Origin of the sequence: Subdoligranulum sp. APC924/74 (assembly GCF_003324125.1) — a bacterium.
GTDB classification, from domain to species: Bacteria; Bacillota; Clostridia; order Oscillospirales; family Ruminococcaceae; genus Gemmiger; species Gemmiger qucibialis.
The window spans coordinates 1-49,205 of record NZ_PSQF01000013.1 but is presented as its reverse complement, the minus strand read 5'-3'; the positions used below and the strand labels follow the sequence as shown (position 1 = coordinate 49,205).

Below are 49,205 nucleotides of genomic sequence, written 5' to 3'. Positions count from 1 at the left end.
CCGGCGGCTGCGGCACGGCATCTGCGTTGCCAAAATGCTCGATAATGTCGGGTTGCGGTACCCGCATCGTGCTTCGGGAGCAAAAGCCCCTCGCACTCTGCGACCGCTGCCACTGCTTCGGTTCGCTGTTTCCGCCACTGGCGGCGCTCACCTTTGCAGCATCCAGTATTATCTGCGCTTTTGGCTTAGCATCTGCCGCGCCTCGCTCGCCGTATCGGCACTTAGAATTATGCGGTATTGCCTAAATAGAATTGTGCCCTGCATAGGGCAGAACAGAGAGGTGAGGAACGATGGAGCGTGCGGATATTGCAATTATCGGCACCGGCCCGGCGGGCGTTTCGGCGGCCATTACGGCAAAGGTACGTGGCAAAACAGTGCTGCTGTTTGGCAGCCGGGAGCTGAGCAGCAAGCTGACCAAGGCCCATAAAATCCAGAACTACCCCGGTTTGCCGGATATTGATGGTGCCCAGCTGGCCCAGGCGTTCAAAAAGCACCTGGATGTGCTGGATATCCCAATCACAGAGAAGCAGGTCACGGCGGTGTATGCCATGGGCGGCTATTTTGGCATCCAGACGCCGGATGCCATGTTGGAAGCATCCAGCGTGATCCTGGCGGGCGGTGTGGTGATGGGCAAACCGTTCCCGAAAGAGGATGAGCTGCTAGGCCGCGGTGTGAGCTACTGTGCAACCTGCGATGCGCATTTTTACCCCGGAAAAACCGTTGCAGTCCTGGGATGCAACGCAGAATCCTGCCGGGAAGCGAACTTTTTGGCAGAAACTGCGGGCAGGCTGCTGTATTTCCCTGTTGTGTCCCACGAGGTTGCTGTGAACGACCATGTGCAGGTCATTAATGAGCGTCCCATTGCCATTTTGGGCCAGACCCATGCCGAAGGCGTGCAGACGGAGCAGAATACCTATGCGGTGGATGGTGTGTTTGTATTGCGGGATGCTGTTGCACCGGACAAGTTGGTGCCGGGGCTTGCCGTGGAGGGGGCACATGTAAGGGTGGATGCCAACATGGCAACCAACCTGTCGGGCTGCTTTGCCTGCGGCGATCTGGCGGGGAAGCCGTACCAGTACATCAAGGCGGCGGGGCAGGGCAATGTTGCAGCCCTGTCGGCTGTGGAATGGCTGGCAAAACAAAAGAAGTAAGCGTGTGTTGTGCGGCACATGATTGCGGATTCGGTGGTCCGACAGCAGGCTTAAGGCGTTAAAAACGGCACTTTATCCTGTAGAGAATATAGGGGAAAAGTGGTACAATAATTTTTAGCGCTTCGAAGCTACTGACAGGGGCACCATATAAGGGGAGGAAAGCGATGAAGAAGAAAAAAAGAATCGCCCTTGCGCTTGCGGCGGCACTGATGATGGTGCTGCTGTTGGCTGCGTGCGGCGACAAAACCATCCGTTTGGGTGTGGCCGGCATCGGCGGCGTGTACCAGGTATTTGGTGAGGATTACGCCGCCCTGCAGGCCCAGAACGGCGGTCGGAAGTTGGAAGTGCGTGAAACCGCCGGTTCGGCGGCAAGCCTGCGGCTGTTGTCCAGCGGGTACCTGCAGATGGCGGTGGTACAGGCGGATATGGCCCAGGATGCTTACAACCAAACCGGCGCTTTTGCGGAATCTGAGGTAGAAAATAACTTCAGCACCATGGCGGTACTGTATCAGGAAGAATGCCATATTGTTGTGCGGGCAGATTCCGGCATCAACACCGTGGAGGAGCTGCAAGGCAAGACCGTCAGCATTGGCGAGGAAGAATCCGGCACGGAGCAGAACGCCAAACAGATTCTGGCGGCTTATGGCCTGGACGAAAAGCTGGTCAAGGAGGTCAACCTGAACTACACCGATGCGGCCAAGCAGCTGCAAAGCGGTGAGATCGACGCGCTGTTCTGTACGTCCGGCGTAAAGACCGAGATGATTGAAGAACTGGCAAACAGCTGCGGCATTGCCTTGCTGCCGGTGGATGGCAGCGCAGCGGCCCGTCTGCTGGCCGCTTATCCGGCGTACAGCCAGGGCGTGATCCCGGCGGGCAGCTACAATGGCCAGGACCAGGATGTGCCGACCATTGGGGTCAAGGCCGTGCTGCTGGCAAGTGATGAACTTTCGGAAAACACCGTAAAAGCATTGACCAAGACGCTGTATGACGGGGTGGATACCCTGCAGACAGAGCTTGGCCTCCCCTTGGAGCTGGGCCCCGCGGATAAAATTGGGGTACCGGTCCACGCCGGTGCGGCGGCGTATTATCAGGAGAACGGCATGGCAGCAGGGGAGGACGCAGCATGATCATAGAGCTGGATATGTACCAGACCCTTGCCATTGCGGTCGTGGTACTGATGTTGGGAAAGTTTTTGCGTAAAAAATGCAGCCTGCTGGAAAAGTTCTGCATCCCTGCGCCCGTTGTGGGCGGCGTGCTGTTTGCCGTGTTCACCTGCGTGTGCTATGTGACCGGCATTGTGGAGTTTACATTTGATGATATCCTGAAAGAAGTCTGCATGGTATTCTTCTTTACCTCGGTCGGCTTCCAGGCAAACCTGAAGGTGCTCAAAAGCGGCGGCAAATCCATGCTGGTGTTTCTGAGCCTGGTTATTGCGCTGATTCTGGCCCAGAACTTTTTGGCGGTGGGGCTGTCCAACGTGATGCGGATCAGCCCGCTGGTGGGCCTTTGCACCGGTTCCATTTCGATGGTTGGCGGCCACGGCACAGCGGGCGCTTTTGGCCCTGTGCTGGAGGACTTTGGCATTTCCGGTGCAACCACGCTGTGCACCGCTGCGGCAACCTATGGCCTGATTGCAGGCAGCATGATCGGCGGACCCATTGGCCGCCGCCTGATTGAAAAGCACAAGCTGCTGGATACCGTGGTGCAGGAGGACGACAGCCTGCTGGTGGAAGAAGAAATCAAGCACGAACGCCACGCCAGCATGTATCCTTCCGCGGTGTTCCAGCTGATCATCGCCATCGGCATTGGAACCGTTGTTTCCAAGCTGCTCTCGCTGACCGGCATGACCTTCCCAATTTATATCGGTGCCATGATTGCGGCCGCCTGTATGCGCAATATCGGCGAGTATACCGGAAAAATCACCATCTATATGGGCGAGATCAACGATATCGGCGGTATCAGCCTTTCGCTGTTTCTGGGTATCGCCATGATTACCCTGAAATTGTGGCAGCTGGCCGAACTGGCCCTGCCGCTGCTGATCCTGCTGGCTGGCCAGACGCTGCTGATGTTTGTGTTTACCAACTTTATTGTGTTCCGCGTGATGGGCCGTGATTATGACGCTGCGGTGATATCTTCCGGCGTGTGCGGCTTTGGCATGGGCGCAACCCCCAACGCCATGGCCAATATGCAGGCCCTGTGCGAAAAATATGCACCCTCAGTTAAGGCATACCTGCTGATCCCCCTGGTCGGCAGTTTGTTTGCGGATTTTATCAACAGCCTTGTTACCACATTTTTTATCAACTTTATTTGAACCACGCTGTGCAAAGCAGTGCACGGCATGAAAAAGCATCAAGAGATGACTTGGAGGAAACATCTGTATGTTTTGGAAATGGAGTAAGAAAAAGGAACAGGTTTATCATGTTGGCAATGAAGATGTTGCCGTACCGGAAGTACATACCGGCAAGGTAGCACATGAGCAGGCCGCTCAACAGGATACCGGGGAGAAAGAAAACATCCACTACGAAAACGTGGCCATCCCAGAGGTGCATATCCCCCACAAAAAGAAAAAGTAATACGCCAAAACAAAACCGCCGCCGGGCCGCAAGAACTGCTTTCATGCCCGCCCGGCGGCGTTTTTTTGTGTATGAATAACCCTGATATTTTGAGCGGCACCCCGCGCCGCGATTCACCAAAATATTTAAGGGTTCAGGTGTTCTCTGCCAGCCATTGGTGCATGTGTTCCCGCATCAGGGCAAAGGCAGTGGCGGTTTCGGGATTGTGTGTCTTAAAGTCCATCAGCTTCCACAGCCAGCCCTGGTCTGCCACGATGCAGCGGCTTTCGGGGTAAACCAGTTCATAAACCAGAGAGGAATGCCCCACCGCGTGGTCCGCTGGGTGCTGCTTTATGCTGCGCAGTACGGCGTGGTGCTCATAAAAAGCCTGCTGCACGGCAGGGGTAACAGGGGAGGCCAGCAGTTCTGCGGTGGTTACATTATAAATATCCTCCAGCGGGGTTTCCACATTGACCCGCAGGATGTCAATTTTATCGGCATCGCGCAGGATGTTGCAGTACATTACGGTGCGCTCGTCCAGGCCGTCCGGCAGACGGTAGGCGCTGTGCCATTCCACGGCGGTACGCAGCATGGCATCCTCGGAATCATCGTCCAGGTAATCCCGGATATGCCCCTGCTCGAACAATACCTGCACCCCGGCGCGGGCGTGGTCAATGCTCTTGCTGTCATCAAAGGTGCCAAAACGGCGCAGCTGTTCAAAGCGGCCGACATCGTGCAGCATGCCGCATAGCCAGGCCAGATCCAGCGCAGTGCCCTCCAGCGCAATGCTGCGGCCAATCTGCTCACACAGGGCGGCCACACGGTAAGTGTGGTGGATTTTCAGGCTTACTTTGGGGTCCTGCGCATCATAGGGTCTGATATAGGCGGCAAAAGCATCCAGAACCTTTTGGCGGTCAACAGTCACGATATCCATCTCCTGATTGGTTTTGATTCTGCAGTGATTATAGCACAAATCCGTGGGCACAGCGCCGCAAACCGCAAAAAGCAGCAAAATCGTATACTGCGCACAAAAACATAATCCTATTTGGGTGCAAATCTATACAAAAGTGCAGTTTTTCCTTGACAAAAAGGCCGTGCGGCTTTACTATTAAGATATTAACCAAACAGTTGCCCGGCCAGCGCAGGAATGCACGGTGCGGGTGCCTGACGGAAAGGGAACATACGCTTATGAACAGCAAGGGTGAGGAGAACCGCAGCGTGCGGCTGACCCGCAAGCGCTTGTCCGATGCATTGATCACGCTGCTGATGCAAAAACCGGTGCGGGAAATCACCGTGCGGGAGCTGACCGAACTGGCTAACGTCAGCCGGGGAACTTTCTATTTCCATTATACCGATATTTATGACCTGATGGACCATGTGGAGCGGGAACAAATCCACACGCTGGAGCTTTTGATGGATGATATCCTGCCGCGGCTGGAAGAAGATTCCACCCCGGAAGCTTTGAGGGCGCTGTTCAGTTATCTGGACGAAAACGATGGTATTTGCAGTGTATTGCTGGGCACAAATGGAGATACTGCATTTGTGCACCGGCTGAAAGGCGTGATTGAAGAAAGTTGTCTTGGCTACCTGCGCCCGCGGGAGAAAGAAACCCAGCTGCAGCGCTATATGGTGGCATTTGCCGTTCAGGGGTGCTTTGGCAATATTGACCTGTGGCTGCAAAACGGTAAGCCTGAAACGGTAGATGAAATGGCAGATATCACATGGCAGGCTGTGCGCGCTGTGCGTGCGGCGGCTGCGCCGTGATAAATTAAGGCATAAATCCGGCTTTGCTGCGCCCTGCGTAGCGGGCCATGAGCAGAAGGAGATTTTCATATGGGACTGTTTGATATGTTCAAAAAGAAGGATGCCGCACCGTCCTTCCCGGTTGTGCTGGCAGCGGATGCAGCTGGTGCTTTTGTCAAGATGGAAGATATCCCGGACGAGGTGTTTGCACAGGGCATTCTGGGCCAGGGCTGCGGTATTGACCCTTCGGAGGGCAAGGTGTACGCCCCCTGTGACGGCGAGATCACCCAGGCACCGGATACCCTGCATGCCTTTGGCATTACCACCCCCGGCGGCGTGGAAGTGCTGATCCATGTGGGCGTGGATACCGTGGAAATGAAAGGCGACGGCTTTGAATCCAAGGTCAAGCTGGGCAGCAAGGTCACCAAGGGCCAGCTGCTGCTGACGATGGACCTGGATAAGATCAAGGCAGCGGGCCACCCGGCGGTGGTTATCACCGTTGTTACCAACACCGATGATTTTGCCAGCGTGGATGTGGTTGCTTCCGGCAATGTCAACCCCGGCGATGACATGATCAAGGTGAACAAGTAATCCAGCAGATTTGAGAAATACAGGCGGCACAGGCTTTGGGCTTGTGCCGCTTTTGGGCTTTTGGGCTTTTTGATGCGCGGCTCTTCCCATTGGGGCAAAACTATGGTAAGATACAGATAGATACACCGCCGACAACCCGGCGGAACAGGAAGGAACGATAACATGAGCGCAATTCTTGCAGTATGTGGTACGGCGTTCTGTGCCATGGTCAGCGATGGTCGCATGGTGGAAGAACCGATCACAGACGGCAAAATCAAGGTGCTGACGGATGCACTGCCCAAAGTGCGCAAGCTGAACCGCAACGTGCTGGTCGGCTTTGCAGGGGATGCTGTGGCAGCAGCCCAGATCATCAATAAATTGGATGAATACGATGTGCAGTATATGACGCTGGAAAAGGCAGTCAAGGTATTGCAGCAGGCAGCCCAGCAAACGCCCTGTGCCCCAGTTGGGGTGCGGCTGCTGGTGGGCGGCCGCGGCCGCAAGGGGGATTTCCAACTGGTGATGCTGGCCAGCGCGGAGGATTATGCCCCGCAGACCCAGCCAGCCAGGGACGGTGCCTATCTGATCGAAGGCGCTTGTTCCCATACCGAGGTCGCCCCATATCTGGAGCAGTACGTCAAGCCCGAAGCCGCCAGATGGCATACGCTGGATGATATTGCCAAAACACTGGATGGCTGCATTGCCAAATTGGCCGAAGCGGATCAGACAGTGAATACCAAATATTTTCGCGAACTTGTAATGTGATAAATGGGATTGCCACTGCAGACGACCCTGCTCCCTTCAAGGATACAATAAACAGGAGAAATCAAGCCATGAAAATTGCACTGATCAATGAAAACAGCCAGGCCGCCAAGAACGCCCTGATCGAAGCCACCCTGCGCAAGGTTGTGGAGCCGATGGGCCATGAGGTTGTCAACTATGGTATGTACGCAGCCGATGATGCCGCCCAACTGACCTATGTGCAGAACGGCATTCTGGCAGCGGTGCTGCTGAATTCCGGCGCAGCGGATTATGTTATCACCGGCTGCGGCACCGGCGAGGGTGCCATGCTGGCGCTGAACAGCTTCCCCGGCGTGATCTGCGGCCATGTGGAAGATCCCGTGGATGCCTATACCTTTGCTCATGTGAACGATGGCAATGCTGTTGCCCTGCCGTTTGCCAAAGGCTTTGGCTGGGGCGGCGAGCTGAACCTGGAATATGTGTTTGAAAAACTGTTCGGCTTTGGCCATGGTCAGGGCTACCCGAAGGAGCGCGTTGTGCCCGAACAGCGCAACAAGAAGATCCTGGACGGCGTGCGTTCCGTGGCGTTCCGTGACCTGTGCGATATCCTGAAAGATCTGGATCACGATCTGGTCAAGGGCGCTTTTGCCGGGGAGCATTTTGCCGAGCATTTCTTTGCAGACTGCAAGGATGAAAAGATCGCTGCAACCGTAAAGGAACTGATGGCATAATCAACCAAAACAGCTTTTACTGGGGCTGTCTTTGCACGGGGAACCGTGCAGGGGCAGCCCCTTTTTAATTGCTGCATTCAAAAATGATGTGCAGCGGGCGTGTGCAGCGAGGTGAAAATACACAAAAAGGCGGTGAAAACTGGGCTGTGAAACCTGTAAAACCGGAAAATGTCCCAAATTTACAGCATAATTCACAAATAGATAACAAATTATTTGTGCATAACTGATATGATAGAGCCGTCAAGAAAGAAAACTTGACGGAGCTGCAATAGAGGGCGGCACCTGCACCGCAGCCGGGAAAGCTGCCGTGCCGAGAGGAGTATATCAGTTATGAAAAAAATTCTGGAACGTATGGCTCAGATCGCTTACAGCATTAACCTGGTCAATGGCTTTGACACGGAAGTTGAAGTTTTTGCCTGCGCTGAAAATTGCTGAGCTGGCCAAAGCAAGCCCCTGCATCCGATTGGGTGCGGGGGCTTTTTTTGTGCTATGTTGCCCCCAAAATTCCTGCGGCAGAAATTACCAGCCTGCGGACATTATTTTTTTATATAGAACACACAAAAAGGGTTGACTAACCCGCGGTGGAATGGTAAAGTTTAAATGGTTTCATAGCGCTTTTGCAGCAAAACATGGAACCGTGATGATAAAAATCCAACACAAAAGGCAGGTGGTTAAGCATGGAGATTCCCGGTAGTCCTGTGAACCGATGTAAAACTGAATATAATGGCAACCGTTGTTTCGGTGCAGAGGTGCAGGCGGTGGCTCTATGCGGAGCCACTTGCTGTTTGTGTGCGCATTTTTAGCGCACGGCACGCTTGCTTCATTTTGAAAGATTTCACCCTCCTTGTGCGTCTGCGTTGAAACAACGGCTGCACAGGGAGGATTTTTTATGGCAAACAACACCATTGCTGTGCTGCGCCAGATGCTGGCCAGCCTTGACGATGCCAAAAAGTACCAGAGCCTGCGTGATGTCATGTCTACCATGAACGCGCCGGATCTTGCCGCCGTGTTTGAGGACCTGCCCGAAGAAAAAATGCCGGTGCTGTTCCGTCTGTGCCCTAAGGACCTGGCGGCCGATGTGTTTGCGGAGCTTGGCCCCGAAACGCAGGAAGCGCTGATCCGCGGCCTGACTGACCGCGAGCTGAAGAGCGTGGTGGAGGAGCTGTGCGTGGACGATGCCACCGACCTTGTGGAGGAAATGCCTGCCAGCGTGGTTAAGCGTATCCTGGCCCAGGCAGAGCCGGACACCCGCAAGATGATCAACGAACTGCTCAAATACCCGGAAGATTCCGCCGGCGGCGTTATGACGACCGAGTTCATGGAGCTTGCCCCCGATTGGACCGTGCGCAGCGCCATGGACGCCATCCGCCAGAACGGCATTGATAAGGAAACCATCAACAACTGTTACGTTACCCGCAAGGACCGTACCCTGGTTGGCGTGGTCAGCCTGCGTGCCCTGGTGCTGGAAAAGAACGAGCAGCGCCCGGTTGAAGAGCTGATGAACCCCAATGTGGTCAGCGTTGTAACCAGCACTGACCGTGAGGATGCCGCCCAGCTGATTGAAAAGTACGGCTACCTGGCTTTGCCGGTGGTGGATAAAGAGAACCGCCTGGTTGGTATCCTGACGGTTGATGACGCTATCAGTATTTTGCAGGATGAGGCCAGCGAAGACATCGCGAAGATGAACGCTATGACCCCCAGCGATAAGCCATATTTCAAGCAGTCCATGCTGGATGTTTACAAAAGCCGTATCCCCTGGCTGCTGTTCCTGATGCTCAGCGCAACCTTCTCCAGCCTGGTGATCCGCGGGTATGAAAGCGCGCTGGCCGCCGTTACTGTGCTGACCGCCTATATCCCTATGTTGACCGATGCGGGCGGCAACGCGGGCAGCCAGAGTACCTCCACCATCATCCGCAGCATGGCGGTGGGCGATATTGCCCCCCACGATCTGCCGCGTATTATCTGGCGTGAATGCCGCGTGGCCCTGATGTGCGGCGTGACGCTGGCCGTATGCAACTTTTTCAAAATGCTGCTGCTGGACCGCATCGCGGCTCCGGTGGCGCTGGCCGTCTGCGTCACCCTGATCTTTACCGTGTTGCTTTCCCAGTTGATCGGCGTATTGCTGCCGGTGATTGCGGAAAAGTTCAAGATCGACCCGGCGGTCATGGCTTCGCCCCTGATCACTACCATCGTGGATACCACCACGCTGTTGATCTACTTCAACGTGGCCAAGATGGTGCTGCATATCTGATGCAGAGTTTTTGAACACAAAGTCGAACAACTGTTAATTGTACCATGCCGCAAGGCATGGTATAATTTTTTGTAGAAGATAATTTGGAAAGAAACAATAGATGCCCACTGCACGGCCCGGCGGCTGCCGGTGCTGCATTATTATGCTACTATATAAAAGGAAGGAATATGCTTTATGAATATTCAGGGGTTTTATACCGGCAGGGAGTTTGACGCGGATACCTTTTTTGGTGCGCACCCCTATGAGGGCGGGACCCACTTTGCTGTGTGGGCACCATCTGCACGGGATGTAAAGGTTATCACCAGCGGCCTGAGCGATGGCAGCTGGGCAGAATGGCAGATGCACCGCAGCTATTCCGGCTGCTGGGAGGCAGACGCTGCCGGGGTAACGCGCGGCACCTGCTACCAATACCGTGTGTGTGGCGCAGACGGCAGTGTGGTGGACCACTGCGACCCTTACGGTACGGCCATGACACTGCGCCCCGATGGCCGCAGCATTGTGTGGGGCGCACCCACCTGTCAGTGGACGGATTCCGCCTGGATGACAAAGCGCAGCAAGAACTTTGATGCTCCGCTGAACATTTACGAAGCACAGGCAGGCAGCTGGCGCTGCAAGGAGGATGGCACCCCCTATACTTATTCTGAACTGGCCAAACAGTTGCCCGCCTACCTGAAAGAAAACGGCTACACCCACCTGGAGCTGATGCCGCTGAGCGAATACCCCTTTGACGGCAGCTGGGGCTACCAGACCACCGGCTTTTTTGCCCCCACCAGCCGTTACGGCACGCCGGACGAGCTGTGTACCCTGATCGATGCCTGCCACGCGGCGGACATTGGCGTGATCTTTGACTTTGTGCCGGTCCACTTCGCTGTGGATGAATACGGCCTGAAACACTTTGACGGCACCGCTTTGTACGAATACCCCGCCGCAGCGGTGGGGGAGAGCGAATGGGGCAGCTGCAATTTCATGCACTCCCGCGGCGAAATCCGCTGCTTTTTGCAGTCGGCCGCTGATTACTGGCTGCGCACCTTCCACGCAGACGGCCTGCGCATGGATGCCGTCAGCCGCCTGATCTACTGGCAGGGCGACCCCGCCCGCGGTGTGAACGGCTCTACCCTGGAATTCTTGAAGAATATGAACCAGGGGTTGCAGCAGCGCTACCCCACCGCCATGCTGATTGCCGAGGATTCCACCAACTTTGAAAAAGTGACCGCCCCCGTGGAACACGGCGGTCTGGGCTTTGACTACAAGTGGGACCTTGGCTGGATGAACGATACGCTGGACTACTTCAAAAAAACACCGGAAGAACGCAAATCCAACCTGGGCAAGCTGACTTTCTCGATGATGTATTTCTGGCGGGAGCATTACATCCTGCCGTTCAGCCATGATGAAAATGTTCATGGCAAGGCGACTATCCTGCAAAAGATGTACGGCGAGTATGAGGATAAGTTCCCCCAGGGGCGTGCGCTCTATCTGTATATGGCAATTCACCCTGGCAAGATGCTGGACTTTATGGGCAACGAGTTTGGCCAGCTGCGGGAATACGATGAAAGCCGCGAGCAGGACTGGCTGCTGCTGGATTACCCCATCCACGAGGCCTTCGCCAACTACCGCCGCACCCTGAACGAACTGTACCGGAAATATGATGCGTTCTGGAGCGGAGAATACAACCCGGACCATTTCCTGTGGCTGGACTGCGACCACCCGGAACTGGATGCCTGCGCCATCCTGCGCAAAGGGCAGGAAGCCACCGTGTTTGCGGCGTTCAACTTTGGTGATACCGAGCTGAAAGACTATGAGCTGACCCTGCCCGGCAAGGGCAAGATCACCCCGCTGCTGAACAGCGATTGGAACTGCTTTGGCGGCAGGACCGCCCGCCCCAAAGCCCTGCGCAGCAAAACAACCACCGGCAGCGTAAAGCTGACACTTGCCCCCTACAGCGCCCAGCTGTACCGCTTTGAACCGGCAGTGGAAAAAGAAACAAAGGCAACACCGCACAATTCCCGCCTAACGGCTTAAGCACCGCTCCGGCGGCTGCGGCACGGCATCTGCGTTGCCAAAATGCTCGATAATGTCGGGTTGCGGTACCCGCATCGTGCTTCGGGGGCAAAAGCCCCTCGCACTCTGCGACCGCTGCCCCTGCTTCGGTTCGCTGTTTCCGCCACTGGCGGCGCTCACCTTTGCAGCATCCAGTATTATCTGTGCTTTTGGCTTGGCATCTGCCGCACCTCGCTCGCCGTATCGGCACTTAGAATTATGCGGTATTGCCCAAAGTAAAACTGGGGTGTATCAGAAAAGTCGAAAATATCGTCTGTTTCTACAAACGCAGCCGGATTTTGCGTTAAAAAGCCTTGGAAGCCACAAAGGATTCCTGCGGCTCTATGCCTTACATCCTGCTTGTGTTTGCGAAATACCCGTTATTTCCTTTGTTTTCAGATATATCTTAATAAAATCCAAAATGGCACCCGGCACAAATTTTTAAGTTTGTGCCGGGTTTATTTTGCCAGAACGTTATTTTTGCCTGCGATTACTTGCCTGTTTGGGATGGATGTGGTAAACTGATACGGTTAATGCAAGAAAAAAACACTTGGATGCGGAAAGTGGAAAGGGGTAAAACGGATTGTTGAAACAAATGACAGCGCTGCTGCTGGCAGCGGCTTTTGCCTGCGGGGCGGCACTCCCGGCAATGGCGGAACAGGCCACGCCGGAAACCGCAGCCCAGCCCGACCCCACAGAATGGGCAGACGAAGCACAGGATGTGACCGAAGCAGAAGAAGCACCGGTGTATCAGCAGACTGATGCGCAGGAAGTGGCAACGGGGGAAACCGCAGCATCACTGACCGTTACGGCAGCAGACTGCACGGCACAGTTTATTGATGAAGCGTACCGCCTCTTCTTGCCCGTCAATACGGACATGGCAGCTCTTACGATTGAAACTGGTGCCGAGCTGGCCGCCGCGGATGCAGAGGGACTGACTGTGGACGGAACCACTGTCAGCGGCGATTTTACCAACATCGAAACCCTGAACCTGACCTTTACGGATGGCAAAGCGGCGCGGGTGGAACTGTACAAATCCCAGCTGCCCAGCGTATCCTTTACCCTGAACGATGTGACCCTGGATGAAATCCAGGCTGGCTCCAAGGATGTCAAATACAAGGGCAACAGCGTGACGATCAGCCAGGCAGGCGGGAGCGACCTGACCGATACCGATGTTGAGTTCAAGGGCCGCGGCAACACCACCTGGACGCTGGACAAGCGTCCCTACCAGTTCAAGCTCAGCAGCAAAGCCAAGGTATTGGGCATGGATAAAGCCAAAACCTGGCTGCTGATCGCCAACCGGCAGGATACTTCCATGATGCGCAACAAGGCAGTGTATGACCTTGCCAACGCCATGGGCGAATGGGCTCCGGATGGCCGCTGGGTGGATGTGTGGATCGATGGCAGCTATCAGGGCTGCTACCTGCTGTGCGAAAAAGTGCAGGTGGGCACTAACCGCGTGGAACTGGAGCAGGCGGATGGCATCCTGGCTGAAGCGGACAACATTTATTATAATGGTGAAGAGTACTGGTTTACCGGCAACCAGAGCGGCACCCACTTTACTTTAAAGGATTCCGCCGCCGATGACTTGGACGAGCAGGACTCTGCCACCCTGAAAGCCTGGTCCGGCTTTGAAACGGCGCTGGATGAATTTGAAGATGTACTGTACGCATCTGATAAAGATTGGAACATCATCAGCTCCAAAATTGATGTGCAGAGCTTTGCGGATTATTACCTCATTTCGGAATGGGTCGAAAACTGGGATACCTTCAAAAGCAGTACCTTCTGCTACCGGGACGGTGCCGACGATGTGCTGCATATGGGCCCCGTGTGGGACTATGACTCCGCCCTGAACAATGAAGATGAAAGCTATGGCGTCAGCGATCCACATGCCGACTATGCCATGAACATTCAGGACCAGCAGCGCGGGGAAATCTCGCTGACCTGGTTCACTGAGCTGATGAAATGCCAGCAGTTCCGTGAAGTAGTGCAGGAGCGCTACCAGCACACCATGCGCCCTCTGCTGGAAAATTGGAGCGAAACCTGCAACGATTACCGCAGCACGCTGGAAAACTCCGCCAGGATGGAATTTGTCCGCTGGGATCTGAAAGATCAGCCCGGCACCGCGCGTGCGGATGAGAGCGGCACCTGGCAGCAGGATGTTGACAAACTGCAGGATTGGATCGCCCAGCGCACGGCGTATATGACAAAGCGGTTTGACGATGAATTTGTCCGCCGAGGCAACCAGGCTGACAGTATGACCCTTGGCGGCTTGAACGATAACGCCGTTAAACTGGGGGCAGGGCAGAACAAAAAGTATACCTTCCGCCTGACCCCTGCCAGTGCCTGCGATACCGTGCGGGTGACGGTGGATGACCCTACAGTTGCGAAAGCTGAAATTGGTACTTACGCAGGGACTTTTGTGGTGACTGGCGTGCAGAACGGGAAAACGACCTTGACGGTTCGGGCGGGCGCTGCTTCCGCTACCGTGAATGTCATAATCGACGATAAGGCACGCAACGGCTGGTATGAAGAAAACGGCAAACACTACTGGTATGTGGATGGCGAACGCCAGGGCTTGCAGAAAGGCGGCCTGGAGTTCACCGACCCCAATACAGGCTGCCGCTACTGGCTGGACCCGGACGATAGCGGAGCCCGCGCGGAAAACCGCAAGGTGCAGCTGGATGAAGACCGGCTCTGCTACTTTGATGAAAATGGCTGCATGGCATTTGGCGAATGTCTGGAGCACGGCGGCTGGTACTATTACGATGAAAAGACCGGTGCCCAGTGCCGCGGGCCTGTGGTGCTGCCGGATGGCCGCCAGGTGTTTTACAGCCTGACCAACGGCAAAATGCTGTATGGTAAGCAGACGATCTGCGGAACATCCTTTACCTTTAATACGGTGAATGGCAGCCGCAGCAGCGGCCCGGATGGCCTGTTCTGGCTGGAATGGGGCGGCAAGCGCTACTGGTTTGAAAGCTGGAAGCGCCAGGGTTACAATCCATACGATTCCAGCTACCGCGGTAAAGAGATTTATGACCCCGCCAGCGATGCCTGGTATTGGCTGGATAATATCCAGAACGGCGCAATGGCAGCCAGTAAGGACGTTTATCAGGAATCCAACGGCGGCAAGTGGGTGCGTTACGATGAAAACGGCCACATGGTAAAAGGCTGGGATGTGAACGAAAACGGCACCTACTATTTTGACCAGATCACCGGCGCTATGGCCAAGGGTGCCTTGCTGCTGGATGATGTGCAGTACGGCTTTGACCCCATCATGGGAACCATGCTGGACTGCCAGTGGCTGCATACCGAAGTGGGCGACTACTGGTACGAGGGCGGTATTCGCCAGGGGACCGAGGGCCGCGGCAAGGAAATTTATGATCTTGCCAGCGACGCCTGGTATTGGCTGGATGCGGTGGACAACGGCAAAAAAGCCGTGAGCAAAGATGTTTACCAGGAATCCAATGGTGGCAAGTGGGTGCGCTATGATGCAGACGGCCACATGATCAAAGGCTGGGATACCCAGGGCGTGGACCGCTTCTACTTTGACCCCATCACCGGCGCAATGGCGAAAGGTGTTGTGATGATTGATGGCATCCGGTATTGGTTCGACAGCCGCACCGGCGCATTGATTGCACCGAAGTAAAGCGTATATAATATTATAAGGGCAATACCGCATAATTCTAAGTGCCGATACGGCGAGCGAGGTGCGGCAGCTGCTAGGCCAAAAGCGCAGATAATACTGGATGTCTTATCGAGCATTTTGGCAACGCAGATGCCGTTCCGCAGCCGTCGGAGCGGTGCTTAAGCCGTAAGGCGGGAATTGTGCGGTGTTGCCATAAGGAAGATAAGTTAAAGTCAGGGCTGTGCAGAAAAGCACGGCCCTGACTTTTTAGATGGTGGCTTGACTGAGGTGGGATATTTGGCGGCAAGTGAGTTCCCGCGGGCCGATGCGAGCAACGGCCCCTACAAATGTTCTTTAGGTTGGCTGCTGGGAACCACAGCTTAAAGGAAAGTGGAGTTTTGCAACGAGATTTTATGCGAAATGTATTATAAAACGCTGGAACGGTCAAGACCGTTCTCTACAGAATATTTGGCTATAAGCAATAGACAATAAAATGTCCTGTAGGGCGGGATGCCCTCATCCCGCCGCGGAGAAACCTTGCTGCATGTTGCGAACGCTGCAAATAATTTGTAGGGGACGATGTTTGCATTGTCCCGAGGCGTTGTTCCTTATATAGGAAAAAAATATAAACATGCCCTGATACAGGCTGTTTCTCTCCTGGGAAACTCTAACCGCTCCAAAAGATAACATTTCTTCGCCAAAAATCCCAACAACTCCAAGACAACAGAAAATGCACCATGCCAGGCAAAATATGCGTGAAACGACCCTTGCTTTTTGCGCAGGAACGTGTATAATATACCACGGTAGAAGATGATACCCCCAAAGAGGAAAATGCCGGAAAGGGCCGGGATAATGAATTTCGGCAAAATGCAGAATTTTTCAAAAAATATTTTACGATTTGCTGAAAAAACACTTGCAATTTACGGTATATTGTGGTATCATACTTCTTGGCTGCGAACGGCTGGTGTAGAACGGGCGTTCGGCACCAGCCACGATATGCGTTGATGCGGGAGGTTGCCGCTGCTCCCATAGGGGCGGACGGGTTTTTCCGCGGAGTATGTCCGATCTTAGAACCGGGCGAAAGAATTACGAATGCGAAGGGATATGTACGGCGCTGCATTCTGCGGCACGGACCAATTTCCATAGTTTTTGCGATGTATTTCTCCGGGGGAACTGCGGTGCGCGGTTCACCGGATTTTCTGATGCGAAACTATTGAACACCCGGAAGCGTGTGTAATTTATCGGCCGCCTAAGGCAACACAAATTTTTAGGAGGCGAATCTAATGGCAGTCAAAGAAAAAATCAGAATCCGTTTGAAGAGCTATGATGCATCCCTGATCGATGCCGCTGCAGCAAAGATCGTGGAGACCGCAAAGCGCACTGGCGCTCGCGTGTCCGGCCCGATCCCCCTGCCGACCGACAAGGAAATCGTCACCATCCTGCGCGCTGTTCATAAGTACAAGGACAGCCGTGAGCAGTTTGAGACCCGCACCCATAAGCGTCTGATCGACATTCTGAAGCCGTCCAACAAGACGGTCGAGGCTCTGATGAGCCTGCAGCTCCCCGCTGGCGTTGACATCGAGATCAAGCTCTGATGCAATCAGGCGGGAACCGGAACCCCGGCCCGAATGGCCGTGATCCATTAACCGCCGGACCCGCGTTCCCATGCTGAATGAATTCAGACACGATCCGCATAAAACGTTCATTAAGCGGAGAGGTCATGTTGGCGGACAACCCGCCGCCAACCAATAACCTTTACAGGAGGATTTACACAAATGCAAAAAGGTATCATTGGCAAGAAACTGGGCATGACCCAGCTGTTTGATGAAAACGGCAAGGTCGTTCCCGTAACCGTCATCGAAGCCGGCCCCTGCACCGTCGTGCAGAAGAAAACCGTCGAGTCCGACGGCTATGAGGCAGTCCAGCTTGGCTTTGGCGAAGTGAGCGCCAAGAAGGTCAACAAGGCAGCCAAAGGCCACTTCGACAAAGCAGACGTCGCTCCGAAGCGCACCCTTCGTGAGTTCCGTCTGGACGATATTTCCGGCATGAACGTCGGCGATATCCTCAAGGCTGACGTTTTCACTGCTGGCGATAAGGTCGACGTCATCGGCACCAGCAAAGGTAAGGGCTATCAGGGCGTTATCAAGCGCTTTGGCCAGCACCGCCTGCGCGAGAGCCACGGCACCGGCCCCGTTGCCCGCCATGCCGGCTCTAACGGCTCCACCTCCACCCCGTCCCGCGTGTTCAAGGGCAAGCGTCTGCCCGGCCACATGGGCGCTGTGCGCGTGACCGTTCAGAACCTGAGCATCGTTAAAGTCGATGCCGAAAACAACCTGATCGCCATCAAGGGCGCCATCCCCGGCCCGAAGGGTTCTGTGGTTTGCGTCAGTGACAGCGTCAAAGCGTAAAGGAGGAAAACACAATGGCTAAATTTGATGTCGTTGATATGAGCGGCAAGAAAGTTTCCACCGTTGAGCTTTCCGACGCCGTGTTCGGGATCACCCCGAACGAGAAGGCTGTCCACGAGGCAGTCGTCAACTTCCTGGCCAACCAGCGCCAGGGCACCCAGAACACCAAGATCCGCAAGGAAGTCCGCGGCGGCGGCAAAAAGCCTTGGCGCCAGAAGGGCACCGGCCACGCACGTCAGGGTTCTATCCGCGCTCCGCAGTGGACCCACGGTGGTGTTGCTCTCGGCCCCAAGCCGCGTGATTACTCTTACACCATCAACAAGAAGGTCAAGCGCCTGGCTCTGCTCAGCGCCCTGTCTGACAAGGCTGCCAACGGCAACCTGATCGTCGTTGACAAGATCGCTGCTGACGAGTTCAAGACCAAGACCGTTGTTGCTTTCCTGGCTGCTGTCGGCGCCGGCAAGAAGAACCTGATCCTCAACGATACCGCTGATGTCAAGTTCGTTGCTTCCGCTGCCAACATCCCCGGTGTCAAGACTGCTGTTGACGGTGTGAACACCTACGACGTTGTGAACGCCGACAAGCTGATCGTCAGCCTGGACGCCGCCAAGAAACTTGAGGAGGTATATGCGTGATGAAGTTCGCACAGGATATCGTTCTCGCCCCCGTCATCACCGAGAACTCCATGGCAGGCATTGCCGATAAGAAGTACACCTTCAAGGTTGCTACCAACGCCACCAAGGTTGAGATTGCTCAGGCAGTCGAAGAGCTGTTTGGCGTGAAGGTTGCTAAGGTCAACACCATCAGCGTCCGCGGCCGTTACCGCCGCCAGGGCATGCATGCTGGTTACACTGCCGCTTCCAAGAAGGCCATCGTTACCCTGAAGCCCGACTCCAAGGAGATCGAGTTCTTCAACAGCATGGTCTAATTGGTTGCCGCCCGGTAAACGCCGGGCGCATGGCCCCGCCGAGGGGCCACATATGGGGATATGACCCCGATAATAAGTCATAAGATCAAAAAGGAGTACCACAATGGCTATCAAAAAGTACAAGCCGACTACCCCGGGCCGCCGCGGCATGACTGTTACTGACTACAGCGTGCTGAGCAAGGTTGCACCCGAGCGCAGCCTGCTGGAGCCCAACAAGAAGCATGCCGGCCGCAACAACACCGGCAAGATCACCGTTCGCCATCACGGCGGCGGCAACCGCACCAAGTACCGCGTGATCGATTTCAAGCGCAACAAGTTCGGCGTTCCCGCAACGGTCAAGACCCTTGAGTATGACCCGAACCGCTCCGCTTTCATCGCTCTCGTTGAGTACGAAGACGGCGCCAAGAGCTACATTCTGGCTCCGGACGGCCTGAAGGTTGGCGATAAGGTTATGGCTGGCCCCACCGCCGATATCAAGCCGGGCAACGCTCTGCCGTTTGAGAACATCCCTGTCGGTACCATGATCCACAACATCGAGCTCTACCCGGGCAAGGGCGGCCAGCTGGTCCGCTCCGCTGGTGTTATGGCTCAGCTGATGGCTAAGGAGAACGGTTATGCACTGGTTCGCCTGCCTTCCGGCGAGATGCGCAACATCCCCGTTAACTGCATCGCCACCATCGGCGTTGTTTCCAACCTCGACCACGAGAACGTCAACCTGGGCAAGGCTGGCCGCAAGCGCCACATGGGCGTTCGCCCCGGCAGCCGTGGTTCCGTCATGAACCCCTGCGATCACCCGCACGGCGGTGGCGAAGGCCGCGCCCCGGTTGGTCACGACAGCCCGCGCACCCCGTGGGGCAAGCCGGCAATGGGTCTCAAGACTCGCAAACATCATGCTCGCTCCAACAAGTTCATTGTGAAGCGCGCCAACGGTTAAGGGAGGAAATAAGATATGTCTCGTAGCACCAAAAAGGGCCCTTACGTCGCGGATTCTCTGATGAAGAAAGTTGAAGCGATGAACGAGGCCGGTAAGAAGAGCGTCGTCAAGACCTGGAGCCGCTCCTCCACCATCTTCCCCGAATTCGTCGGCCACACCTTTGCTGTCCATGACGGCCGCAAGCATGTGCCCGTATACGTTACTGAGGATATGGTTGGCCACAAACTGGGTGAGTTTGCTCCCACCCGCAAGTTCACTGGCCACGGCGGCGGTAAGACCGTCGCCAAATAAGAGAGGAGGAACACAACATGGAAGCACGGGCAACGCTCCGTTACGCCCGCATCAGCCCCCGCAAGGTTTCTATCGTGATGGATCTCATCCGTAATAAGCCGCTGGCTGAAGCTCAGGCGATTCTGCAGTACACCCCGAAGGCCGCTTGTGAGCCCCTTCTCAAACTGGTGAACTCTGCTGCCGCTAACGCGGAAAACAATTTTGATATGGACCGCAACAACCTGTATGTTGCGGAATGCTATGTCTGCCCCGGCCCGACCCTGAAGCGCATTATGCCGCGCGCACAGGGCCGTGCATACCGCATCCTGAAGCGCACCAGCCACATGACTGTTGTGCTGAAAGAGAAAAACTAAGGAGGTAAACAAATGGGCCAGAAAGTTAATCCCCATGGCATGCGCGTGGGCGTTATTAAAGATTGGGACAGCCGCTGGTTTACCTCTAAGCAGGAATTCGGCGACACCCTCGTTGAGGATCACAAGATCCGCAAGACCCTGAAGAAGCAGCTGTACGCTGCTGGCGTTCCCAAGATCGAGATCGAGCGCACCGTGGACAGCCAGACCGGCACCCCCCGCGTTAAGGTCAACGTCTTCTGCGCCAAGCCGGGCATCGTTATCGGCAAGGGCGGCGCTGAGAGCGCAAAGATCGAAAAGCAGCTGGCTAAGCTGACCGGCAAGAACGTTAACCTGAACATTGTTGAGGTTAAGGGCACCACCACCAACGCTCAGCTGGTTGCTGAGGATGTTGCTTCCCAGCTGGAGCGCCGCATTGCGTTCCGCCGCGCTATGAAGCAGGTTATCCGCAATGCAATGCAGCCCCGCGGCGGCGTGCCTGCCAAGGGTATCAAGGTTACCTGCTCCGGCCGTCTGGCTGGCGCTGATATCGCCCGCGTTGAGAGCTACCATGAGGGCACCATCCCCCTGCAGACCCTGCGCGCTGATATCGACTATGGCTTCGCCGAGGCCAACACCACCTACGGCAAGGTCGGCGTCAAGGTTTGGATCTACAAAGGCGAGATCCTGAAGGGCGCCAAAGCCCCTGCTAAGAAGGAAGGAGGCAAACAGTAATGTTACTGCCGAAGCGTGTTAAATACCGCCGCGTTCAGCGTGGCCGCATGACCGGTAAGGCCATGCGTGGCAACACTGTCAACCAGGGCCAGTACGGTCTGGTTGCTCTGGAGCCGGCATGGATCACTTCCAACCAGATCGAAGCTGCTCGTGTTGCTATGACTCGTTATATCAAGCGTGGCGGCAAGGTCTGGATCAAGATCTTCCCCGATAAGCCCGTTACTGAAAAGCCGGCCGGCACCCGAATGGGTTCTGGTAAAGGCAGCCCGGAGTACTGGGTTGCTGTGGTTAAGCCGGGCCGCGTGCTGTTTGAGCTCGCCGACGTTGATGAGGCTACCGCTCGTGAGTCTCTGCGCCTGGCCAGCAACAAGCTGCCGATCCGCTGCAAATTTGTCAAGCGCGAAGAGCTTGACACCGTAAAGGAGGGTGACGCTGAATGAAAGCCAAGGAACTGCGTGAAATGACCGATGTCGAACTGAACAAGCAGCTCAAGGACCTGAAGGCCGAGCTCTTCAACCTGCGCTTTCAGCACGCCATCAACCAGCTGGATAACCCCGTTCGCATCGATGCTGTGAAGAAGGACATCGCCCGCGTGATGACCATCATGGCAGAGAAGAACGTTAAAAACGCGTAAGAGGGAGGGTAAAACATGGAACGTAATCTGAGAAAGACCCGTGTGGGCGTTGTCGTTTCCGACAAGATGGATAAGACCATCGTTGTTGCTGTTAAGGACAGCGTTCAGCACCCCCTCTACAAGAAGATCTTGAAGCGTACCAAGAAGTTCAAGGTTCATGACGAAAACAACGAAGCCGGCATCGGCGACCGCGTTGAGATCATGGAGACCCGCAAGATTTCCAAGCAGGTCAACTGGCGTCTCGTCAAGATCCTGGAGAAAGCGAAATAAGCCTGGTACTTTGAAAGGAGGACCTGAAAGATGGTTCAGATGCAAACTTATCTCAAAGTGGCCGACAACACCGGTGCCAAGGAGTTAATGTGCTTCCGTGTACTGGGCGGTACCCGCAAGAGATACGCAAACATCGGCGACGTCGTGGTCTGCAGCGTGAAGAAGGCTGCTCCCGGCGGCACCGTTAAGAAGGGCGATGTGGTCAAGGCCGTTATCGTCCGTAGCAAGCAGGGCCTGCGCCGTGACGACGGTTCCTACATCCGTTTCGATGAGAACGCCGCCGTTATCGTTATGGCCGACAAGAGCCCCAAGGGCACCCGTATCTTTGGACCCGTCGCTCGCGAACTCCGCGACGCCGGCTACACCAAGATCCTGTCCCTGGCTCCCGAATCGCTGTAAGGAGGTTTTAGAATGAATAATCTTCATGTTAAAACCGGCGACAACGTGATGATCATCTCTGGCAAGGACAAGGGCAAGACCGGTAAGGTTCTGCAGACCAGCCCCAAAGAGGGTAAGGTCATTGTCGAAGGCCTGAACATGGTTACCAAGCACGTCAAGCCGCGCCGTCAGGGCGAGCAGGGCGGCATCGTTAAGGCCGAAGGCGCTATCTACGCCTGCAAGGTCATGCCCGTTTGCCCCAAATGCGGCAAGGCCACCCGTGTGGGCCATTCCGTTAAGGATGGCAAGAACGTCCGTATCTGCCGCAAGTGCGGTGCTGAACTGTAAGGGAGGAGTTAATTATGGCACGTTTGAAAGAACAGTATGTCAATGAGATCGCTCCGGCCCTGAACAAAAAGTTCGGCTACAAGAGCGTGATGCAGATTCCCAAGCTGGATAAGGTCATCATCAACGTGGCTGCCGGCGAGGCAAAAGAGAACGTCAAGGTTATCGATGCTATCGTCGCTGACCTGGGCCAGATCACCGGCCAGAAGGCCGTTGTCTGCAAGGCCAAGAAGAGCGTTGCAAACTTCAAACTGCGCCAGGGCATGCCCATCGGCGCAAAGGTCACCCTGCGTGGTGAGCGTATGTACGAGTTCGTTGACCGCCTGTTCAACGTTGCTCTGCCCCGTGTCCGCGACTTCCGCGGCATTAACGGCAACAGCTTCGACGGCCGCGGCAACTACGCCTTCGGTCTGAAGGAGCAGATCATCTTCCCGGAAATCGACTTTGATAAGGTCGATGCAGTCCGCGGCATGGATATCTGCTTCGTCACCACCGCTAAGACGGACGAGGAAGCCAAGGAGCTGCTGAAGGCTCTGGGCGCTCCGTTCGCCAACTGATCAGGGAGGAACAACGAATGGCAAAAACTTCTATGAAGATCAAGCAGCAGCGTCCTGCCAAGTTCTCCACCCGTGAATACAACCGTTGCAAGATTTGCGGCCGTCCGCATGCTTACCTGCGTAAGTATGGCGTCTGCCGTATCTGCTTCCGCGAGTTGGCCTATAAGGGCGAGATCCCCGGCGTCAAGAAGGCGTCCTGGTAATCTGCTTTCTTCACTGTAAGGGAGCGTTTGCTCCCATAACGAAACATCAACAACAAATTTATCACAACCTAAGGAGGTTAGTGGCATGCAAATCACCGATCCTATCGCGGACCTGCTCACTCGCATCCGCAACGCCAGCACTGCCAAACACCCTTCCGTGGACGTTCCTGCTTCCAACCTGAAGAAGGCAATCTGCCAGATCCTGGTTGATGAGGGCTACATCAAGGGTATGAAAGTCACCGACGACGGCAAGCAGGGTGTTATCACCCTGACCCTCAAGTATCAGGAAAATGGTGCTCCGGTCATCGACGGCCTGAAGCGCGTTTCCAAGCCGGGTCTGCGCATTTACACCAACTGCGAAGATATGCCCAAGGTCATGAAGGGCCTGGGCACCGCAATCATCTCCACTTCCAAGGGCGTCATGACTGACAAGGCTGCTCGCGCAGCTCATGTCGGCGGTGAAGTGCTCGCCTTTGTGTGGTAAGAAAGGGGCATAAGACAATGTCGAGAATTGGAAGAAAACCCATCGTCATTCCCGCGGGCGTGGAAGTGAAGGTCGACGAGGCCGATCACGCCATCACCGTGAAGGGCCCCAAGGGTACCCTGCATTCCAAATTCCATCCCCTGATGACCGTTAAGGTCGAGGGCAATGAGATTTTGGTTACCCGCCCCAATGACGAGAAGGAGGCACGTAGCCTCCATGGCCTGACCCGCACCAACATCCACAACATGGTTGTCGGTGTTACCGAAGGCTTCCGCAAGGACCTGGAGATCCAGGGCGTTGGCTACCGCTGCGCAAAGCAGGGCAGCAAGCTGGTCCTGACCCTGGGCTTCTCTCACCCGGTTGAGGTTGCAGAAACCGAGACCATCAAGATCGAAGTCAAGGATGCTCTGCATTTCAGCATCCTGGGCAGCGACAAGCAGGAAGTCGGCCAGTTTGCGGCCGAAGTCCGCAGCAAGCGCCCGCCTGAGCCGTACAAAGGCAAGGGCATCCGCTATGTCGGCGAGTTTGTCATCCGTAAGGAAGGCAAAGCCGGCAAGGGCAAATAATAGGAGGGGAGAAACATTATGGTCAATAAGGCTGATAAGAACGAAGCTCGTCTTCGCCGTCACCGCCGCGTCCGCGGCAAGATCAGCGGCACTGCCGAGCGTCCTCGTCTGGATGTTTTCCGCTCTGCCAAGCACATCTACTGCCAGGTGATCGACGATGAAGCTGGTGTTACGCTGGCTTCCGCCTCCACCCTGGAAAAGGACTTTGAGGACTACGGCGGCAACTGCGACGCTGCCAAGAAGGTTGGCGAGCGCATCGCCAAGAAGTGCCTTGAAAAAGGCATTACCGAAGTGGTCTATGACCGCGGCGGTTTCGTATACCACGGCCGTGTTAAGGCACTTGCTGAAGGTGCCCGTGAAGCCGGCCTGAAACTGTAAGGAGGGAGAAGATACAATGGCCATGCAGAGAAACAGAGAACAAGATGACGGCATGATCACCAAGGTCGTCTCCATCAACCGCGTTTCCAAGACCGTTAAGGGCGGCCGCGTTATGAAGTTCGCTGCCCTGATCGTTGTTGGCGACGGCAAGGGCAACATCGGTTACGGCGTTGGCAAGTCCGGCGAAGTTCCCGAGGCCATCCGCAAGGGTGAAGGCGCCGCCAAGAAGAACATGCACAAGGTTGCCATGAAGGGCACCACCATCCCCCACGAGATTGTTGGCGTGTATGGTGCAGGCCGCGTTCTGATGCGTCCCGCTGCCCCCGGTACCGGCGTTATCGCCGGCGGCCCGGTCCGTGCTGTTCTGGAATGCGCTGGCATCAAGGACATTCGTACCAAGAGCCTGCGTTCCAATAACCCCATCAACGTTACCGCTGCCACTTTTGCTGGTCTGTGCGGCCTGACCGACGCCGAGAGCGTCGCAGCCAAGCGCGGCAAGACTGTTGCGGAAATCCTGGGCTAAGGAGGGCGCTACAATGGAAAAAGTTACGATTCGTCTGGCCAAGAGCCTGATCGGCCGCGGCAAAGAGCAGATCGCCGTTGCGCACTCCCTGGGCCTGAACCGCCCCGGTGAGGTTACCGAGCAGCCTGACAACGCAGCTACCCAGGGTAAGATCGCTAAGATCGCCCACCTGGTTGTTGTGACCAAGGCATAACGCAAGGAGGTGCAAGCATGAAGCTTCATGAACTGAACGCGCCCGCAGGTGCCCGCAAGGCTGTGACCCGTAAGGGCCGCGGCGCTGGCTCCGGCAACGGCAAGACCGCCGGTTACGGCCACAAGGGCCAGAAGGCTCGCAGCGGCGTCAAGAAGGCAGGCTTTGAAGGCGGCCAGATGCCCCTGCAGCGTCGCCTGCCCAAGCGCGGTTTCAATAACATTTTCGCCACCAAGTATGTCACCATTAAGGTGTCTGACCTCGAAAAGTTCGAGGCTGGTGCAACCGTCGATGCACAGGCTCTTCTGGATGCCGGCATCATCTCCAAGACGCTGGATGGCGTCAAGGTCCTGGGCAATGGTGAGCTGACCAAGGCAGTTAATGTCAAGGTTGCAGCTTACACTGCTTCGGCCAAGGAAAAGATTGAGAAAGCAGGCGGGAAGGCTGAGGTGATCTAAGGTGTTCGAAACGTTTCGCAACGCCTGGAAGACCGAAGATCTGCGTAAGCGCCTTCTGTACACGCTTTTGATCCTGATTCTTTTCCGTCTTGGCTGCGCAATTCCGGTACCTTATATTACCAGCAGTGCACTGGAATCCATGTTCACCACCGGCAGCATGCTGACTTACCTCAACATGATGTCCGGCGGTGCCATGAGCCGCTGCACGATCTTTGCGCTGGGTGTTCAGCCCTATATCAACGCAACGATTATTATTCAGCTGCTCTGTGTTGCGATCCCTTATCTGGAGAATCTCTCCAAAGAGGGTGAGGAGGGCCGTCAAAAGCTCACCAAGATCAGCAACTACACCGGTGCGGCAATCGCGCTGCTGTTGAGCATCGCTTACTACTTTATCATCCGCCGCATGGGCGCGCTGAAGTACACCGATGGCTTTGCCGGTATCTTCTCCGGTATCGTTATCGTGGCCTGCTTCACCGCCGGTGCTCAGTTTGTCACATGGATGGGCAATCAGATCGACGCAAAGGGTATTGGCAACGGCCTGTCCCTGATGATCTTTGCCGGTATCGTGGCTGACTGGTCCCGCGTGGGCTCTTCCTTCCAGGATATGCTCACCCGTGCACAGGCTGGTGCTTCCGGTTACTACATTATGATCCCCGCCATGGTCATTCTGGCCCTTGTTGCTGTGGTCTTTGTAGTGATCCTGACCAACGCTGAGCGCCGCATTCCGGTGCAGTACGCAAAGCGCGTGGTTGGCCGCAAAATGTACGGCGGTCAGGCCAGCTATATTCCCATCAAAGTGAACATGAGCGGCGTTATGCCCATCATCTTCGCTTCTACCCTGTGCGGTCTGCCCAATATGATTGGCAGCTTCCTGAATCTGGACGCTACCAAGCATCCGTACTGGACAGCATTCTTCCGCGTTTTTAACTACAACAGTGTTCTATATCTCGTTGTTTATGTTCTGCTGATTGTGGCTTTCAACTACTTCTATGTTGCAATCCAGTACAATCCGGTAGACATCAGCAACCAGCTGCGCAAGAACAACGGCACCATCCCCGGCATTCGTCCGGGCAAGCCGACCAGCGATTTCATCACCAAGACCCTGAGCAAGATCACTTTGATCGGCGCTGTGTTCCTGGCAATCGTTGCGGCTGTGCCGATGATCATCGGCGATCTGACCGGCGTTTCCATCCAGCTGGGTGGTACCAGCCTGCTCATTATCGTCGGCGTGGCACTGGATACGGCCCGTTCTCTGGAAGGCTATATGACGGCGCGCCATCACAAAGGCTTTTTGGAGTAATTGACCAGCTCTGCCAGAGGCGACTGGTCACTGGTGGAGCTTGAATGGAAAGGGGAACATCTATGAAACTGATCCTGTTGGGCGCCCCTGGCGCCGGCAAAGGCACCAATGCCGAGATCCTGTCCGATAAGCTGAACATCCCCACCATTTCCACCGGCAACATCCTGCGTGCCGCCGTTAAGGACGGTACCCCGATGGGGCTGAAAGCAAAGAGTTTTATGGACGCGGGTGCGCTCGTTCCTGATGAAGTCATCCTTGGCATCATCAAGGAGCGCCTGACCGCTTCCGACTGTGCGAACGGTTTTATTCTGGATGGTGTGCCGCGCACCATCGCTCAGGCCGAAGCGCTTGAGCAGCTTGGTATCGAGATCGATAAGGTCGTCAACCTGCTGGTTGAGGATTCCACGATCGAAGCACGCATGGCAGGCCGCCGTGTGTGCGCCAAGTGCGGTGCCAGCTACCACATCAAGAATAAACCCAGCAAGGTGGAAGGCGTGTGCGACCGCTGCGGCGGCGAGCTGGTGATCCGCAAGGATGACCGCCCTGAAACCGTGCGTGACCGTCTGGTAACGTATCATCAGCAAACCGAGCCGCTGGTAGATTTTTACCGTAAGCGCGGCAAGCTGGTTGATATTCCGGACCAGGGCTCGATTGAAGCAACCAACGCCTACATCCTGAAGCAGTTGGAGGCGTAAGCGTTCCATGATTCAGATTAAAAATGCTGCCGAACTCGAAAAAATGCGCAAAGCTGCTGCAATCAGCGCAGCTGCATTGAAAGCAGGCGGCGAAGCAATCGAACCGGGTATAACCACGGCAGAGATTGACAAAATTATTTACGACTTTATCGTGCGCCATGGTGCAAGACCGAACTTCCTTCATCTGTACGGTTTTCCCGCCACGGCATGTATCAGCGTGAATGACACCGTCATCCACGGCATCCCCTCCCGCGACCAGAAGATCCGCCCCGGCGATATCGTTTCGATTGACACCGGCTGCAAGATTGATGGTTTTAACGGTGATAACGCCTGTACCTTTGCCTGCGGCAAGCTCGACTTGGAAGCCCAGCGCCTGTTGGATGTGACCAAAGAGAGTCTGCACCTTGGCATTGCTGCCGCGCAGGCAGGTGCAAGAGTGGGGGATATCGGCCACGCAGTGCAAAGCTACGTGGAGGAGAACGGTTTCTCCGTTGTGCGTGAATATGTTGGCCACGGCGTTGGCAAGGAGCTGCACGAAGACCCCGAAATTCCCAATTATGGGCACGCGGGCCGTGGGCAGCGCCTGATGCCGGGCATGTGCATCGCGATTGAACCGATGATCTGCCAATATAAATGCGCGGTAAAGACCTTGAAAGATGGATGGACGGTCAAGACCTGTGATGGCGGCCTTGCTGCTCACTTTGAGCACACGGTGGCGATCACATCCAACGGGCCGGAAGTCCTGACCCACGGCTGGGAGGAACCCGGATGGACTTTGTGAAAGGCCAACTGGTACGCTCCAAGGCGGGACGGGATAAAACCCGCACCTATGCCGTTCTGGATGTGGAGGGTGAGATACTGGCCCTGGCCGATGGCAGCCACCGCACGGTGGCAAACCCGAAGCGCAAAAAGAGCCGGCACGTTGCCCCCACCGCAACCGTTCTTGGCAACGAGCTTCTGAAAAGCGATCAACCGATCAGTGACGCGATCAAGGCATATGATGCCGAACATCCGTTCTGAATGAACCTTCAAGGAGGCAATCAGCTTGTCTAAAGAAGATGTCATCGAAGTAGAAGGCGTCGTCCGCGAGGCTATGCCCAACACTGTGTTCAAGGTCGAGCTGCTCAACAAAGAGGGCAAGCCCAATGGCCATACGGTGCTGGCACACATCTCCGGCAAACTGCGGACCAATTTTATCCGCATCCTGCCTGGCGATAAAGTCACCATGGAGATGTCCCCCTACGACCTGACCAAAGCCCGAATCACCTGGCGCTCCAAATAAGTGCCTTGTGTTTATAGAAGGAGGTTAACATCATGAAGGTAAAACCTTCCGTGAAACCCATCTGCGAGAAGTGCAAGGTCATCAAGCGCAAAGGCCGCGTGATGATCATCTGCGCCAATCCGAAGCATAAGCAGCGTCAGGGCTAAAGGTCCGGGGTTAAAACCCTGGAAACCGTACCCAAAACGCTTGGGGGCCAAGTGCGTAGATTCCCGGCGCAGGCCCCGACTAGGACATGGGATGTTACTAATGGAGGTGCTTTATGGCACGTATTGCTGGTGTTGATCTGCCTCGCGAGAAGCGGATCGAGGTTGGTCTGACTTATGTTTATGGTATCGGTCAGAGCACTGCTGACGAGATTCTCGCCGGCACCGGAATCAACCCTGATACCCGCGTCAAGGATCTGTCTGCTGACGATGAAGCTAAGATCCGTGACTACATTGACAAAAACAATATCATCGTTGAGGGCGATCTCCGCCGGAACGTCGCGCTGGACATTAAGCGTCTGACCGAAATCCAGTGCTTCCGTGGTGTACGTCATCGCAAGAGCCTGCCTTGCCGCGGCCAGCGCACCAAGACCAATGCCCGTACCTGCAAAGGTCCGAAGCGCACTGTTGCTAACAAGAAGAAGTAAGGAGGAACTGAAATGGCTGCTACGAAAGCTAGTGCGGCTCGTAATACCCGCACCAAAAAGAAAGAGCGCAAGAATATTGCTGCTGGTACCGCTCATATCCAGAGCACGTTTAACAACACCATCGTCACCATTACCGATACCCAGGGCAACACCGTTTCCTGGTGCAGCACGGGCGCTCTGAATTTCCGCGGTTCCCGCAAGAGCACTCCTTACGCTGCTCAGTCTGCCGCTGAAACCGCTGCAAAGGTTGCAATGGAACACGGCATGAAGACTGTTGAAGTCTACGTTAAGGGCCCTGGCTCCGGACGTGAAAGCGCAATCCGCGCCCTGCAGGCTACCGGCCTGGAGGTCACCATGATCCGCGATGTCACCCCGATCCCCCACAACGGCTGCCGCCCGCCCAAGCGCCGCCGTATTTGATTGAAGGAGGAAACTGAATTATGGCTAAAAATACTCAGCCGATCGCAAAGCGCTGCAAGGCTCTCGGCATTTCTCCTGCAGTCATGGGCTATGCCAAGAAGAACACCACCCGCAATTCCAACGGCAACTTCCGCAAGAAGAAGTCTGAATACGCCACCCAGATGCAGGAGAAGCAGAAGCTGAAGTTTATCTACGGCGTTCTGGAAAAGCAGTTCTCCAACTACTTTGAAGAAGCTTCCCGCCGTCAGGGCCAGGCTGGTGAAAACCTGCTCCAGTTGCTGGAGTGCCGTCTGGACAATGTGGTCTTCCGTCTGGGCTACGCTTCCACCCGCCGCGATGCCCGTCAGCTCGTTTCTCACAACCACTTCACCGTTAATGGCAAGCGCGTTAACATCCCCTCTTACCAGGTGAAGGCCGGCGACGTGATCGACGTTGTTGAAGGCAGCCGCAAGATTGAAAAGTTTGCCAAGCTGACCGGCGCTGATGCTGCTGTTGTTGCTCTGCCTTCCTGGCTGAGCCGCGAAACCGGCAGCCTGAAGGGTGTTGTCACCAAGTTGCCTGAGCGCAGCGATATCGACTTCGACGTTCAGGAACACCTCATCGTCGAGTTGTACTCCAAGTAAGCTCTCTTTTTTCATTACCGCTATTTACTACGAACCTGCGCGCCAGCTATTGGCCGCAGGCTGATCAAGGAGGGTTTTTATGATGGAGATTGAACGCCCCAAGATCGAGATGGCCAACCTTTCGCCGGATGGCCGTTATGGTAAGTTCGTTGTTGAGCCGCTGGAACGCGGTTTCGGCACCACGCTGGGCAACAGCCTGCGTCGTGTGCTGCTCTCCAGCCTGCCCGGTGTGGCAGTTACCAGCGTCAAGATCGACGGTGTCGTGCATGAGTTCTCTGTTATTGAGGGCGTGCGCGAGGACGTGACTGAAATCGTGCTGAACCTCAAGGGCATTGCCGCCAAGATCTATGGCGACGGCCCCAAGACCGTCCGCGTTGAAGCTGTTGGCCCGTGCGAAGTCACGGCCGGCACCATCAAGCAGGGCGATGACCTTGAGATCCTGAACCCGGAATGGCACATTGCCACCTTGGGTGATGGCGCTAAGCTGGTTATGGAGCTGACCTTTGATAAAGGCCGCGGCTATGTTCCCGCTGAGCGCAACAAGCAGGCGCTGATTGAGAAAAACGATATCAGCACCCTGCCGGTGGACAGCATTTATACCCCGGTGCTCAAGTGCAACTACACGGTGGAAAACACCCGTGTTGGCCAGATCACCGACTATGATAAGCTGACCATTGAGGTTTGGACCGACGGCACCACCAGTGCACAGGAGGCTTTGAGCCTTTCTGCACGCGTGCTGACCGAGCACCTGAACCTGTTTGTGAACCTGTGCGATGAAGCCGCTGAGACCGAAATCATAGTCGAAAACGACGAAAAGGGCAAGGAAAAGGCCCTTGAGATGACGATTGAGGAGCTGGACCTGAGCGTCCGTTCCTTCAACTGCCTCAAGCGTGCCGGCATTAACACCGTGGGCGACCTTGTGAACAAGAGCGAGGACGACATGATGAAGGTGCGCAACCTTGGCCGCAAGAGCCTCGAGGAAGTCATGGCAAAGCTGGACAGCCTGGGCTTTACGCTTACCAAAGACGAAGACAACTGATTTGTAAAGGAGTGAAACGGAATGCCCGGTACTAGAAAGCTCGGCCGCGCTACCGATAGCCGCAACGCCATGCTGCGTGCGATGGTCACTTACCTGTTTGAGAACGGCAAGATTGAAACCACCGTTACCCGCGCTAAGGAAGTTCGCGCTATGGCCGAAAAGATGGTCACCCTCGGCAAGAGCGGCGACCTGCATACCAAGCGCCAGATCTTCAGCTACATCACCAAAGAAGATGTTGCCAAGAAGGTTATGGACGTTTATGCACCCAAGTACGCTGACCGCAATGGTGGTTACACCCGCATTATCAAGACTGGTATGCGCCGCGGTGACGCTGCCGAAATGGCCATTATCGAATTGGTCTGATCGACAGATAGCATGAATTAAGAACAGCGCCTGCTGAATAAGCGGGCGCTGTTTTTGTTTATGCGTTTATATATGGGTAGATTTGTGCATGGTTGGCAGGGGAGGGGGCAGGCTGAACTGTTTACCCAACCGGAAAATGCCAACAATACAGGTACACCATGCACCAAAAGTTCATGGCAAAACCGAACCAAATGGACACAAGAAAGAGGATTTCCTGCATAGGGACAGGCATAATCGGACTGCTGCGGGCAAAAAACACAACGCTTTGTTAAAAAATTGTAAAATCATACAGAATTTTTTGATAAAAGAAAGTTGACGAATGTGCAAAGCGCGGAAAATGGCGGAAACACAGCAAAAAGAGAAAATAAGGGCTGTTTTTGCGGTGGGTATGTGTTAGAATATGTTTAGAAGTGCGGCAAAAACCGCCGCAGTATGCACAAACAAAAGCACAATGAAAATCGATAAAGGAGCTAATGTTATGGCAGAACAATCGATGGGCCCCCGCGACTTTTTCCGCAAAGAAGCCGCGATCGCTGATCTGGCACTGCTGGCCTGCCCGGGTGCAGAGGAACTTTGCAACCTGGTAGACGGCCATCTGGTGCGTTGGGCGCGTGAAGTGGGAATGAATGTGGACACTTTCATCATTCCTTCTGACTGCCCGCGTTTCCAGTCCGGTGATGCTAAGGGCCTTGTCAAGGCTTCCACTCGTGGCGATGATATCTACATTTTTGTCGATCCGGGCAACTACAGCGTGACCTACAACCTGTTTGGTTACGAAAACCATCTTTCCCCGGATGACCATTTCCAGAACCTGATCCGCCTGATCCAGGCTGTTTCCGGCCGTGCGCACCGTATCAGCGTGATCATGCCCAGTCTGTACGGCGGCCGCCAGCATCGCCGCGTCAGCCGCGAAAGCCTGGACTGCGCTTACGCTCTGCAGCAGCTGCGCACCATGGGCGTTAAGAACATTATTACCTTTGATGCTCATGACCCCCGCGTAATGAACGCTGTGCCCCTGATGAGCTTCGATAACGTTATGCCCACCTATCAGGTGCTCAAGTGCCTGCTGCACCATGTACCGGATGTCAACTTCAGCAAGGAGCACTTCCTGGTCGTTTCCCCGGATGAAGGCGCCATGAACCGCAACATGTACTACTCCAGCGTGCTGGGCTGCAACCTGGGTATGTTCTACAAGCGCCGTGATTACAGCCGCGTTGTGAATGGCCGCAACCCCATTGTTGCCCATGAATACCTGGGCGAGGATGTCAAGGGTAAGGACGTCTTCATTGCCGATGATATTATCGCTTCCGGCGAGTCCATGCTGGACATCGGCTATGAGCTGAAGATGCGCGGTGCCAAGAACATCTTTACCTGCGCCACCTTCCCGCTGTTCACTGCCGGTCTGGATAAGTTCGACAAAGCCTACAATGACGGTATCATCAAGGCTGTGCTGGGCACCAACCTGACCTACCGCAAGCCAGAGCTGTTGGAGCGCCCCTGGTACTTTGATGTTGATTTGTCTAAGTACACCGCTTATTTCATCGCTGCCATCAACCATGATATGAGCGTATCCAGCATCATCGACCCGATGACCAAGATCAAGCATCTGCTGGATAACCACGGTATTCCCATCGGCAACCAGGAATAATTGACGGAATAAGTTGTTTGCCTGCGGCTGTAACCGGCCGCAGGCAAACTTTTTGCCCGGATTGATTGCAACAGGCGGGGAATGCGTATATAATAGTTGCGTACAAGGGCATTTTTGTGGGGCTGCTGCATTGTCAGCGCGGCTCCAAATTTATTTGTCAGGAGGTTTTTCCATTATGACTCCCATGGAACAACTTAAAGCAATGGTCGCTGGCAAAAAGGTGGCATTCATCGGTGCGGGCGTCAGCCACAAACCGTGCATCACCATGCTTGCCGCGCTGGGGGCAGATATCACCCTCTGCGACCAGAAAAAGAGCTTGGATGATTTTGGCGATTACGCCGATACGCTGCGTAAGCTGAACGTAAAGCTCAGCCTTGGCGAGCATTATACCGATGGCTTTGCCGGACAGGATATCATCATGCGCACCCCCGGCTATGAATTCTTTAAGCCGGAGCTGCAGGCCGCCAAACAGGCCGGTGCGCTTGTGACCAGCGAGGTAGAACTCTTTTTTGAGCTGTGCCCCTGCGAGATTGTGGCTGTGACCGGCTCTGACGGCAAAACCACCACCACCACCCTGATTGCCAAGATGTTTGAGGCTGCCGGCCGCAAGGTGTTCCTGGGCGGCAACATTGGCGCAGCCCTGCTGCCCCAGCTGCCGGACGTTACCCCGGCTGATATCGCTGTTGTGGAACTTTCCAGCTTCCAGCTGATCAGCATGCGCAAGAGTCCCAAGGTGGCGGTTGTGACCAACGTGACCCCCAACCACCTGGACCACCACAAGGATATGCAGGAGTATATTGATGCCAAACGCAACATTCTGCTTTGGCAGGAGCCACCCTGCCGCGCCGTACTGGGTTATGAGAACGATATCACCCGGAGCATGGCCGCCGACTGCAAAGGTGAACAGTTCTGGTTCACCCGCCTGCACGAGACCGACCACGGTGCATTCCTGCGAGAGAGTGATGATACCCTCTGCTATGCCGAAAACGGTGTTGTGACCCCCGTGCTGCCCCGTGCAGAAGTAAAGCTGCGCGGCCTGCACAACGTGGAAAATCTGCTGGCCGCCATTGCAGCGGTCTGGGGCCGCGTTCCGGTGGATGTCATGCGTCAGGTTGGCTCTACCTTTACCGGCGTGGAACACCGCATTGAGCCGGTTCGCGTGCTGGATGGCGTAACGTATTACAATGACTCCATCGCATCCAGCCCCACCCGCACCATTGCGGGCTTGCGCAGCTTTGACCAGAAGATCATCCTGATTGCGGGCGGCTATGACAAAAAAATCCCCTATGAGCCGCTGGCACCGGAAATCGTGGCACATGTCAAAGTGTTGGTGCTGATGGGGGCAACCGCACCGCGCATTGAAAAGGCTGTGCGCGAGAACCCGAACTTTGACCCGCAGGCATTGCCGATCCTGCACGCAGACAGCATGCAGCATGCCGTTGAGCTGGCACGCGGTGCAGCTAAGCCGGGTGACATCGTCAGCCTGTCGCCGGCATCGGCGTCCTTTGACCTTTACCCCAACTTTGAAGTCCGCGGCCGTGACTACAAGCGTATTGTCAACGAGCTTCAGTAATTACGGGATTACGGGGGTTGTTTGTTCCTTTTTTGAAAAAAGGAACCGAAAAAACTTTAATATAATAGATATTTTATATTCAGGCAAGGTGGGTTGCAAAAGGGTAAAAAGCAGACGGTTTAGGGCAATCGGAACAGAAGATAGGATATTTTTTATTTGATGTTTTGCTCAATAGAAACCGTAGAGGCGCACATTGTACGCCCGCGTGCCCTGCGCCAACAGCCCTATCCATAGCGGAGACAAAACTCACTTCCCCAAAGCAATCTCCGCAATCTCCGCAATCTCAAAATCAAACCTAAAGGAGTTCCCCATGATTCAGGCTGTCACCACCCCCGCGCACAAGCAGGCGTTTGCGACGGCCATTCAAGGGGCTCCTTATTTTCGTGCCGTGATGGGGCGTGACCTGGCCCTGTGGGCAGATAGCCCCGGTGCCCCGGTGCGGCTCTTCACCCTGCCCGGTGCGGCCCTGACCCTGAACGGCAGCACCGCCCAGCTGTGCGGCACCCCCCAGGACTGGGAGGAACTGCTAAGCTTTTTGCAGTTTGCGGGCATCGCTCATCTGATTGCGGAAGAAACGCCACTACTGCCCGCTGCAACGGGGGAGCCGCTGTTCCTGTATAGTATGCCACCTCAGAATCGTCTGCCGCTGGCGCAAGAACATCAGGGCTATATGCTGAATCGCAGCCCATCTGTCTTGCGCCTGGCAACCCAGCTTTTCCCGCAGGAACCGGAACGGCAGGACTGCTATTATTCCGAAACCTGTACCGCGCTGGCCCACGGCTTTGCCCGTGTGCTGGCTTTGCAGGATGCAGCAGGCCGCCCGGTGAGCACTGTGGGGGCTTATGCCATGGCCAACGGCGAAGCCTATATGGCAATGGGGGAAACCCTGCCGGAGCTGCGCGGGCGGGGCATCGGCGGCTGGCTGATTCCCTACCTGGCCAACGAGCTGGCAGAGGAGGGCTGGACCGTGACATTTTTGTGCGCGGCAGAGCGCTGCCGCTTTTATGAACGCCTTGGTTTTGTACTGCAAAAGCAGTACGTTAAGTATAAATTATAATAAGTAAAACAGACAGGATACACTATGATTGAACAATTCTATGATTTGAAACCCCAGGTGCTGGAACTGGACCGCAAAACGCTGGAACTTTGCCGCGATCAGTTTGCCCACCTGGAAGAGATCCGCGATTATAACCAACTGAAAATGCTGCGCGCCTTTACGGACTGCGGTGTGGAAGCCCGGCATTTCCTTGGCTCCACCGGTTACGGCGTGTGGGACGATAGCCGCAATAAGCTGGAGGAAGTATTTTCTCGCTGCATGGGGGCCGAGGACGCTCTGGTACGCCCGCAGTTCATGAGTGGTACCCACACCTTGACAGTGGCGCTGTTCGGTCTGCTGCGCGCAGGGGACACCCTGCTGGCCGCCACCGGCCGCCCCTATGATACGCTGGAAGGCGTGATCGGTATTGGCGAGGCTGGCAAGGGCTGCGGCACGCTGCAGGAATACGGCATCCATTACGATGAGGTGCCCCTGCTACCGGACTTTACGCCGGACTATGCCGCCATTGCAGAGCACGCCAAGACCGCTACCGTGGTGCATATCCAGCGCAGCCGCGGTTATACCCAGCGCAACGCCTTTGACCTGGATACCATCCAGAAAGTGGCCGATACCGCCCGCAAGGCCAACCCCGATGTGGTGATCTTTGTGGATAACTGCTATGGCGAGTTCACCCAAATCCGGGAGCCGCTCTCCGCCGGCGCGGACGTTATCGCGGGCAGCTTTATCAAGAACCCCGGCGGCGGCATTACCCCCACTGGCGGCTATATTGCCGGTAAAGCCGACCTGGTGGAAAAGATCAGCCATCGCTTTACCGCCCCCGGCATCGGCAAGGACCTTGGCTGCACGCAGGACAGCCTGCGTGATACTTTCCTCGGCTTCTATTACGCCCCCGGCGTTGTGTGTGAAGCACTGAAAACCGCCGTGTATGCCCAGTGCCTGCTGGAGCTGGTGGGTGTGAACCCCGTGCCCCGCTATACCGCCGACCATAACGATATTGTGACTTGCTTTGATTCCGGCAGTGCCGCCGCGCTGCAGGGGTTCTGCGCAGGCATCCAGTCCTGCTCTCCGGTGGACAGCTTTGTCAGCCCCGAACCGGCAGACGAACCGGGCTATACCGACCAGGTCATTATGGCATCCGGTTCCTTTACCGAGGGCTCTACCATTGAAATCAGCTGTGACGGCCCGCTGCGCGCCCCCTACACCTGCTATTTGCAGGGCGGCGTAAACTTTACCGCAGGCCGCGCCGCCGTGCTGAACGCTGTGCAGAAGGCTTTCTTTGCCTGATAGCGGCACAGCAAGGCTGAGCAACAGAAAAAGCAAAACCGTACAAAATGCAAAACGCCCCGGAACACTGGTCAGAATGTGTTCCGGGGCGTTATTTTTTGTAGATAAGCAATCAGCCGTTGCGGACATAATCACGCACAAGGGCCTGCAGCAGATCGTCGCGGTCAATGCGGCGAATCAGCGAACGGGCGTTCTTGTAAGTAGTGATATAAGTCGGGTCCTCCGAAAGAATATAGCCGACCAGCTGGTTGACGGGGTTATAGCCCTTCTCCTCCAGTGCACCGTAAACAAGCTGCATAACCTGCTTGATCTCCTGGTCTTTATCGTTGCGGATAGAGAATACCGCGGTAGGTTCAGAAATCGCCATTAGCAACAACCCCCTTCTGCATCGGGCCTATCAATATCCCACATGCTGTTTCACTCTATTATATACGCATTTGCCGCGCTATGCAAGTGGGTAAGCGGCAGAATAGACAAAAAAACGAACTTTAATCCCGCAAAAACTTGCACTGCTTAAAGGCATATCTGAAAACAAAAGAAATAGACTGAATTTTGGCTTATCAGATACACCCTAGAGCTTACGGCATCACAAAGCCAGGGTCACCGGGCAGGATCAGGTTGTTCTTGGCCAGCATGGCGCGGAACTCTTCCTCCGGCATTTCAAAGGTGATCTCCCGGATCATAGAAGGTTCGTGCAGCAGCACCTGCCACGGTGCGCCGGGTTCGCTCTGCTGCAGAAACAGGATGTTCTCGATTTTGCCGCCAAAGTCCTGCACGGCTTCATCAGCCAGCAGGGCAGGACTGGGCACCACAAAATAATGGTCCACCATGCGGCCATCTTTGAAGTTGTGTTCGATCACGGCAGGAATTTCGTTTTCCGCCTGTTCGGCTTTGTACTGCATGCGCAGCGAAAGAAAATCTGCCACGGTAAGGGTAGTGGGCATAGGCACCTCCGGTGGTTAGGTAGGAGTTAGGAATTATAGGGAACGCGGAATTCCAACACAAATAAAAAATGATGGTGGGAAATTGGCTTAGTGTCATTATACCACATCTTTACGAAGTTGGGATAACGGAAAAAAAGCAAATTTCGTGCGCGGCGCAGGGCCGCGGCCACCATCATGGTTGGGATGCTATTTAGGTGTCAAACACACCCGTCAGATAAGCGCAGGATCAGACGCGCAGGCTGGTGCCTTCGCCGGTGCCGGGGTTGGAGTCGAACTCGTAATCATTGCCGGGCAGGATGGCGTTCAGCAGGATGCCAGCCAGGGCAGCAATGGCCAGGCCGGACAGGGTAACGCTGACACCGCCGATGCCGAAGGTGATGCCGCCCACGGAGTTAAAGCCCAGAGCGCACACCAGGATAACGGCAGCAATGATCAGGTTACGGCTGTTGGTAAAGTCGACCTGATTTTCCACTACGTTGCGAACACCGATGGCGGAGATCATGCCGTACAGCACAAAGCTGATACCACCGATGATGCCGGAAGGAATGGTGTTGATGATGGCTTCAAACTTGGGGCAGAAGCTCAGGATGCAGGCAAATACAGCGGCAATGCGGATGACCAGGGGATCATAGATCTTGGTCAGGGCCAGAACGCCGGTGTTTTCGCCGTAGGTGGTGTTGGCGGGGCCGCCCAGCAGGCCGGCCATGGCGGTTGCCAGGCCGTCGCCCATCAGGGTGCGGTTCAGGCCGGGGTCACGGATATAGTTGCGGCCGGTGGTGGCGCTGATGGCGGCAATATCGCCGATGTGCTCCATCATGGTTGCAATGGCAATGGGCATGATGGTGAACAGGGCGCTGATGAATTTTTCGCTGCCGTCAATGGAAAACAGACCCATGGCCTCTTTGTGAATGGGGAAACCGATCCAGGAGGCCTCGCCGATGGCGGCAAAGTCAACCGCACCAGTTACCAGGGCAACCGCATAGCTGACCAGAACACCGATCAGAATGGGCAGGATCTTGACCATGCCTTTGCCCCAGATGTTGCAGACGATAACGGCGGCCAGCGCCACAAAAGCCAGCAGCCAGTTGCTCTGGCAGTTGTTGATGGCGGACGGGGCCAGGATCAGGCCAATGGAGATGATGATGGGGCCGGTGACAACAGGCGGGAAGAACCGCATGATGCGGCGGATGCCGAACACCGAGATCAGCCCGCTGACCAGCACATACAGCAGGCCGCTGAACGCAACGGCTGCGCAGGCGTAGGGCAAGTTTTCCGGGTTGGCACCGTCATTGCTGACAATGGCAAAGCCGCCCAGGTAGGCAAAGCTGGAACCCAAAAATGCGGGAACCTTGCCCTTGCAGATGATGTGGAACAGCAGCGTGCCAAGGCCGGCGCACAGCAGCGTGGTGGAAACGCTCAGGCCGGTCAGCAGGGGAACCAGCACGGTTGCGCCAAACATGGCGAACATGTGCTGCGCACCCAGGATCAGCATCCGGGGCGTGCCCAGTTTTTTGGCATCGTAAATGCCCTGGGAATAATCAATGGGATTGCTCATAAAATGAATCCTCCTTACCGTGCATGTGTGTGCGGCCGGCGTGCAGAATGTCGCAAACAGAAACCGGCCGGACAAAAAGACACACATACTTTATCTAGTCTACCAGAAACGACAGTAAAACACAAGTTGAAAAACTGCCAAATACTGCTGCATTTTGTTCGCCGGGAGTGTCAGGTTCCACAGCGTGCTTTTTGCCTGGCGGTATGGTATAATTTAAAAATAAAAAGCGGCGAAAGAGAGGCAGCTGATAAAAATAAAAAGCGGCGAAAGAGAGGCAGCTGAGATGATCCGCCATATTTTGCTCTGGAAATATACCAACGCTGTAAAAGCACAGCATCAAGAAGCTGAAGCTTTGAAGTTTTTACAAAATTCCGTTGCCACCATGCGGGGCAGGATCGACGGCTTGCTGTGCATTGAAATTGGCCTCAACCTGGCCGGAGGGGACTATGACTTGATATTCTATGCAGAACTGCGGGATGAACAGGCGCTGCAATGCTTCCAGCAGCATCCGCTGCACGCTGCCCACCGTGAGCGCTGCAAAGACCTTGTAACGGCGCGCTTGTGCGGTGATGTGAGAGTGGGTACGAATTAAAGGCCAGTTGCGCAAAAAGTGCGGCGGAAAGCCGTGCAAATGTGGTCATTCTCGGCATGTTTTTTGCCGGAATGATATGGTATAATCGTATCATCAAAACAATCCTGCGGGCCTGCCCCAAGCATGGCTGCGGGAATGTAAGGGCAATACCGCATAATTCTAAGTGCCGATACGGCGAGCGAGGTGCGGCAGATGCCAAGCCAAAAGCGCAGATAATACTGGATGCTGCAAAGGTGAGCGCCGCCAGTGGCGGAAACAGCGAACCGAAGCAGGGGCAGCGGTCGCAGAGTGCGAGGGGCTTTTGCCCCCGAAGCACGATGCGGGTACCGCAACCCGACATTATCGAGCATTTTGGCAACGCAGATGCCGTGCCGTAGCCGCCGGAGCGGTGCTTAAGCCGTCAGGCGGGAATTGTGCGGTGTTGCCTAAGGACGTAATATAAAGAGGGATCAATGTGGATAATTTAATGTTCAGCCTGAACGCGACCCTTCCGGTATTTCTGGTGATGGTCATTGGATGGGCGCTGGGGCAAAAAGGCTTTTTGCCAAAGCAGTTCTGCACCGTGGCCGACAAGCTGGTGTTCAAGGTAACGCTGCCGGTCATGCTGTTCTGTGATATGGCAACCCTGGACCTTGCCCACAGCTTTGATGCAAAGTTTGTCTTGTTCTGCTTTGCGGTAACGGCCATTGCCATTGTGGTCATCTGGGTGCTGGCGCGCCGCCTGTTGAAAGATAAAACCCTGGTGGGTGAGTTCGTACAGGCCAGCTACCGCAGCAGCGCGGCCATTCTGGGCGTGGCGTTCATCCAGAACATTTACGGCACTTCCGGCATGGCCCCCCTGATGATTTTGGGCAGTGTGCCGCTGTTCAACATTTTTGCGGTCATTATCCTGACGGTGGAAAGCCCGCAGCAGCATGGCAAAGTGACCCCCTCCAAGCTGCTGTACGGTGTGCTGACCAACCCCATTCTGGACGGCATTATTCTGGGTACGCTGTACAGCCTGCTGCCCTTTGGCCTGCCCACCCTGGCGCAGAAAACCCTGACCAGCCTTTCCAGCCTGACCACCCCGCTGGCGCTGCTTTCCATCGGCGCTTCGTTTGAGGGAGCCAAGGCCATCAAAAAGCTGGCACCCACCCTGGTGGCGGCTTGCTGCAAGTTGATGGTGCTGACCACGATCTTTATCCCCATTGCCGTCAAGCTCGGTTTCCGGGACCAGCAGCTGATTGCCCTGCTCATCATGCTGGGCAGCCCCACCACGCCAAGCTCTTACGTTATGGCCAAGAACATGGGCCATGAGGGTGTGCTGACGGCCAGCTGTGTGGCGGCAACCACGCTGTTCTCGGCGCTATCGCTGACGTTCTGGATCTTTGTTCTGCGTAGCGGCGGCTATATTGCTTAAAAATACAGAATATCTTAACACAAAACAAACCCCCTTTGCATAGTGTGAAATGAGGGCGGGCGGCAAGCCTGCAACACACAGCAAAGGGGGCTTTTTTATGGCAAATGCAATGCCGGAATATGGCGGAACCGTGCTGCGGCCGGGGGCATCCGGCCCGGATATTGCCCTGGTACAGCGCTGGCTGGGCGGACTGAATGTGGATGGACGCTACGGCACCAGCACCGAAACCGCAGTGCGGCGGTTCCAGCGGGAACAGGGGCTGAAAATTGACGGCCACGTGGGCCGCGATACCTGGGATGCCCTGTACCGCGCCTGGGCGGATAAAAACGGGGAAGGGGAGATCTGGCCCGGTGTTACCATGCGCCGCGGCAGCCGGGGCGCAACCGTGAAAAGTGCCCAGCAGAAATTGAAAACCCTGGTGCCGGAACTGACCACCGATGGCCGTTACGGTGCCAGCACGCGGGAAGCGGTTCTGGCCTGGCAGGTAGTGCATGACCTGAAACCGGACGGCATGCTGGGCCGCGCAACCTGGAACAGCCTGTACGGTGTCACTACCAGAAAAGCATAACAAACGCGAAACAGCATCCGCATGGCGGCCCACGGGCAGGGGGCACCATACGGATGCTGTTATTTTGTGAAAAAGCAAAGGCAATACCGCACAATTCCCGCCTGACGGCTTAAGCACTGCTCCGGCGGCTGCGGCACGGCATCTGCGTTGCCAAAATGCTCGATAAGACATCCAGTATTATCTGCGCTTTTGGCTTAGCAGCTGCCGCACCTCGCTCGCCGTATCGGCACTTAGAATTATGCGGTATTGCCCAAAGCCGGAACCATCAAGTAAGAAAAAGCGGAAGAACCAGTGCGACGCCCCCAAATACCGCAAACAGCACACCGCCGATTTTGGTGCTCAGGATATAGAAGTCCGACGGTCCGTCTGCCGCATAGGACTTCCACTGCTCTGTCAGCGCCCAGAGCCATTCCGGTTTCAGGAAAATCAGGATACCGCCAACGATAAATGCAATACAGCCGAAAGGGTACCACCATGGCATAACATCGACCTCCCAACAAAATCAAACGGTCTGTGCGGCAAACAGGCGGACGCCCGCTGAGTTATAGCCCCAGCAGTACCGGCACAACATTCAGCACGACCATAACAACAGCAAAAGCAATAAAGCAGCCGTAAATAATCCTGGAGGTTCGACTCGCAACTTTTTTGATGCAGAACGCCAGAAAAAGGATCCAGACCAGGTATGCCACAACCAGAAACACAAGGTTGTGGGCCAGAAACGCCAAGAAGAACAGCATGTTTACAATTTTAATGCCGTTTTCGGAGAAGAGCAGCTGTTTGAATTTTTCCATGTTTCTCTCACTTTCTGGTCATGTTCCAATGGAATAAGGGGCTTTTTTCCAGTATATCAGATAACTGCCTCCTGCGCCACCCCAAAACAAAAAGCACCCGGAAAAATCCGGGTGCCAGTTCATGATGATATAAGCAGAAATCAGCGCTCTTCCAGCGGCAGGTACTCCTGCGGCTCGCCCAGGTATTTGTAAGCGGGGCGAATGATGCGGTTGGCGTACTCAACTTCTTCTACGCGGTGGGCGCACCAGCCGGGTACACGGGCAATGGCAAACAGCGGGGTGTACAAATCTTCGCTGATGCCCAGCATGCGGTAGATCAGGCCGCTGAACAGGTCCACGTTGGCGCAAACCTTTTTGGGGCCGTGCTTTTCTTCGGCAAAAATCTCCGGGGCCAGGCGCTCAATGCTGCACAGCATGTTATATTCTTCATCGTAGCCTTTTTTGTAGGCAAGGCTGCGGGCGTGGTTTTTCAGGATCTGGGCACGCGGGTCGCTCAGGGTGTACACCGCGTGGCCCATGCCGTAAATCAGGCCGCTGCCGTCACCGGCTTCCTTGCGGATGATCTTGCGCAGCATCTCGCGCACTTCGCCGTCATCCTCCGGGTGTTCCACATTGGCCAGGATGTAATCCAGCTGGTGCATAACTTTCAGGTTGGCGCCGCCGTGCTTGGGGCCTTTCAGGGCACCGATGGCCGCAGAGATGGCTGCGTATGTATCGGTGCCGGAGGAGGACAGCACACGGGTGGTAAAGGTGGAGCAGTTGCCGCCGCCGTGGTCTGCGTGAACCAGCAGGCACAGATCCAGCAGGCGTGCTTCCTCGTGGGTGAACTTCTGGTCAGCACGGTAGGAGCTCAGAATGTGCTCCGCAGTGCTCTGCCCGGCGATGGGGTAATGGAAGTACATGCTTTCGTGGTCATACACACGGCGCTTGAGCTGGTAGGCGTTCACCATCATGGTGGGCAGCTCGGCAATCAGGTTGATGCTCTGGGTCAGGATGTTGGGCAGGCTCAGATCATCGGCGTGCTCGTCATAGCTGTACATCGAAAGCACGCTGCGCGCCATCTTATTCATAATGTTGGGGGAGGGCGAGTTCATGATCATGTCGTCCGCAAAGCCCTTGGGCAGTTCTCGGTGCTCATCAATCAGCTTGCAGAACCGGGCATACTGTTCCTGGGTGGGCAGTGCGCCAAACAGCAGCAGCCACACCACTTCCTCAAACATGAAGCGGTCGTTCTTGTCGGCTTCGGCGGCCAGAGTGTCAATATCAATGCCGCGGTAAACCAGGCGGCCCGAAATGGGGCGGATGGTGCCTTCGGGCAGCTTTTCGTAACCAATAACGCTGGAAACATTGGTAATGCCCGCCAGAACACCGGTGCCGTCCGGGTTGCGCAGACCGCGCTTAACGCCAAGGCGGTCCGCAATGTGGGGGTCAAGATGCTTGTTGTGTGCAATATACTCATTGCACAAAAGTTCAATATCTTCCGGGTCAAGCGCCGGAACATCCGGGTAATACATCAGATGCGCCCTCCTTACTTTCCTGCAAAAGCGCCGCTGGGGGCTTTTGCCTGCACTCTATTACCAGCACATGCAAAAAACGGGCACAGCGCCCGCAGTGCGCCCTGCCCGCCGCCATGCGGGCCAAAAACGCTTCAAAGTGCTGAACAGTTACAATTTTATAGTATTTGAGCGCTGTAGTCAAGCATGAATCTTAAAGAATTGTAAATATGAACGAAACATGACTTTATAAAATAAAGTTTGAATCCGCAAAATACAGGTGCAACTTTAATGAATTACGTTGACAAGGCTGACCAAAATGGGTATACTCAAACTGTAATATTATTAAAACAAATTTTTTGCAGGTGTGGTTCAGCTTTTGGCAGGTTTGTCCTGCGTTAAGGCGCAGCCCACCGGCAAAAAGCAGTCCGGCAGGGCGGGGTAAACGGCCACGGCACGCCGCACCCCTGCCGCTTTTTAGAAAGGGGCAAACCGATATGAAGGCAGTTTTGATTCCTGGTGACGGCATTGGCCGCGAAATTGCGCAGAGTGTGCGCAAAATTTCGGATGTTTTGGCAACCGGTATTGAATGGGAAGAATACGCCGCCGGCGCAGAGTACGCCGCAGAGCATGGTGAGCTTTTGCAGCCCGGCGCACTGGATGCCATTGAAGAATACGGCTGGGCGCTGAAAGGCCCCACCGCAACCCCTATCGGCAAAGGGTTCCGCAGCATCAACGTACAGCTGCGCCAGCGCTTTAATACCTACGCCAACCTGCGCCCCGTGCGCACCCTGCCCGGTGTGCCCACCCGCTTTGAAAATGTGGACCTTGTTATTGTGCGCGAAAACACCGAGGACCTGTATAAAGGCATCGAGTACATGCTGAACGATGAGATCGCCAACGGCGTAAAGCTCATCACCAAGCCCGCCTGCGAGCGCATCTGCCGTTTTGCCTTTGATTACGCTGCCGCCAACGGCCGTAAAAAGGTGACTGCAGTCCATAAGGCCAACATCATGAAGCTGACCGACGGCATGTTCCTGTCCACCTTCCGCGAGGTCGCCAAGGATTACCCCGCCATTGAAGCAGACGACTGCATTATTGACGCTCTGTGCATGAAGCTGGTGCAGAAGCCGGAGCAGTTTGACGTTCTGGTTGCCCCCAACCTGTACGGTGATATCATCAGCGACCTGTGCGCCGGTCTGGTGGGCGGCCTGGGCTTTGCCCCCTCTGCCAACATTGGCGCCAAGACCCGCATCTATGAGGCTGTCCACGGCTCCGCCCCCGACATTGCAGGCCAGAACAAGGCCAACCCCAGCGCCATCCTGATGGCATTTGCCATGATGCTGAACGACCTGGGCATGACGGATAAGGCCGCCAGGCTGAACGCCGCCATTCTGGCACAGGTTGCCGAGGGTAAGGCTGTTACCGCGGATATTGGCGGTACCGCCACCACCACCGAATTTACTGACGCTGTTGCGGCACGGCTGTAATAAAGCCGTCTTGCAGGAAGGAGCATGAAAATGAAACTGCACGACCACGGCGTGTACCTGGTCAACGGCCAGCTGACCGATACCGCACCGGCCCATGTGACCGAAGCAGAGGCCCGCAAGGGCACCATTGCTTACGGCATTCTGAAAGCCCATAACACTGCGCCGGATATGAAAGACCTGCGCATCAAGTTTGATTCGATGACTTCCCACGATATTACTTATGTGGGCATCATCCAGACGGCGCGCGCCTCCGGCATGGAAAAGTTCCCCCTGCCGTATGTGCTGACCAACTGCCACAACTCTCTGTGTGCGGTGGGCGGCACCATCAACGAGGACGACCATCAGTTTGCCCTTTCCGCTGCGCATAAATACGGCGGCATTTATGTTCCGCCCAACATGGCAGTTATCCACAGCTATAACCGCGAGATGATGGCAGGCTGCGGCCGCATGATCCTGGGCTCTGACTCCCATACCCGCTATGGCGCACTGGGCACTATGGCCGTGGGCGAAGGCGGCGGCGAGCTGGCCAAACAGCTGGTGGGCCGTACCTATGATATGGCCATGCCCGGCGTGATCTGCGTTTACCTGACCGGCAGGCTGAACCCCGGCGTTGGCCCGCATGACGTGGCGCTGGCCCTGGTTGGCGCAACCTATGCCAACGGTTATGTGAAGAATAAGGTCATGGAATTTGTTGGCCCCGGCGTTGCCAGCCTTTCCGCAGACTGCCGCAACGGCATTGACTGTATGACCACCGAGACCACCTGCTGGTCCAGTATCTGGCAGACCGATGGCGTGACCGAGGAATACCTCGCAGGCCATGGCCGTGCCGATGCTTATAAAGAGCTGAAGCCCGCCGATGTTGCCTATTACGATGGCTGCATCGAGCTGGATCTTTCCAAGATCGAGTGCATGATCGCACTGCCCATGCATCCCAGCTATGCTTACCCCATCCGCGAACTGAAGGCAAACGCCAAGGATCTGCTGCATGAGATCGAAACCCGCGCCAATGAGCAGCTGAGCGGCAAGGTCAAGATGGATCTTGTCAGCAAGGTGCGCGCCGACGGCAGCATTTATGTGGATCAGGGCATTGTGGCTGGCTGCTCCGGCGGCACTTATGAGAACCTGTGCGCTGTGGCTGACATCCTGCGCGGCAAGAGCTGCGGCAACGGCGAGTTCAAGTTCAGCGCTTACCCGGACAGCATGCCCACCTACCTGGAACTGGTCAAGAACGGCGTAGTGGCCGATATCGTTTCCGCTGGCGGCATCTTCCGCGAATGCTTCTGCGGCCCCTGCTTCGGCGCAGGTGATACCCCGGCCAATGGCGAGTTCAGCATCCGCCACACCACCCGCAATTTCCCCAACCGCGAAGGCTCCAAGCCCGGCGAGGGTCAAATCTCCGGCGTGGCGCTGATGGATGCCCGCTCCATTGCGGCTACCGCAGCCAACGGCGGCATTCTGACCGCAGCCAGCGAGGTTTGTGACCACGACTACACCGCACCCAAGTATCACTTTGACCGGGGTGTGTACGATAAGCGTATCTATAACGGCTGGGGCAGCCCCGAACCGGAAACCGCCCTGCGCTTTGGCCCCAACATCAAGGATTGGCCGCAGCAGCCAGAACTGACGGATGACCTGCTGGTCAAGATTGTCAGCTACATCACCGACCCTGTCACCACCACCGATGAGCTGATCCCCTCCGGTGAGACTTCTTCCTTCCGCTCCAACCCGCTGCGCCTGGCAGAGTTCACCCTGTCCCGCAAGGACCCGGCCTATGTCGGCCGCGCCAAGGCAGTCAAGGCTCTGGACGAAGCCCGCACCGCAGGCACTCTGCCGGAAGAAGTACAGGCTGTGTATGCCGCGCTGGAAAAGGCCGGTTACAAGCCGAACGCCGCAGCCACCAACATTGGCTCCGCCATCTTTGCCAATAAGCCCGGCGATGGCTCCGCACGTGAGCAGGCGGCTTCCTGCCAGCGCGTGCTGGGCGGCGCGGCCAACTTTGCCAAGGAGTATGCAACCAAGCGCTACCGCTCCAACTGCATCAACTGGGGCATGTTGCCCTTCCTGGTGGAGGACCCCAGCGTGTTTGAACTGGGCGACTGCATCTACCTGCCCGGCGTGCGCAAGGCTCTGCTGGAAGCTGCCGATACCATGCCCGCCGTGGCTGTTAAGCCCGATGGCAGTGTGAAGGAGTTCACCGTAAAGCTTGGTGCCCTGACCGATGCCGAGCGCCAGATCCTGGCCGATGGCTGCCTGATCAACTACTACAAAAATAACTGATTGATTTAATGTTTCAAAACGCCTCCCGGCGGACCGTGAGTCCAGGCCGGGAGGCGTTTTTCGCTTGGAAAAAGCGTTGAGTTAAGGCAATACCGCATAATTCTAAGTGCCGATACGGCGAGCGAGGTGCGGCAGCTGCTAGGCCAAAAGCGCAGATAATACTGGA

The 49,205-nt window shown here is 55.6% G+C and carries 60 protein-coding genes; 53 read left to right on the top strand and 7 right to left on the bottom strand.

Annotated elements, in window-relative coordinates:
• From C4885_RS16715 to C4885_RS05770, 5 genes are all read left to right on the top strand, one after another.
• Nucleotides 1-245, top strand: a 245-nt coding sequence (locus C4885_RS16715; RefSeq protein ID WP_207657581.1) for a hypothetical protein, incomplete at its 5' end; no start/stop codon positions are given.
• A gap of 45 nt (nucleotides 246-290) precedes the next feature.
• Nucleotides 291-1,151 (top strand): NAD(P)/FAD-dependent oxidoreductase, encoded by an 861-nt coding sequence (locus C4885_RS05785; protein WP_113999422.1) that lies wholly within the window; start codon nucleotides 291-293, stop codon nucleotides 1,149-1,151.
• A gap of 164 nt (nucleotides 1,152-1,315) precedes the next feature.
• Nucleotides 1,316-2,278 (top strand): TAXI family TRAP transporter solute-binding subunit, encoded by a 963-nt coding sequence (locus tag C4885_RS05780; protein WP_113999421.1) that lies wholly within the window; start codon nucleotides 1,316-1,318, stop codon nucleotides 2,276-2,278.
• Nucleotides 2,275-3,462 carry a sodium/glutamate symporter gene (gltS, locus tag C4885_RS05775; protein ID WP_113999420.1) on the top strand — a complete coding sequence of 396 codons (1,188 nt, stop codon included), beginning with the start codon at nucleotides 2,275-2,277 and terminating at the stop codon, nucleotides 3,460-3,462. Before C4885_RS05780 ends, gltS begins: the two co-directional genes overlap by 4 nt.
• A gap of 67 nt (nucleotides 3,463-3,529) precedes the next feature.
• The gene (locus C4885_RS05770) at nucleotides 3,530-3,724 is read left to right on the top strand and encodes a hypothetical protein (RefSeq protein ID WP_113999419.1); all 195 of its coding nucleotides are present in this window, start codon (nucleotides 3,530-3,532) and stop codon (nucleotides 3,722-3,724) included.
• A 133-nt stretch (nucleotides 3,725-3,857) separates the two neighbouring features.
• On the opposite strand, the gene C4885_RS05765 is transcribed toward C4885_RS05770, so the two are convergent.
• Nucleotides 3,858-4,628 carry an HD domain-containing protein gene (locus tag C4885_RS05765; RefSeq protein WP_113999424.1) on the bottom strand — a complete coding sequence of 257 codons (771 nt, stop codon included), beginning with the start codon at nucleotides 4,626-4,628 and terminating at the stop codon, nucleotides 3,858-3,860.
• A 263-nt stretch (nucleotides 4,629-4,891) separates the two neighbouring features.
• On the opposite strand from C4885_RS05765, the gene C4885_RS05760 reads away from it, so the two are divergent.
• From C4885_RS05760 to C4885_RS05550, 43 genes are all read left to right on the top strand, one after another.
• Nucleotides 4,892-5,467, top strand: a complete 576-nt coding sequence (locus C4885_RS05760) for a TetR/AcrR family transcriptional regulator (RefSeq protein ID WP_113999418.1) — start codon at nucleotides 4,892-4,894, stop codon at nucleotides 5,465-5,467.
• Between the two features lie 69 nt (nucleotides 5,468-5,536).
• On the top strand, nucleotides 5,537-6,037 hold the full coding sequence (locus C4885_RS05755; protein WP_199488083.1) for a PTS glucose transporter subunit IIA: 501 nt from the start codon (nucleotides 5,537-5,539) through the stop codon (nucleotides 6,035-6,037).
• A gap of 162 nt (nucleotides 6,038-6,199) precedes the next feature.
• Nucleotides 6,200-6,781: a hypothetical protein gene (locus tag C4885_RS05750; protein ID WP_113999417.1), complete on the top strand. Its 582-nt coding sequence runs from the start codon at nucleotides 6,200-6,202 to the stop codon at nucleotides 6,779-6,781.
• 68 nt (nucleotides 6,782-6,849) lie between these two features.
• Entirely contained in the window at nucleotides 6,850-7,488 is a 639-nt protein-coding gene (locus C4885_RS05745; protein WP_113999416.1) for an RpiB/LacA/LacB family sugar-phosphate isomerase, read from the top strand.
• A gap of 889 nt (nucleotides 7,489-8,377) precedes the next feature.
• On the top strand, nucleotides 8,378-9,739 hold the full coding sequence (mgtE, locus tag C4885_RS05740) for a magnesium transporter (protein ID WP_113999415.1): 1,362 nt from the start codon (nucleotides 8,378-8,380) through the stop codon (nucleotides 9,737-9,739).
• Between the two features lie 174 nt (nucleotides 9,740-9,913).
• Nucleotides 9,914-11,758, top strand: coding sequence for a 1,4-alpha-glucan branching protein GlgB (gene glgB, locus C4885_RS05735; protein WP_113999414.1), 1,845 nt, complete (start codon nucleotides 9,914-9,916; stop codon nucleotides 11,756-11,758).
• 601 nt (nucleotides 11,759-12,359) lie between these two features.
• Entirely contained in the window at nucleotides 12,360-15,425 is a 3,066-nt protein-coding gene (locus C4885_RS05730) for a CotH kinase family protein (RefSeq protein WP_147237767.1), read from the top strand.
• Nucleotides 15,426-16,687: 1,262 nt separating this feature from the next.
• Nucleotides 16,688-16,999: a 30S ribosomal protein S10 gene (gene rpsJ, locus C4885_RS05725; RefSeq protein WP_113999412.1), complete on the top strand. Its 312-nt coding sequence runs from the start codon at nucleotides 16,688-16,690 to the stop codon at nucleotides 16,997-16,999.
• A gap of 180 nt (nucleotides 17,000-17,179) precedes the next feature.
• Entirely contained in the window at nucleotides 17,180-17,812 is a 633-nt protein-coding gene (gene rplC, locus C4885_RS05720) for a 50S ribosomal protein L3 (protein WP_113999411.1), read from the top strand.
• Nucleotides 17,813-17,826: 14 nt separating this feature from the next.
• Nucleotides 17,827-18,447, top strand: a complete 621-nt coding sequence (gene rplD / locus C4885_RS05715) for a 50S ribosomal protein L4 (RefSeq protein ID WP_113999410.1) — start codon at nucleotides 17,827-17,829, stop codon at nucleotides 18,445-18,447.
• Nucleotides 18,447-18,740, top strand: coding sequence for a 50S ribosomal protein L23 (gene rplW, locus C4885_RS05710; protein ID WP_113999409.1), 294 nt, complete (start codon nucleotides 18,447-18,449; stop codon nucleotides 18,738-18,740). The genes rplD and rplW overlap by 1 nt, the downstream gene beginning before the upstream one ends.
• A gap of 103 nt (nucleotides 18,741-18,843) precedes the next feature.
• Nucleotides 18,844-19,674: a 50S ribosomal protein L2 gene (gene rplB / locus C4885_RS05705; protein WP_113999408.1), complete on the top strand. Its 831-nt coding sequence runs from the start codon at nucleotides 18,844-18,846 to the stop codon at nucleotides 19,672-19,674.
• A 15-nt stretch (nucleotides 19,675-19,689) separates the two neighbouring features.
• Nucleotides 19,690-19,965: a 30S ribosomal protein S19 gene (gene rpsS, locus C4885_RS05700; protein WP_113999407.1), complete on the top strand. Its 276-nt coding sequence runs from the start codon at nucleotides 19,690-19,692 to the stop codon at nucleotides 19,963-19,965.
• A gap of 17 nt (nucleotides 19,966-19,982) precedes the next feature.
• Nucleotides 19,983-20,318 carry a 50S ribosomal protein L22 gene (rplV, locus tag C4885_RS05695; RefSeq protein ID WP_113999406.1) on the top strand — a complete coding sequence of 112 codons (336 nt, stop codon included), beginning with the start codon at nucleotides 19,983-19,985 and terminating at the stop codon, nucleotides 20,316-20,318.
• A gap of 12 nt (nucleotides 20,319-20,330) precedes the next feature.
• Nucleotides 20,331-21,029 (top strand): 30S ribosomal protein S3, encoded by a 699-nt coding sequence (gene rpsC / locus C4885_RS05690; RefSeq protein ID WP_113999405.1) that lies wholly within the window; start codon nucleotides 20,331-20,333, stop codon nucleotides 21,027-21,029.
• Nucleotides 21,029-21,469, top strand: coding sequence for a 50S ribosomal protein L16 (gene rplP, locus C4885_RS05685; RefSeq protein WP_113999404.1), 441 nt, complete (start codon nucleotides 21,029-21,031; stop codon nucleotides 21,467-21,469). Before rpsC ends, rplP begins: the two co-directional genes overlap by 1 nt.
• Complete coding sequence (gene rpmC / locus C4885_RS05680) at nucleotides 21,466-21,663, top strand: 50S ribosomal protein L29 (protein WP_113999403.1); 198 nt, start codon at nucleotides 21,466-21,468, stop codon at nucleotides 21,661-21,663. Before rplP ends, rpmC begins: the two co-directional genes overlap by 4 nt.
• 15 nt (nucleotides 21,664-21,678) lie before the next feature.
• Nucleotides 21,679-21,933 (top strand): 30S ribosomal protein S17, encoded by a 255-nt coding sequence (rpsQ, locus tag C4885_RS05675; protein WP_113999402.1) that lies wholly within the window; start codon nucleotides 21,679-21,681, stop codon nucleotides 21,931-21,933.
• A gap of 30 nt (nucleotides 21,934-21,963) precedes the next feature.
• A complete protein-coding gene (rplN, locus tag C4885_RS05670; RefSeq protein ID WP_113999401.1) occupies nucleotides 21,964-22,332 on the top strand; it encodes a 50S ribosomal protein L14 in 369 nt (122 codons plus the stop codon).
• A 12-nt stretch (nucleotides 22,333-22,344) separates the two neighbouring features.
• Nucleotides 22,345-22,659 (top strand): 50S ribosomal protein L24, encoded by a 315-nt coding sequence (rplX, locus tag C4885_RS05665; protein ID WP_113999400.1) that lies wholly within the window; start codon nucleotides 22,345-22,347, stop codon nucleotides 22,657-22,659.
• 14 nt (nucleotides 22,660-22,673) lie between these two features.
• Nucleotides 22,674-23,213: a 50S ribosomal protein L5 gene (gene rplE, locus C4885_RS05660; RefSeq protein WP_113999399.1), complete on the top strand. Its 540-nt coding sequence runs from the start codon at nucleotides 22,674-22,676 to the stop codon at nucleotides 23,211-23,213.
• Between the two features lie 17 nt (nucleotides 23,214-23,230).
• Nucleotides 23,231-23,416 carry a type Z 30S ribosomal protein S14 gene (locus tag C4885_RS05655; RefSeq protein WP_113999398.1) on the top strand — a complete coding sequence of 62 codons (186 nt, stop codon included), beginning with the start codon at nucleotides 23,231-23,233 and terminating at the stop codon, nucleotides 23,414-23,416.
• Between the two features lie 85 nt (nucleotides 23,417-23,501).
• Nucleotides 23,502-23,900: a 30S ribosomal protein S8 gene (rpsH, locus tag C4885_RS05650; protein WP_113999397.1), complete on the top strand. Its 399-nt coding sequence runs from the start codon at nucleotides 23,502-23,504 to the stop codon at nucleotides 23,898-23,900.
• Nucleotides 23,901-23,917: 17 nt separating this feature from the next.
• Nucleotides 23,918-24,466 (top strand): 50S ribosomal protein L6, encoded by a 549-nt coding sequence (gene rplF / locus C4885_RS05645; RefSeq protein WP_113999396.1) that lies wholly within the window; start codon nucleotides 23,918-23,920, stop codon nucleotides 24,464-24,466.
• Between the two features lie 18 nt (nucleotides 24,467-24,484).
• A complete protein-coding gene (gene rplR, locus C4885_RS05640) occupies nucleotides 24,485-24,844 on the top strand; it encodes a 50S ribosomal protein L18 (RefSeq protein WP_113999395.1) in 360 nt (119 codons plus the stop codon).
• 16 nt (nucleotides 24,845-24,860) lie between these two features.
• On the top strand, nucleotides 24,861-25,367 hold the full coding sequence (rpsE, locus tag C4885_RS05635) for a 30S ribosomal protein S5 (protein ID WP_113999394.1): 507 nt from the start codon (nucleotides 24,861-24,863) through the stop codon (nucleotides 25,365-25,367).
• A gap of 13 nt (nucleotides 25,368-25,380) precedes the next feature.
• Complete coding sequence (gene rpmD, locus C4885_RS05630) at nucleotides 25,381-25,560, top strand: 50S ribosomal protein L30 (protein WP_113999393.1); 180 nt, start codon at nucleotides 25,381-25,383, stop codon at nucleotides 25,558-25,560.
• 17 nt (nucleotides 25,561-25,577) lie between these two features.
• Nucleotides 25,578-26,015, top strand: a complete 438-nt coding sequence (gene rplO, locus C4885_RS05625) for a 50S ribosomal protein L15 (RefSeq protein WP_113999392.1) — start codon at nucleotides 25,578-25,580, stop codon at nucleotides 26,013-26,015.
• A 1-nt stretch (nucleotide 26,016) separates the two neighbouring features.
• Entirely contained in the window at nucleotides 26,017-27,315 is a 1,299-nt protein-coding gene (secY, locus tag C4885_RS05620) for a preprotein translocase subunit SecY (protein WP_113999391.1), read from the top strand.
• A gap of 62 nt (nucleotides 27,316-27,377) precedes the next feature.
• Nucleotides 27,378-28,010 carry an adenylate kinase gene (locus tag C4885_RS05615; RefSeq protein WP_113999390.1) on the top strand — a complete coding sequence of 211 codons (633 nt, stop codon included), beginning with the start codon at nucleotides 27,378-27,380 and terminating at the stop codon, nucleotides 28,008-28,010.
• A 7-nt stretch (nucleotides 28,011-28,017) separates the two neighbouring features.
• On the top strand, nucleotides 28,018-28,791 hold the full coding sequence (gene map / locus C4885_RS05610; RefSeq protein ID WP_113999389.1) for a type I methionyl aminopeptidase: 774 nt from the start codon (nucleotides 28,018-28,020) through the stop codon (nucleotides 28,789-28,791).
• Nucleotides 28,779-29,030: a KOW domain-containing RNA-binding protein gene (locus tag C4885_RS05605; RefSeq protein ID WP_113999388.1), complete on the top strand. Its 252-nt coding sequence runs from the start codon at nucleotides 28,779-28,781 to the stop codon at nucleotides 29,028-29,030. Before map ends, C4885_RS05605 begins: the two co-directional genes overlap by 13 nt.
• A gap of 25 nt (nucleotides 29,031-29,055) precedes the next feature.
• A complete protein-coding gene (gene infA / locus C4885_RS05600; protein ID WP_113999387.1) occupies nucleotides 29,056-29,292 on the top strand; it encodes a translation initiation factor IF-1 in 237 nt (78 codons plus the stop codon).
• A gap of 32 nt (nucleotides 29,293-29,324) precedes the next feature.
• Nucleotides 29,325-29,438 carry a 50S ribosomal protein L36 gene (gene rpmJ / locus C4885_RS05595; RefSeq protein ID WP_078783578.1) on the top strand — a complete coding sequence of 38 codons (114 nt, stop codon included), beginning with the start codon at nucleotides 29,325-29,327 and terminating at the stop codon, nucleotides 29,436-29,438.
• 113 nt (nucleotides 29,439-29,551) lie between these two features.
• Nucleotides 29,552-29,923 carry a 30S ribosomal protein S13 gene (rpsM, locus tag C4885_RS05590; RefSeq protein ID WP_113999386.1) on the top strand — a complete coding sequence of 124 codons (372 nt, stop codon included), beginning with the start codon at nucleotides 29,552-29,554 and terminating at the stop codon, nucleotides 29,921-29,923.
• 12 nt (nucleotides 29,924-29,935) lie between these two features.
• Nucleotides 29,936-30,343 (top strand): 30S ribosomal protein S11, encoded by a 408-nt coding sequence (gene rpsK, locus C4885_RS05585; protein WP_113999385.1) that lies wholly within the window; start codon nucleotides 29,936-29,938, stop codon nucleotides 30,341-30,343.
• Nucleotides 30,344-30,363: 20 nt separating this feature from the next.
• Nucleotides 30,364-30,966, top strand: a complete 603-nt coding sequence (gene rpsD / locus C4885_RS05580; protein WP_113999384.1) for a 30S ribosomal protein S4 — start codon at nucleotides 30,364-30,366, stop codon at nucleotides 30,964-30,966.
• 79 nt (nucleotides 30,967-31,045) lie between these two features.
• On the top strand, nucleotides 31,046-32,005 hold the full coding sequence (locus C4885_RS05575; RefSeq protein WP_113999383.1) for a DNA-directed RNA polymerase subunit alpha: 960 nt from the start codon (nucleotides 31,046-31,048) through the stop codon (nucleotides 32,003-32,005).
• Between the two features lie 21 nt (nucleotides 32,006-32,026).
• Complete coding sequence (rplQ, locus tag C4885_RS05570; protein WP_113999382.1) at nucleotides 32,027-32,368, top strand: 50S ribosomal protein L17; 342 nt, start codon at nucleotides 32,027-32,029, stop codon at nucleotides 32,366-32,368.
• Between the two features lie 478 nt (nucleotides 32,369-32,846).
• Nucleotides 32,847-34,016 carry a ribose-phosphate pyrophosphokinase gene (locus C4885_RS05565; protein WP_113999381.1) on the top strand — a complete coding sequence of 390 codons (1,170 nt, stop codon included), beginning with the start codon at nucleotides 32,847-32,849 and terminating at the stop codon, nucleotides 34,014-34,016.
• A 175-nt stretch (nucleotides 34,017-34,191) separates the two neighbouring features.
• Complete coding sequence (gene murD, locus C4885_RS05560; protein ID WP_113999380.1) at nucleotides 34,192-35,589, top strand: UDP-N-acetylmuramoyl-L-alanine--D-glutamate ligase; 1,398 nt, start codon at nucleotides 34,192-34,194, stop codon at nucleotides 35,587-35,589.
• A 310-nt stretch (nucleotides 35,590-35,899) separates the two neighbouring features.
• Complete coding sequence (locus tag C4885_RS05555) at nucleotides 35,900-36,646, top strand: GNAT family N-acetyltransferase (RefSeq protein WP_113999379.1); 747 nt, start codon at nucleotides 35,900-35,902, stop codon at nucleotides 36,644-36,646.
• Between the two features lie 24 nt (nucleotides 36,647-36,670).
• A complete protein-coding gene (locus C4885_RS05550; RefSeq protein WP_113999378.1) occupies nucleotides 36,671-37,930 on the top strand; it encodes a methionine gamma-lyase family protein in 1,260 nt (419 codons plus the stop codon).
• Between the two features lie 112 nt (nucleotides 37,931-38,042).
• Here the strand turns inward: C4885_RS05550 and C4885_RS05545 are convergent, their stop codons facing one another.
• The 3 genes from C4885_RS05545 to C4885_RS05535 form a co-directional block, all read right to left on the bottom strand.
• On the bottom strand, nucleotides 38,043-38,297 hold the full coding sequence (locus C4885_RS05545) for an IreB family regulatory phosphoprotein (protein WP_113999377.1): 255 nt from the start codon (nucleotides 38,295-38,297) through the stop codon (nucleotides 38,043-38,045).
• A gap of 211 nt (nucleotides 38,298-38,508) precedes the next feature.
• Nucleotides 38,509-38,874: a hypothetical protein gene (locus C4885_RS05540; protein WP_113999376.1), complete on the bottom strand. Its 366-nt coding sequence runs from the start codon at nucleotides 38,872-38,874 to the stop codon at nucleotides 38,509-38,511.
• A 226-nt stretch (nucleotides 38,875-39,100) separates the two neighbouring features.
• Nucleotides 39,101-40,429: a uracil-xanthine permease family protein gene (locus tag C4885_RS05535; RefSeq protein ID WP_113999375.1), complete on the bottom strand. Its 1,329-nt coding sequence runs from the start codon at nucleotides 40,427-40,429 to the stop codon at nucleotides 39,101-39,103.
• Between the two features lie 283 nt (nucleotides 40,430-40,712).
• On the opposite strand from C4885_RS05535, the gene C4885_RS05530 reads away from it, so the two are divergent.
• The 3 genes from C4885_RS05530 (at nucleotide 40,713) to C4885_RS05515 (ending at nucleotide 42,988) form a co-directional block, all read left to right on the top strand.
• Entirely contained in the window at nucleotides 40,713-41,021 is a 309-nt protein-coding gene (locus C4885_RS05530) for a Dabb family protein (protein WP_113999374.1), read from the top strand.
• Between the two features lie 454 nt (nucleotides 41,022-41,475).
• The gene (locus C4885_RS05520) at nucleotides 41,476-42,420 is read left to right on the top strand and encodes an AEC family transporter (protein WP_113999372.1); all 945 of its coding nucleotides are present in this window, start codon (nucleotides 41,476-41,478) and stop codon (nucleotides 42,418-42,420) included.
• Nucleotides 42,421-42,517: 97 nt separating this feature from the next.
• Nucleotides 42,518-42,988, top strand: a complete 471-nt coding sequence (locus tag C4885_RS05515) for a peptidoglycan-binding protein (RefSeq protein WP_158538815.1) — start codon at nucleotides 42,518-42,520, stop codon at nucleotides 42,986-42,988.
• Between the two features lie 265 nt (nucleotides 42,989-43,253).
• Here the strand turns inward: C4885_RS05515 and C4885_RS05510 are convergent, their stop codons facing one another.
• From C4885_RS05510 to C4885_RS05500, 3 genes are all read right to left on the bottom strand, one after another.
• Nucleotides 43,254-43,469 (bottom strand): DUF6199 family natural product biosynthesis protein, encoded by a 216-nt coding sequence (locus C4885_RS05510; RefSeq protein ID WP_113999370.1) that lies wholly within the window; start codon nucleotides 43,467-43,469, stop codon nucleotides 43,254-43,256.
• A gap of 61 nt (nucleotides 43,470-43,530) precedes the next feature.
• Nucleotides 43,531-43,779, bottom strand: coding sequence for a hypothetical protein (locus tag C4885_RS05505; protein WP_113999369.1), 249 nt, complete (start codon nucleotides 43,777-43,779; stop codon nucleotides 43,531-43,533).
• A gap of 140 nt (nucleotides 43,780-43,919) precedes the next feature.
• A complete protein-coding gene (locus C4885_RS05500) occupies nucleotides 43,920-45,293 on the bottom strand; it encodes a citrate synthase (protein WP_113999368.1) in 1,374 nt (457 codons plus the stop codon).
• 476 nt (nucleotides 45,294-45,769) lie between these two features.
• Between C4885_RS05500 and C4885_RS05495 the strand changes: the two genes are divergently transcribed.
• Together C4885_RS05495 and C4885_RS05490 are read left to right on the top strand one after the other, a co-directional pair.
• On the top strand, nucleotides 45,770-46,762 hold the full coding sequence (locus C4885_RS05495) for an isocitrate/isopropylmalate dehydrogenase family protein (RefSeq protein WP_113999367.1): 993 nt from the start codon (nucleotides 45,770-45,772) through the stop codon (nucleotides 46,760-46,762).
• A 30-nt stretch (nucleotides 46,763-46,792) separates the two neighbouring features.
• On the top strand, nucleotides 46,793-49,039 hold the full coding sequence (locus C4885_RS05490; RefSeq protein WP_113999366.1) for a hydratase: 2,247 nt from the start codon (nucleotides 46,793-46,795) through the stop codon (nucleotides 49,037-49,039).
• The last annotated feature ends 166 nt before the right edge of the window (nucleotides 49,040-49,205 follow it).

Coding starts and splice junctions, on each gene's coding strand:
- rplB (WP_113999408.1), top strand. CDS start 18,844: ATGGCTATCAAAAAGTACAAGCCGACTACCCCGGGCCGCCGCGGCATG.
- rplF (WP_113999396.1), top strand. CDS start 23,918: ATGTCGAGAATTGGAAGAAAACCCATCGTCATTCCCGCGGGCGTGGAA.
- rplO (WP_113999392.1), top strand. CDS start 25,578: ATGAAGCTTCATGAACTGAACGCGCCCGCAGGTGCCCGCAAGGCTGTG.
- C4885_RS05490 (WP_113999366.1), top strand. CDS start 46,793: ATGAAACTGCACGACCACGGCGTGTACCTGGTCAACGGCCAGCTGACC.
- map (WP_113999389.1), top strand. CDS start 28,018: ATGATTCAGATTAAAAATGCTGCCGAACTCGAAAAAATGCGCAAAGCT.
- rpsS (WP_113999407.1), top strand. CDS start 19,690: ATGTCTCGTAGCACCAAAAAGGGCCCTTACGTCGCGGATTCTCTGATG.
- rplW (WP_113999409.1), top strand. CDS start 18,447: ATGAAGTTCGCACAGGATATCGTTCTCGCCCCCGTCATCACCGAGAAC.
- rplD (WP_113999410.1), top strand. CDS start 17,827: ATGGCTAAATTTGATGTCGTTGATATGAGCGGCAAGAAAGTTTCCACC.
- rplX (WP_113999400.1), top strand. CDS start 22,345: ATGAATAATCTTCATGTTAAAACCGGCGACAACGTGATGATCATCTCT.
- C4885_RS05505 (WP_113999369.1), bottom strand. CDS start 43,779: ATGGAAAAATTCAAACAGCTGCTCTTCTCCGAAAACGGCATTAAAATT.
- rpsM (WP_113999386.1), top strand. CDS start 29,552: ATGGCACGTATTGCTGGTGTTGATCTGCCTCGCGAGAAGCGGATCGAG.
- rpsD (WP_113999384.1), top strand. CDS start 30,364: ATGGCTAAAAATACTCAGCCGATCGCAAAGCGCTGCAAGGCTCTCGGC.
- glgB (WP_113999414.1), top strand. CDS start 9,914: ATGAATATTCAGGGGTTTTATACCGGCAGGGAGTTTGACGCGGATACC.
- rpsC (WP_113999405.1), top strand. CDS start 20,331: ATGGGCCAGAAAGTTAATCCCCATGGCATGCGCGTGGGCGTTATTAAA.
- C4885_RS05530 (WP_113999374.1), top strand. CDS start 40,713: ATGATCCGCCATATTTTGCTCTGGAAATATACCAACGCTGTAAAAGCA.
- C4885_RS05655 (WP_113999398.1), top strand. CDS start 23,231: ATGGCAAAAACTTCTATGAAGATCAAGCAGCAGCGTCCTGCCAAGTTC.
- rpsH (WP_113999397.1), top strand. CDS start 23,502: ATGCAAATCACCGATCCTATCGCGGACCTGCTCACTCGCATCCGCAAC.
- C4885_RS05500 (WP_113999368.1), bottom strand. CDS start 45,293: ATGTATTACCCGGATGTTCCGGCGCTTGACCCGGAAGATATTGAACTT.
- C4885_RS05510 (WP_113999370.1), bottom strand. CDS start 43,469: ATGCCATGGTGGTACCCTTTCGGCTGTATTGCATTTATCGTTGGCGGT.
- rplN (WP_113999401.1), top strand. CDS start 21,964: ATGGTTCAGATGCAAACTTATCTCAAAGTGGCCGACAACACCGGTGCC.
- rpsK (WP_113999385.1), top strand. CDS start 29,936: ATGGCTGCTACGAAAGCTAGTGCGGCTCGTAATACCCGCACCAAAAAG.
- C4885_RS05575 (WP_113999383.1), top strand. CDS start 31,046: ATGATGGAGATTGAACGCCCCAAGATCGAGATGGCCAACCTTTCGCCG.
- rpsQ (WP_113999402.1), top strand. CDS start 21,679: ATGGAACGTAATCTGAGAAAGACCCGTGTGGGCGTTGTCGTTTCCGAC.
- rpmC (WP_113999403.1), top strand. CDS start 21,466: ATGAAAGCCAAGGAACTGCGTGAAATGACCGATGTCGAACTGAACAAG.
- C4885_RS05615 (WP_113999390.1), top strand. CDS start 27,378: ATGAAACTGATCCTGTTGGGCGCCCCTGGCGCCGGCAAAGGCACCAAT.
- rpmD (WP_113999393.1), top strand. CDS start 25,381: ATGGAAAAAGTTACGATTCGTCTGGCCAAGAGCCTGATCGGCCGCGGC.
- C4885_RS05760 (WP_113999418.1), top strand. CDS start 4,892: ATGAACAGCAAGGGTGAGGAGAACCGCAGCGTGCGGCTGACCCGCAAG.
- rplE (WP_113999399.1), top strand. CDS start 22,674: ATGGCACGTTTGAAAGAACAGTATGTCAATGAGATCGCTCCGGCCCTG.
- murD (WP_113999380.1), top strand. CDS start 34,192: ATGACTCCCATGGAACAACTTAAAGCAATGGTCGCTGGCAAAAAGGTG.
- C4885_RS05515 (WP_158538815.1), top strand. CDS start 42,518: ATGGCAAATGCAATGCCGGAATATGGCGGAACCGTGCTGCGGCCGGGG.
- C4885_RS05780 (WP_113999421.1), top strand. CDS start 1,316: ATGAAGAAGAAAAAAAGAATCGCCCTTGCGCTTGCGGCGGCACTGATG.
- C4885_RS05745 (WP_113999416.1), top strand. CDS start 6,850: ATGAAAATTGCACTGATCAATGAAAACAGCCAGGCCGCCAAGAACGCC.
- C4885_RS05605 (WP_113999388.1), top strand. CDS start 28,779: ATGGACTTTGTGAAAGGCCAACTGGTACGCTCCAAGGCGGGACGGGAT.
- rplP (WP_113999404.1), top strand. CDS start 21,029: ATGTTACTGCCGAAGCGTGTTAAATACCGCCGCGTTCAGCGTGGCCGC.
- C4885_RS05770 (WP_113999419.1), top strand. CDS start 3,530: ATGTTTTGGAAATGGAGTAAGAAAAAGGAACAGGTTTATCATGTTGGC.
- C4885_RS05750 (WP_113999417.1), top strand. CDS start 6,200: ATGAGCGCAATTCTTGCAGTATGTGGTACGGCGTTCTGTGCCATGGTC.
- C4885_RS05540 (WP_113999376.1), bottom strand. CDS start 38,874: ATGCCCACTACCCTTACCGTGGCAGATTTTCTTTCGCTGCGCATGCAG.
- rpmJ (WP_078783578.1), top strand. CDS start 29,325: ATGAAGGTAAAACCTTCCGTGAAACCCATCTGCGAGAAGTGCAAGGTC.
- C4885_RS05555 (WP_113999379.1), top strand. CDS start 35,900: ATGATTCAGGCTGTCACCACCCCCGCGCACAAGCAGGCGTTTGCGACG.
- rplR (WP_113999395.1), top strand. CDS start 24,485: ATGGTCAATAAGGCTGATAAGAACGAAGCTCGTCTTCGCCGTCACCGC.
- C4885_RS05545 (WP_113999377.1), bottom strand. CDS start 38,297: ATGGCGATTTCTGAACCTACCGCGGTATTCTCTATCCGCAACGATAAA.
- rpsE (WP_113999394.1), top strand. CDS start 24,861: ATGGCCATGCAGAGAAACAGAGAACAAGATGACGGCATGATCACCAAG.
- C4885_RS05550 (WP_113999378.1), top strand. CDS start 36,671: ATGATTGAACAATTCTATGATTTGAAACCCCAGGTGCTGGAACTGGAC.
- gltS (WP_113999420.1), top strand. CDS start 2,275: ATGATCATAGAGCTGGATATGTACCAGACCCTTGCCATTGCGGTCGTG.
- rplC (WP_113999411.1), top strand. CDS start 17,180: ATGCAAAAAGGTATCATTGGCAAGAAACTGGGCATGACCCAGCTGTTT.
- rplQ (WP_113999382.1), top strand. CDS start 32,027: ATGCCCGGTACTAGAAAGCTCGGCCGCGCTACCGATAGCCGCAACGCC.
- C4885_RS05535 (WP_113999375.1), bottom strand. CDS start 40,429: ATGAGCAATCCCATTGATTATTCCCAGGGCATTTACGATGCCAAAAAA.
- mgtE (WP_113999415.1), top strand. CDS start 8,378: ATGGCAAACAACACCATTGCTGTGCTGCGCCAGATGCTGGCCAGCCTT.
- rplV (WP_113999406.1), top strand. CDS start 19,983: ATGGAAGCACGGGCAACGCTCCGTTACGCCCGCATCAGCCCCCGCAAG.
- C4885_RS05565 (WP_113999381.1), top strand. CDS start 32,847: ATGGCAGAACAATCGATGGGCCCCCGCGACTTTTTCCGCAAAGAAGCC.
- C4885_RS05755 (WP_199488083.1), top strand. CDS start 5,537: ATGGGACTGTTTGATATGTTCAAAAAGAAGGATGCCGCACCGTCCTTC.
- C4885_RS05785 (WP_113999422.1), top strand. CDS start 291: ATGGAGCGTGCGGATATTGCAATTATCGGCACCGGCCCGGCGGGCGTT.
- C4885_RS05495 (WP_113999367.1), top strand. CDS start 45,770: ATGAAGGCAGTTTTGATTCCTGGTGACGGCATTGGCCGCGAAATTGCG.
- rpsJ (WP_113999412.1), top strand. CDS start 16,688: ATGGCAGTCAAAGAAAAAATCAGAATCCGTTTGAAGAGCTATGATGCA.